Origin of the sequence: Agrobacterium sp. GD03872, assembly GCF_029840625.1 — a bacterium.
In the GTDB taxonomy this organism is placed as follows: domain Bacteria; phylum Pseudomonadota; class Alphaproteobacteria; order Rhizobiales; family Rhizobiaceae; genus Agrobacterium; species Agrobacterium fabrum_A.
On sequence record NZ_JAOCCY010000008.1, the window covers coordinates 109,797 to 164,975 of the forward strand.

59 protein-coding genes, 1 tRNA gene and 1 pseudogene (2 of these 61 running past the window's edge) are annotated in these 55,179 nt (G+C 62.2%); 18 read left to right on the forward strand and 43 right to left on the reverse strand.

Annotated elements, in window-relative coordinates:
• Positions 1-139 carry the 5' portion of a hypothetical protein gene (locus tag N5D22_RS18105; RefSeq protein ID WP_162936695.1) on the reverse strand. The gene continues 38 nt to the left of window position 1, outside the view, so the window shows 139 of its 177 coding nt (coding positions 1-139); it begins with the start codon at positions 137-139; the stop codon falls past the left edge of the window.
• Positions 140-228: 89 nt separating this feature from the next.
• Positions 229-570, reverse strand: a complete 342-nt coding sequence (locus tag N5D22_RS18110; RefSeq protein WP_269344157.1) for a hypothetical protein — start codon at positions 568-570, stop codon at positions 229-231.
• A gap of 162 nt (positions 571-732) precedes the next feature.
• Here N5D22_RS18110 and N5D22_RS18115 point away from each other — a divergent pair.
• Both N5D22_RS18115 and N5D22_RS27160 read left to right on the forward strand, forming a co-directional pair.
• Positions 733-823: transfer RNA gene (locus tag N5D22_RS18115), tRNA-Ser, on the forward strand.
• Between the two features lie 141 nt (positions 824-964).
• Positions 965-1,513 carry a hypothetical protein gene (locus tag N5D22_RS27160; RefSeq protein ID WP_030540348.1) on the forward strand — a complete coding sequence of 183 codons (549 nt, stop codon included), beginning with the start codon at positions 965-967 and terminating at the stop codon, positions 1,511-1,513.
• Here the strand turns inward: N5D22_RS27160 and N5D22_RS18120 are convergent.
• From N5D22_RS18120 to N5D22_RS18275, 32 genes and pseudogenes are all read right to left on the reverse strand, one after another.
• A pseudogene (locus tag N5D22_RS18120) lies at positions 1,400-2,458 on the reverse strand (recombinase family protein); the annotation flags it as partial. The gene N5D22_RS27160 and the pseudogene N5D22_RS18120 overlap by 114 nt on opposite strands.
• Positions 2,455-2,853 (reverse strand): winged helix DNA-binding protein, encoded by a 399-nt coding sequence (locus N5D22_RS18125; RefSeq protein ID WP_279658067.1) that lies wholly within the window; start codon positions 2,851-2,853, stop codon positions 2,455-2,457. The gene N5D22_RS18125 and the pseudogene N5D22_RS18120, both read right to left, overlap by 4 nt.
• Positions 2,850-3,203, reverse strand: coding sequence for a DUF6516 family protein (locus N5D22_RS18130; RefSeq protein WP_279658066.1), 354 nt, complete (start codon positions 3,201-3,203; stop codon positions 2,850-2,852). Before N5D22_RS18130 ends, N5D22_RS18125 begins: the two co-directional genes overlap by 4 nt.
• Positions 3,200-3,514, reverse strand: a complete 315-nt coding sequence (locus N5D22_RS18135; protein ID WP_003052367.1) for a hypothetical protein — start codon at positions 3,512-3,514, stop codon at positions 3,200-3,202. The genes N5D22_RS18130 and N5D22_RS18135 overlap by 4 nt, the downstream gene beginning before the upstream one ends.
• Before the next feature lie 147 nt (positions 3,515-3,661).
• Complete coding sequence (locus tag N5D22_RS18140; RefSeq protein WP_030540344.1) at positions 3,662-3,880, reverse strand: DUF2274 domain-containing protein; 219 nt, start codon at positions 3,878-3,880, stop codon at positions 3,662-3,664.
• A 2-nt stretch (positions 3,881-3,882) separates the two neighbouring features.
• Complete coding sequence (locus N5D22_RS18145; RefSeq protein WP_279658065.1) at positions 3,883-5,046, reverse strand: TrbI/VirB10 family protein; 1,164 nt, start codon at positions 5,044-5,046, stop codon at positions 3,883-3,885.
• Positions 5,043-5,999, reverse strand: coding sequence for a P-type conjugative transfer protein TrbG (gene trbG / locus N5D22_RS18150; protein ID WP_279658064.1), 957 nt, complete (start codon positions 5,997-5,999; stop codon positions 5,043-5,045). Before trbG ends, N5D22_RS18145 begins: the two co-directional genes overlap by 4 nt.
• Positions 5,996-6,685 (reverse strand): conjugal transfer protein TrbF, encoded by a 690-nt coding sequence (trbF, locus tag N5D22_RS18155; RefSeq protein WP_279658063.1) that lies wholly within the window; start codon positions 6,683-6,685, stop codon positions 5,996-5,998. Before trbF ends, trbG begins: the two co-directional genes overlap by 4 nt.
• Complete coding sequence (gene trbL / locus N5D22_RS18160; protein WP_279658062.1) at positions 6,682-7,995, reverse strand: P-type conjugative transfer protein TrbL; 1,314 nt, start codon at positions 7,993-7,995, stop codon at positions 6,682-6,684. Before trbL ends, trbF begins: the two co-directional genes overlap by 4 nt.
• Before the next feature lie 3 nt (positions 7,996-7,998).
• Positions 7,999-8,274, reverse strand: a complete 276-nt coding sequence (trbK-alt, locus tag N5D22_RS18165; RefSeq protein ID WP_003052351.1) for a putative entry exclusion protein TrbK-alt — start codon at positions 8,272-8,274, stop codon at positions 7,999-8,001.
• 10 nt (positions 8,275-8,284) lie between these two features.
• On the reverse strand, positions 8,285-9,058 hold the full coding sequence (trbJ, locus tag N5D22_RS18170) for a P-type conjugative transfer protein TrbJ (protein WP_279658061.1): 774 nt from the start codon (positions 9,056-9,058) through the stop codon (positions 8,285-8,287).
• Positions 9,055-11,511, reverse strand: coding sequence for a conjugal transfer protein TrbE (gene trbE, locus N5D22_RS18175; protein WP_112309303.1), 2,457 nt, complete (start codon positions 11,509-11,511; stop codon positions 9,055-9,057). The genes trbJ and trbE overlap by 4 nt, the downstream gene beginning before the upstream one ends.
• Positions 11,512-11,521: 10 nt before the next feature.
• On the reverse strand, positions 11,522-11,803 hold the full coding sequence (locus tag N5D22_RS18180) for a VirB3 family type IV secretion system protein (protein WP_003052343.1): 282 nt from the start codon (positions 11,801-11,803) through the stop codon (positions 11,522-11,524).
• Entirely contained in the window at positions 11,803-12,135 is a 333-nt protein-coding gene (locus N5D22_RS18185; protein ID WP_279658057.1) for a TrbC/VirB2 family protein, read from the reverse strand. Before N5D22_RS18185 ends, N5D22_RS18180 begins: the two co-directional genes overlap by 1 nt.
• A complete protein-coding gene (trbB, locus tag N5D22_RS18190; protein WP_003052336.1) occupies positions 12,132-13,115 on the reverse strand; it encodes a P-type conjugative transfer ATPase TrbB in 984 nt (327 codons plus the stop codon). Before trbB ends, N5D22_RS18185 begins: the two co-directional genes overlap by 4 nt.
• 145 nt (positions 13,116-13,260) lie before the next feature.
• On the reverse strand, positions 13,261-13,722 hold the full coding sequence (locus tag N5D22_RS18195; RefSeq protein ID WP_003052333.1) for a CopG family transcriptional regulator: 462 nt from the start codon (positions 13,720-13,722) through the stop codon (positions 13,261-13,263).
• 10 nt (positions 13,723-13,732) lie between these two features.
• Positions 13,733-15,721, reverse strand: a complete 1,989-nt coding sequence (locus N5D22_RS18200) for a conjugal transfer protein TraG (RefSeq protein WP_279658055.1) — start codon at positions 15,719-15,721, stop codon at positions 13,733-13,735.
• 185 nt (positions 15,722-15,906) lie between these two features.
• Entirely contained in the window at positions 15,907-16,848 is a 942-nt protein-coding gene (locus tag N5D22_RS18205; RefSeq protein WP_030540334.1) for a LysR family transcriptional regulator, read from the reverse strand.
• 117 nt (positions 16,849-16,965) lie between these two features.
• Entirely contained in the window at positions 16,966-18,375 is a 1,410-nt protein-coding gene (locus N5D22_RS18210) for an efflux transporter outer membrane subunit (protein WP_279658053.1), read from the reverse strand.
• A 3-nt stretch (positions 18,376-18,378) separates the two neighbouring features.
• Positions 18,379-19,503: an ABC transporter permease gene (locus tag N5D22_RS18215; RefSeq protein ID WP_279658052.1), complete on the reverse strand. Its 1,125-nt coding sequence runs from the start codon at positions 19,501-19,503 to the stop codon at positions 18,379-18,381.
• Positions 19,500-20,597 carry an ABC transporter permease gene (locus N5D22_RS18220; protein ID WP_279658051.1) on the reverse strand — a complete coding sequence of 366 codons (1,098 nt, stop codon included), beginning with the start codon at positions 20,595-20,597 and terminating at the stop codon, positions 19,500-19,502. Before N5D22_RS18220 ends, N5D22_RS18215 begins: the two co-directional genes overlap by 4 nt.
• 26 nt (positions 20,598-20,623) lie before the next feature.
• Entirely contained in the window at positions 20,624-22,354 is a 1,731-nt protein-coding gene (locus tag N5D22_RS18225; RefSeq protein ID WP_279658050.1) for an ATP-binding cassette domain-containing protein, read from the reverse strand.
• A 1-nt stretch (position 22,355) separates the two neighbouring features.
• Positions 22,356-23,363: a secretion protein HlyD gene (gene hlyD, locus N5D22_RS18230; RefSeq protein WP_030540329.1), complete on the reverse strand. Its 1,008-nt coding sequence runs from the start codon at positions 23,361-23,363 to the stop codon at positions 22,356-22,358.
• The gene (locus N5D22_RS18235; RefSeq protein WP_279658049.1) at positions 23,363-24,094 is read right to left on the reverse strand and encodes a CerR family C-terminal domain-containing protein; all 732 of its coding nucleotides are present in this window, start codon (positions 24,092-24,094) and stop codon (positions 23,363-23,365) included. The genes hlyD and N5D22_RS18235 overlap by 1 nt, the downstream gene beginning before the upstream one ends.
• Before the next feature lie 131 nt (positions 24,095-24,225).
• On the reverse strand, positions 24,226-25,992 hold the full coding sequence (locus N5D22_RS27165) for a DUF3363 domain-containing protein (RefSeq protein WP_347881155.1): 1,767 nt from the start codon (positions 25,990-25,992) through the stop codon (positions 24,226-24,228).
• A gap of 281 nt (positions 25,993-26,273) precedes the next feature.
• Positions 26,274-26,594 carry a hypothetical protein gene (locus tag N5D22_RS18245; RefSeq protein ID WP_279658047.1) on the reverse strand — a complete coding sequence of 107 codons (321 nt, stop codon included), beginning with the start codon at positions 26,592-26,594 and terminating at the stop codon, positions 26,274-26,276.
• The gene (locus N5D22_RS18250; protein WP_279658046.1) at positions 26,591-27,493 is read right to left on the reverse strand and encodes a lytic transglycosylase domain-containing protein; all 903 of its coding nucleotides are present in this window, start codon (positions 27,491-27,493) and stop codon (positions 26,591-26,593) included. The genes N5D22_RS18245 and N5D22_RS18250 overlap by 4 nt, the downstream gene beginning before the upstream one ends.
• Positions 27,494-27,496: 3 nt before the next feature.
• Positions 27,497-27,829, reverse strand: a complete 333-nt coding sequence (locus N5D22_RS18255; protein ID WP_279658045.1) for a DUF736 domain-containing protein — start codon at positions 27,827-27,829, stop codon at positions 27,497-27,499.
• A gap of 37 nt (positions 27,830-27,866) precedes the next feature.
• Positions 27,867-28,412 (reverse strand): S26 family signal peptidase, encoded by a 546-nt coding sequence (locus tag N5D22_RS18260; protein ID WP_279658044.1) that lies wholly within the window; start codon positions 28,410-28,412, stop codon positions 27,867-27,869.
• Positions 28,409-28,927: a DUF2840 domain-containing protein gene (locus N5D22_RS18265; protein WP_279658043.1), complete on the reverse strand. Its 519-nt coding sequence runs from the start codon at positions 28,925-28,927 to the stop codon at positions 28,409-28,411. The genes N5D22_RS18260 and N5D22_RS18265 overlap by 4 nt, the downstream gene beginning before the upstream one ends.
• A 58-nt stretch (positions 28,928-28,985) precedes the next feature.
• Positions 28,986-30,065, reverse strand: a complete 1,080-nt coding sequence (locus N5D22_RS18270; RefSeq protein ID WP_279658042.1) for a replication initiator protein A — start codon at positions 30,063-30,065, stop codon at positions 28,986-28,988.
• Positions 30,066-30,338: a helix-turn-helix domain-containing protein gene (locus tag N5D22_RS18275; RefSeq protein ID WP_279658041.1), complete on the reverse strand. Its 273-nt coding sequence runs from the start codon at positions 30,336-30,338 to the stop codon at positions 30,066-30,068.
• A 465-nt stretch (positions 30,339-30,803) separates the two neighbouring features.
• On the opposite strand from N5D22_RS18275, the gene N5D22_RS18280 reads away from it, so the two are divergent.
• Positions 30,804-31,091: a DUF2285 domain-containing protein gene (locus N5D22_RS18280; protein ID WP_279658040.1), complete on the forward strand. Its 288-nt coding sequence runs from the start codon at positions 30,804-30,806 to the stop codon at positions 31,089-31,091.
• 17 nt (positions 31,092-31,108) lie between these two features.
• On the opposite strand, the gene N5D22_RS18285 is transcribed toward N5D22_RS18280, so the two are convergent.
• From N5D22_RS18285 to N5D22_RS18305, 5 genes are all read right to left on the reverse strand, one after another.
• A complete protein-coding gene (locus N5D22_RS18285; protein WP_279658097.1) occupies positions 31,109-31,615 on the reverse strand; it encodes a DUF2285 domain-containing protein in 507 nt (168 codons plus the stop codon).
• 58 nt (positions 31,616-31,673) lie between these two features.
• Positions 31,674-31,889 carry a DUF6499 domain-containing protein gene (locus N5D22_RS18290; RefSeq protein ID WP_279658038.1) on the reverse strand — a complete coding sequence of 72 codons (216 nt, stop codon included), beginning with the start codon at positions 31,887-31,889 and terminating at the stop codon, positions 31,674-31,676.
• Positions 31,890-32,106: 217 nt separating this feature from the next.
• Positions 32,107-32,634, reverse strand: coding sequence for an antirestriction protein ArdA (locus N5D22_RS18295; protein WP_279658036.1), 528 nt, complete (start codon positions 32,632-32,634; stop codon positions 32,107-32,109).
• A 414-nt stretch (positions 32,635-33,048) separates the two neighbouring features.
• A complete protein-coding gene (locus tag N5D22_RS18300) occupies positions 33,049-33,474 on the reverse strand; it encodes a hypothetical protein (protein ID WP_003043905.1) in 426 nt (141 codons plus the stop codon).
• Positions 33,475-33,935: 461 nt separating this feature from the next.
• A complete protein-coding gene (locus tag N5D22_RS18305; protein WP_347881154.1) occupies positions 33,936-34,163 on the reverse strand; it encodes a hypothetical protein in 228 nt (75 codons plus the stop codon).
• A gap of 195 nt (positions 34,164-34,358) precedes the next feature.
• On the opposite strand from N5D22_RS18305, the gene N5D22_RS18310 reads away from it, so the two are divergent.
• Positions 34,359-35,051, forward strand: a complete 693-nt coding sequence (locus N5D22_RS18310) for a hypothetical protein (RefSeq protein ID WP_279658034.1) — start codon at positions 34,359-34,361, stop codon at positions 35,049-35,051.
• 34 nt (positions 35,052-35,085) lie between these two features.
• On the opposite strand, the gene N5D22_RS18315 is transcribed toward N5D22_RS18310, so the two are convergent.
• Positions 35,086-36,105, reverse strand: coding sequence for an aldehyde reductase (locus N5D22_RS18315; protein WP_279658033.1), 1,020 nt, complete (start codon positions 36,103-36,105; stop codon positions 35,086-35,088).
• An 87-nt stretch (positions 36,106-36,192) separates the two neighbouring features.
• On the opposite strand from N5D22_RS18315, the gene N5D22_RS18320 reads away from it, so the two are divergent.
• The 3 genes from N5D22_RS18320 to N5D22_RS18330 all read left to right on the forward strand — a co-directional run bounded on the left by N5D22_RS18320 (position 36,193) and on the right by N5D22_RS18330 (position 40,150).
• Complete coding sequence (locus tag N5D22_RS18320) at positions 36,193-36,780, forward strand: helix-turn-helix domain containing protein (RefSeq protein ID WP_279658032.1); 588 nt, start codon at positions 36,193-36,195, stop codon at positions 36,778-36,780.
• Between the two features lie 657 nt (positions 36,781-37,437).
• Positions 37,438-38,499 carry a porin gene (locus N5D22_RS18325; RefSeq protein ID WP_279658031.1) on the forward strand — a complete coding sequence of 354 codons (1,062 nt, stop codon included), beginning with the start codon at positions 37,438-37,440 and terminating at the stop codon, positions 38,497-38,499.
• Positions 38,500-39,088: 589 nt separating this feature from the next.
• Positions 39,089-40,150 (forward strand): porin, encoded by a 1,062-nt coding sequence (locus tag N5D22_RS18330; protein ID WP_279658030.1) that lies wholly within the window; start codon positions 39,089-39,091, stop codon positions 40,148-40,150.
• A gap of 158 nt (positions 40,151-40,308) precedes the next feature.
• Here N5D22_RS18330 and N5D22_RS18335 read toward each other — a convergent pair whose 3' ends face one another.
• Positions 40,309-42,381: a lytic transglycosylase domain-containing protein gene (locus N5D22_RS18335; protein ID WP_279658029.1), complete on the reverse strand. Its 2,073-nt coding sequence runs from the start codon at positions 42,379-42,381 to the stop codon at positions 40,309-40,311.
• Between the two features lie 362 nt (positions 42,382-42,743).
• Between N5D22_RS18335 and dapA the strand changes: the two genes are divergently transcribed.
• Both dapA and smpB read left to right on the forward strand, forming a co-directional pair.
• Positions 42,744-43,628 (forward strand): 4-hydroxy-tetrahydrodipicolinate synthase, encoded by an 885-nt coding sequence (gene dapA / locus N5D22_RS18340; RefSeq protein WP_279658028.1) that lies wholly within the window; start codon positions 42,744-42,746, stop codon positions 43,626-43,628.
• Positions 43,629-43,789: 161 nt separating this feature from the next.
• On the forward strand, positions 43,790-44,272 hold the full coding sequence (smpB, locus tag N5D22_RS18345; RefSeq protein WP_279658027.1) for an SsrA-binding protein SmpB: 483 nt from the start codon (positions 43,790-43,792) through the stop codon (positions 44,270-44,272).
• Positions 44,273-44,333: 61 nt separating this feature from the next.
• Here the strand turns inward: smpB and N5D22_RS18350 are convergent, their stop codons facing one another.
• Positions 44,334-45,833 carry a globin-coupled sensor protein gene (locus tag N5D22_RS18350; protein WP_279658026.1) on the reverse strand — a complete coding sequence of 500 codons (1,500 nt, stop codon included), beginning with the start codon at positions 45,831-45,833 and terminating at the stop codon, positions 44,334-44,336.
• Positions 45,834-46,047: 214 nt separating this feature from the next.
• Positions 46,048-46,617, reverse strand: coding sequence for an NYN domain-containing protein (locus N5D22_RS18355; protein WP_003509957.1), 570 nt, complete (start codon positions 46,615-46,617; stop codon positions 46,048-46,050).
• Positions 46,618-47,009: 392 nt separating this feature from the next.
• On the opposite strand from N5D22_RS18355, the gene rpoZ reads away from it, so the two are divergent.
• From rpoZ to N5D22_RS18400, 9 genes are all read left to right on the forward strand, one after another.
• Entirely contained in the window at positions 47,010-47,402 is a 393-nt protein-coding gene (gene rpoZ / locus N5D22_RS18360) for a DNA-directed RNA polymerase subunit omega (RefSeq protein ID WP_035218076.1), read from the forward strand.
• Positions 47,403-47,534: 132 nt separating this feature from the next.
• A complete protein-coding gene (locus tag N5D22_RS18365) occupies positions 47,535-49,769 on the forward strand; it encodes a bifunctional (p)ppGpp synthetase/guanosine-3',5'-bis(diphosphate) 3'-pyrophosphohydrolase (RefSeq protein ID WP_279658023.1) in 2,235 nt (744 codons plus the stop codon).
• A 196-nt stretch (positions 49,770-49,965) separates the two neighbouring features.
• Positions 49,966-50,112 carry a DUF3563 domain-containing protein gene (locus N5D22_RS18370; protein WP_162180472.1) on the forward strand — a complete coding sequence of 49 codons (147 nt, stop codon included), beginning with the start codon at positions 49,966-49,968 and terminating at the stop codon, positions 50,110-50,112.
• 444 nt (positions 50,113-50,556) lie between these two features.
• A complete protein-coding gene (locus N5D22_RS18375) occupies positions 50,557-51,135 on the forward strand; it encodes a DUF2062 domain-containing protein (RefSeq protein ID WP_279658022.1) in 579 nt (192 codons plus the stop codon).
• Positions 51,132-51,536: a holo-ACP synthase gene (gene acpS / locus N5D22_RS18380; RefSeq protein ID WP_279658021.1), complete on the forward strand. Its 405-nt coding sequence runs from the start codon at positions 51,132-51,134 to the stop codon at positions 51,534-51,536. The genes N5D22_RS18375 and acpS overlap by 4 nt, the downstream gene beginning before the upstream one ends.
• Positions 51,537-51,744: 208 nt before the next feature.
• Entirely contained in the window at positions 51,745-52,491 is a 747-nt protein-coding gene (gene lepB, locus N5D22_RS18385; RefSeq protein ID WP_003496938.1) for a signal peptidase I, read from the forward strand.
• Positions 52,488-53,201: a ribonuclease III gene (rnc, locus tag N5D22_RS18390; protein ID WP_279658020.1), complete on the forward strand. Its 714-nt coding sequence runs from the start codon at positions 52,488-52,490 to the stop codon at positions 53,199-53,201. The genes lepB and rnc overlap by 4 nt, the downstream gene beginning before the upstream one ends.
• Before the next feature lie 91 nt (positions 53,202-53,292).
• Complete coding sequence (era, locus tag N5D22_RS18395) at positions 53,293-54,234, forward strand: GTPase Era (protein WP_279658019.1); 942 nt, start codon at positions 53,293-53,295, stop codon at positions 54,232-54,234.
• Between the two features lie 261 nt (positions 54,235-54,495).
• Positions 54,496-55,179 carry the 5' portion of a Crp/Fnr family transcriptional regulator gene (locus N5D22_RS18400; RefSeq protein ID WP_279658018.1) on the forward strand. Its footprint extends 69 nt past the window's final position, so the window shows 684 of its 753 coding nt (coding positions 1-684); its start codon is at positions 54,496-54,498; its stop codon lies beyond the right edge, outside the window.

Consider the following 55,179-nt stretch of genomic DNA (forward strand, 5'->3'; position numbering starts at 1 on the left):
TGCCTTCTTCGCCGGAGGCGAGATAACCGGTGTTGATAAGGGCGGCGCGAATGATGCGCTGGATGGCCTCATCCCTGTCTATGCCGTGATCCCTCGCAAAATCCGACAAGGCCGTTTCAAGATCGTCGCTGAACCGCATATCCGCCCCCAATTCATTGCGCATTAAACCAGCAGGGAAAGGCAAGGCGGGAATGACCCAGCCCTGCCTGCATTCAATTTATACGGCGATCAGCGCCAGCGATACAGGCTGCTGTTCGACGAGCTCTGCTGCGTGCTTGTGCCCACCGCATAACCGATCGCAAAACCGAGTGCGCCGACGATCGTCAGCAGCGAGGTTGCCGTGCCCGGGTTTTCCTTGACGGCTTCAACCACGTTCTGACCCTGGGCGCGGACATTATGCGCGGCCTTGCGGACCCGTCCGCGCGCCTCGTCCAGAAACTCCGATGCGTCCTCGCTCACCCCTTCCGCGCGGGCGGAAACGGATTTGGAGAGGGACGCGATTTGCGAGCGCAGCTCGGCAATCTGGTTTTCGATCGTGTCTTCGACAACATTCAGTTTGGTCTGAGCCATTAGAACACCTCTTTTGTTACCCAAGACAGAACGCCCTGTCGCTCAGGAAGTTCCCGAAAGCCCCACAAAGTTTCGCGGCGCGATGCTCAACCAACAGCTTTTTGTGCTTCTCGGCGAAAAAGCCTTGCATTCATTTTTTTTACGCAATAATCAGGCCGCACCGGAGAGGTGGCCGAGTGGTCGAAGGCGCTCCCCTGCTAAGGGAGTATACGTCAAAAGCGTATCGTGGGTTCGAATCCCATCCTCTCCGCCACTTTGGAACCCCTCTGGGCACGCCAGCCACCGCCGATTGCCGCACTTGGCCAGCAATAAGCGTCCTTAGCAGCTCCGTCTTCGATCCCATGATGCGAATTGCGTCGTCGGCGACCTCGACACGCTGCGCCAGTGAGCGCAGATGATCCCGCCGATAGCCGCCCTCGCTGCCCCGGATGCGTTCGCGTGCGCGACGCGCAAATCCCCGGATCATGGTCGGGGTGATGGCGCTGTGGCCGGGGCTGTCGAGCAAGGCTTGCGCCCGGTCGGCGTCGGCCCTGGCCTGATCGCGGATGACCTTGAGGCCGGCGATGCGTTCCTTGAGCGCCGGGTCGTCAAGATCGGCGACGCCCGCCTCGATGGCGTCGTAGAGGCGCTTGAGGCGCAATTCCGATTCGGTCGCGCGCCGCTCCAGTTCGGCGATGTGGTGCCGGCGACGCTCGGCCTGATCGTCGCGACGGCCGAGCACGGTGCCAAGCAAGTCCTCCAGCCGGTCGGCATCGAGCAAGCGTTCCTCGATATGCCCGACCACCATTCGGTCGAGCTTATCCATCGGGATCGCGCGGCCCTTGCAGCCGGTTTCGCCCTGACGCGCCTTGATCGAGCACGCATAGTAGCGATAGCGGCCACCCTTGCCGGTGCGAATGGTCATCGCGCCTCCGCAATTGCCGCAATAGCAGATGCCGGTTAGCAGCGTCGGCCCGATCACGACGCGCGCGGGCAACTCGGTCTTGGGATTACGGGCCTGCAAAAGCTTCTGCACCGCGTCGAACGTCTCCCGCTCGATAAGCGCCGGCACCTGAACGGTGATAACCTCGTCTTCGGGCTTCACCTCTCCCTTGTTGGAACGGCGATTGAACCGATGCTCGCCGATATAGGTGCGCCGGGTCAGGATGCGGTGAACCTGACCGATGCCCCAGCGCCCGCCGTCGCGCGTGAAGATGCCCTTGCCATTGAGATATTTGACGATGGCCTTCACGCCCATCTGGCCGGATGAACCTTCACCCTCCAGCGCAAGGCGATAGATGAGCCGGATCGTCTCGGCGTGCAGCGGGTCGATTTCCAGCTTCTTCTTGACCTTCGCGCCGCGCTGCTCGGCCGCGACGACGCGGTAGCCGATGGGCGGCAGCGAGCCGTTCCAGAAGCCTTGCCGGGCGTTCTCCTTCAAGGCGCGCAGGACGTGCTTGGCGTTCTCCTTGGACTGGTATTCGTCGAATAGCGACATGATCCGCCGCATCATGTCGTGGATCGGATCATCGCCAAGCTCCTGCGTGATCGAAACCAGCTTCACGCCGTTCTTCGCCAGCTTGCGGTAATAGAACTCCATTTCAAATTCGTCGCGGAAGAAGCGTGAGAAGCTGTGAACCACGACGACATCGAACGATGCCGGCTTGGCGGTGGCAGCCTCTATCATCCGCTGGAACTCCGGGCGGCGGTCGTTGGTCGCGCTGTTGCCCGGCTCCACGAATGTTTCGACAAGCTGATAGCCGCGCGCCTCGCAATAGGCTTCGCCCTGGCGCTTCTGGTCGGGGATCGACACGTCATGCTCGGCCTGCCGAGTGGTGGAGACGCGCAGATAGAGGGCGGCGCGCAGCGTGACGTTGGGATTGTGGACGGTGGGACTATGGACGTTCATTGCCGGCCTCCTGCCGCCTTGCGCGGCCCTGCGCGCTCGGTCAGCGGCAAGTCTAGTTCTACTCGGTCGTGGATGACCCTGGGCGTGAGCTTGCGGCCTTCGCCCTTCTCCATGCGGACAAGGCCGTAACTGGCCATCCGTTTCAGAGTGCGGGACAGGTTGGACTTGGCCCGGCCGGTGATCTCGGCCAGTTCCTCCAGCGAACCCGGCGCTTGCTGGTCGATGACGCGCAGCAATTCGCGATTGCCCGCCGACAGCACCTTGGCGAAGGATTCCATGGATGTGAACCACACCTTTGGATCGTCGGCCGCCGGCTTTTCCTCACCGCGCGCAATCCGCATGGTGCGGGCCTTCATTTCTTCGTAGCCGGCAATCCCGACTTTCAATGTGGTCATGTTACGCCTCGCTCCTTCAACACCGCGTCCACCGCCTGCCAGAAGTCGGCCAGCAGCGTGGCCGCATCCTCGTAGGCGTAGGGCTTCACGGTCTGGAGGCGGTGCCGATGGTCCATCGGCTCGCCGCGCCTGCCTCGGCCGACTGGATGGGCGTTGTCGAAGCCGACCAACCGTTCGCCCGAAGGCCCGTGAAGCGTGAGCGAGTAATCGAGGCCGTGCGGCTTCTCCGGCGATGCCGGAACGCGGGTGACGATGAACTTCACCCAATGGCCGCCCTCGGGATCGACAACGAGCACCTGGCCGTCGAGGTCCAGAAGCGTGTCGAGGTTCGGATCACGATCCTCGCTCATGGCTTTTTGTTATCAGATGAGGATAACTTTGTCAATCCTGCCAGGGGTGGAAGTGGGCCGAACATCTCGTCGAACACATCGGCAAACCATCGCTCGAACACCTGAATCTCTGCCTCGGTGATCGGCACTTTCTCCGGCCAGTCGTCGATGACGGGCAGCTTCTCCACGTCGAAGGCATCGGGCGGGCTTCCGCGCGGCGGGCTGATGCGCGGCGCGGGATCGTCGTCATAGTCGTAAAGGTCATCGGGAAGCGTCTGCGGAGCCGGCTGTCGTGGGCGGCCCCTTTGGGTATGGCGGCGTCTCGCGCACATGGAATCCTCCGTGGTTCGTTGCTGGATTCCGGGTGGCTGGAAGCCCCGGAATTAGGCGAAGCATGGAGGGGGATCGGCGGCCTGTAGCGTGCCGCATTTGCGCTCACGCGCTGGCGGCACCCCTGCTGTCGGGTGCCGCCAACTAGGTTAGCTGGCCGCGCGGCGCGCCTTCTGAAACTCTCGATCCGTGGCGAGGAAGCGTTCCAGCATCGGCACAATTAGCTTTTCCGGCTCTATCGGCGGCTGTCCTGCCCCTGCCAACAAGCGTCCATAAAGTTGCAAATCTCGAAAGAGTGTCGCGGGCAATTCGCGTGACACCTTAACGGGCTTGTCGTCGGGCAACGTGCCGAGTTTCAGCTTGCTCATGGTCAACCTCTGTATGGTTCGAGCACAAGGTCGCGGGTGACGATCACGCGGACGGGGAAGCCCGGCCGGATGGTGAGCGTCGGCGCAACCTGCAACTGGCGGCGGATGATCTGCTGGCCGGCGTCGTTGATGGTGTCCTGCGCCCCGTCGCGGATGGCGCGCACAAGGCGGTCCTCGTCGCTGACGGCCAGCTCCGTGCCGACCGCAAGTAACGTCGAAAGGCCGGCGGCCTTCGCCAAATCCCACCAATGATAATCGACGCCATCCTCAAGACCGGCGTAGCCCTGGCTATCCGCGCCCGGCTGGCGCTCCAGAACGATAGAGCGGCCATTGGGGAGGATCAGCCGATTCCAGACGAGCAGCACACGGCGCTGGCCGAACTGAACGCTATTGTCATACTGCCCGATGATCCGCGTCCCCTGCGGGATCAGGAGCAGGCTGCCGGTCGGGCTGTCATAGATGTGCTGCGTCACCTGGGCGGTGATCTGGCCCGGAAGATCGGAACGGATGCCGGTAATGAGCGCAGCCGGGATCACGGCCCCGGCCTGGAGCACGAAGGGCGAGGCTGGAGCCATGACGCGATCCGACGACGTGGTGCGGCGATCGACGGGTGCATTGAGGAACGCAAGCTGCTTGTCCTGCGCGGTCTGCTGGCCGGGCTGCCCTGTCAGGCCGGCAAGGTCGAGGCCGGGAAGTCCCGGCGTGGTCGCGCCGCCCGGCGTTGCGGCCGGGCTGCCGGTGCGGGCCTCGGTCTGGAAGAACACGCGGCTGACGCGCGCGGCTTCTTCCTCGGCAAGCCGGCGTTCCTCGGCGCGATCCACGGGCGGCGTGGTGATCGTCGGCGGCACGACGGGCTGGCCCCTGTTCTGCGCATCCAAGATGGGTCTGCCGAGGTCGCCCGGCAGCGGCGGCCCCAGGACCGGGCCGGTATAGTCGCGCGGCAGGCCGGCAAGACCATCGGCAGGCTGGCGGTTGTTGGTGGAAAACAGTTCTTCGCCGCCCGTGCCGCCGTCGCGGGTCTGGAGCGCGTAGATCAGCGCGCCGCCGACGCCGACCAGCGCGACGGCCGCCACGCTGGCGAGCACCTTGCGGGACAGGCGGGTGACGCGCGGGGCTTCCGCGCGAAGCCGCATCGGCGTGGCGGTATTGGAGTCATTCTCACTCATGACGATGGCCTCCCGTCCGTGCGGACAATCCTGACGGTCTGTTGGCGGTCGCCGCTGCCAAGGCGCAGCTCGGCCGCGCCGAACAGGCGGTCCACGATCAGGATGTGTTGATGGATGCGGCTGTTGACGATCTGCGCCTCGCCGTCCGCGCCGAGCACGAAGATCGGCGGCATTTCGCCTTGAACGATGCCGCGCGGAAACTCGACATAGACGCGCCTGCCGTCGTCATAGACGGCGACGGGTTTCCAAGCTGGATTGTCGCCTGTCAGTCCATAGCGATAGTTGCGCGCGGCGACGGCCGGGATGACCGGCGTGGCCGGCACCGCCTGCCGCTGCCCGGCCGGCTGCTGCGGATAGGCCCAAGCGACGGCGGGCATATAGGGCTTCTCGCCCGAGCGCAGCTCGAGCATGTAAACGCGCCGGTCGGTCGTCACGACAAGGTTCGTGGTGATGTCCGGCCGGCTTGGCTTCACGAGGATATGGACTCGGCGCGTGACGCCCGAACCGGATTCCGTATCGCCGATAATCCAGCGTGCCGTGTCGCCGGCCGCTATCGGCCCTGCGCCGGTCAGGCTTTCGCCTGGCTCCAGGGCGATGTTCGTGATCTGGCCCGGCGCGGCATAGACCTGATAGAGCGCGCCGTCGCTCCACGGGTAAATCTGGATGGCGTTGTAATAGCCCTCGCGGCGCGGCTGCACGCGGGCGGCGGCATTGGCGTTCTCGACGCGCGCGGTCGGTGTGCCGGCGGCGGTGCCGCCGCGTGCGACGGTCCAGGCGGGCGGGATATGGATCGGCCGCGGCCGGTCGTCGGTGACGACCGCGGGGACGGCAGGCAACGGCGGCACGCTCGCATCGTAGCTGATCTGCGGCGGTTTGTAGGTCGCGCAGCCGGCAAGCATGGTTGCGGAAAGCAGGACGGCGGGAATCGCCGGGGTGCGGATGATCGTCCTCATTGGCTCATCTCCCGCGACCACGAAATTGCATTGACGTAGATTCCCAACGGATTGGCACGCAGCCGTTCGGTATCGCGCGGCGGCTGGATTGCGATGGTCAGGATCGCGGTCCATCGCTCGGTTGTTGAAAGCTGGCCGGATTCGTAGTGGCGTTCGGTCCAAGCGACGCGGAAGCTATCCGGCGAGGCGCGGATGACGCTCGACACCTCGACCGCGACTTGTTGCTTTCCGACCTTGGTGAAGGGGTCGTTGGCGCGCGCATAGTCGTTGAGCGCCGCCGCGCCCCTGTCAGTCGTCCACTCGTATGCGCGTAGCCAGTTCTGGCGGACGATGATGGGATCGGCGGGGATACTCCTGACCTGTTCGATAAAGCGCCCCAGGTGCCATGCCACTTGCGGATCGGTCGGGCGGAAGTCGGCTGTGGCGGGCGCGACGGCCTGCGCCTGGCCGAGCCGATCAACTTGGACTACCCAGGGCACGACGGTCCCGCGCGCCGATTGCCAGACAAGCGCGGCGGCGAAGCCGGCCGAAAGGATCAGGCTGCCGAACGCCATGTAGCGCCAGTTCCTCGCCTGCACGCGGGCCGAGCCTATGCGCTCATCCCAAACCTGCGCGGCGCGCTGATAAGGCGTTTCGGGTTGTGGGGTCTTGCCGTAATGCACGGCGGGTCGCTTGAAGATGCTCATGTGCGGTCGCTTTCAGAGAGGTTGACGGAAGAACCAGAGGCGTGGCTGTCGCCAGAGCGGACGGCGTGCGCGGCCGTCTGGACGGCATGGCCGGTGTGGCCGGATTGGCGCATCCGCTGCGCCCAACCGGGCGATGTGCCAGCGGCCGGCGCGGATGCGGACGTGCTGCCGGCCGATCCCATGGAGGATGTGCCGCCGGTCGCGCCGAACCCGGCTTTCACGCCATCGGAAAAGCTGGATTTGACGCTTGCCGCCGCCCGGCGCAGCGGCGATGTGGCTGTGCTGCCTGCGGCGCGCGCCACACCGCCCAGGCCGGACGCCACGCCCGCCGCGCCGGACTGGCCGAGCGAGCCAAGGCTATAGGCGGCGGATGCTGCGCCGGCTGCGGTCGCGCCACCGCGCACTGCCGCTCCCCCGGCCTTCGCGGCAAGCCCGGCTGCACCGCCTGCGGCTAGCGCCGCGCCACCAACGGCAAGGCCGGTGCCGACCGCCGCGCCCGCGCCGAGCTGCGGGCCGCCGCTGACAAGGCCGGAAGCGATGCCGGGGCCGAAGATGCCGAGCCCGACGAGCGAAAGCGCCGCGAGCACGATGGCCATGGCGTCGTCGATGCTAGGAGTCTGGCCGCCGAAGCCTTGCGTGAATTGCGAAAACAGCGTCGAGCCAATGCCGACGATGACCGCCAAGACCAACACTTTGATGCCGCTGGAAATCACGTTGCCAAGCACGCGCTCGGCCATGAAGGCGGTCTTGCCGAACAGTCCGAACGGGATCAGCACGAAGCCTGCCAGCGTGCTCAATTTGAACTCGATCAGCGTCACGAAAAGCTGGATGGCGAGGATGAAGAAGGCGAGGATGACGAGCGCCCAGGCGAACAGCAGGCACGCGATCTGAATGAAGTTCTCGAAGAAGGCGACCCAGCCCATAAGGTTGGAAATGGAGTCGAGCAGCGGACGCGCTGCGTCGAGGCCGGTTTGCGCCACCTTGCCGGGCCGCATCAAATCCTGCGCGGTGAAACCCGTGCCGGATGCTTTCAGGCCCAGGCCGGCGAAACTGTCGAAGACGATCTTCGCGAGGTTGTTCCAGTTGCCGATGAGATAGGCGAAGACGCCGACGAACAGCGTCTTCTTCACCAGCCGCGCAATGATGTCGTCGTCCGCACTCCAGCTCCAGAACAGCGCCGCGAGCGTCACGTCGATGACGATGAGCGTGGTGGCGATGAACGCCACCTCGCCACCCAACAGGCCGAAGCCAGAGTCGATGTATTGCGTGAAGGTGCCGAGAAAATTGTCGATGACGCCTGCGCCGCCCATGCGTCACCGCCCTTCCGGTGCGGCCGGCGCGCGCGTCCGGCCGAGAAAGCGGTCACGGGTTTCGGCCCATACACGCAGGCATTCCGCGTCGTCGGCGGCCTGCTGGCCAAGCTGCTGGCACCGGCGCTGCCCTTCGCGCAGCGGGTCGCGTTCGGGCTGGAGAAGACGCGGCGGTGATGCCGGCGCGTCTTCCTTGCGGGTCATTTCGATGGCTGTCGCCGTGATGGCGATGGCCACGAATACGATTGCGCCCAGCCGGGCCAGCATCTTGCCGTCCATGGCCGCGCCCTCAATTGCCGTTGTTGAACATTTGCGCGCTGCCGGGCTGGTAGCCGTTGCCGGGCGTGAGGAAGCGGCGGCGCTGCTCGCGCCCCTGTTCTGCTGCCGCTGCGCGTTCGGCCTCGGTCAGCGCGCCCGCCCGGCCGTTGGCTGCGAGCAACGCAACAAGGTCGGAAAGCTGCTGCGACTGGAGGGCTAGAAGCTGGTTGCCGGCTTGCGTCGCCTGGAGCGCGCCGGTCGCGTTCTGGCTCTGGCCGACCAGCTCCGACATCTGCGTGCGGTTGCTGTCGATGTTGCCGACGACGCCGGCCTGAACGCGCATGGCGTCCTGCAAGCCGCCTACGGTGTTCTGCCAGCGCGTGCGAGCGTTGGCGACGAGCTGCTGATCCGTCGCCGACATCGACACGTTGCCGTATTGCTGCTGGAACGCCTGGTCGATGCGCTGCACGTCGAAGGCGATGTTCTGCGCCTGGCTCAAAAGCTGCTGCGTGCGCTGGACGTTCTGTTGAAGCTGCTGGAGCGACGAGAACGGCAGGCTCGCCAGATTGCGCGCCTGGTTCATCAACATGGTCGCTTCGTTCTGGAGCGAGGTGATCTGATGATTAATCTGCTCCAGCGTGCGCGCGGCCGTGAGGATGTTTTGCGCATAGTTCGACGGGTCGAAGACGATCCTTCCGAATTGCGCATGTGCCGGCGTTGCCAGCATGGACGAAACGGCCAGCGGTGCGGCGAGCATCGTTGCGGCCATGACGATGGCGCGCGAGCGGAAAAGACGAATGGTCATGGTTGGGACTCCTTTTCGGTTTGGGGGATCAGCGTCGGGAAGTTCGGAAGAAGATCGACGGCCCAGCCGACATCGCGGGTCGTGAGCCAGGCCGCGAGAAAGCCGTCGCGGCCGTGTTCGGCGACGATCTGCGCAATGAGCGTTTGATCGGATTTGGCGGATGCGGCGCAGAGCGCGAGGCCGATTTCGGACAGGCCCAGCTCGAACAGGCGATTGCCGCGCCGCGACTGGCAGTAGTAGTCCCGCTTCGGCGTAGCGCGGGCGATCAACTCTATCTGGCGGTCATTGAGGCCGAAGCGCCGATAGATGGCGGTGATCTGCGGCTCGATGGCCCGCTCGTTCGGCAAAAGCAGCCGCGTCGGGCAGCTCTCGATGATCGCGGGCGCAATGTTGCTGCCGTCGATGTCGGACAGGCTTTGCGTGGCGAAGATGACGCTGGCGTTCTTCTTGCGCAGCGTTTTAAGCCACTCGCGGAGCTGGCCGGCAAAGCCTTCATCGTCGAGCGCAAGCCAACCCTCGTCGATGATGAGCAGCGTCGGCCGCCCGTCCAACCTGTCGCCGATGCGGTGAAACAGGTAGGCCAGAACGGCGGGCGCGGCTCCCGTGCCGACAAGCCCCTCGATCTCGAACGCCTGCACGTCGGCCGAGCCGAGATGTTCGGCTTCGGCATCGAGCAGCCGGCCATAGGGACCGCCGACGCAATACGGCCGAAGGGCTTGTTTGAGGTCGTTGGATTGCAGCAGCACCGCGAGGCCGGTGATGGTGCGTTCCCCGATTGGCGCGGAGGCAAGCGAGGTCAGCGCCGTCCAGATATGTTCCTTCACCTCCGGCGTGATCGTCATGCCTTCGCGCATGAGGATGGCCACGATCCAGTCGGCGGCCCAGGCGCGTTCATAGGTGTCGTGAATGCGGGCGAGCGGCTGGAGCGATACGGAAGCGTCGGAACCTTCGGTCAGGCCGCCGCCCAGGTCGTGCCAGTCGCCGCCCATTGCGAGCGACGCGGCGCGGATGCTGCCGCCGAAATCGAAGGCGAAGACTTGGCTGCGGTCGTAGCGCCGGAACTGGAGCGCCATAAGTGCGAGCAAGACGGACTTACCCGCGCCTGTGGGGCCGACGACGAGCGTATGGCCGACATCGCCGACGTGAAGGGAAAACCGGAACGGGGTGGAGCCTTCGGTCTTTGCATAAAGCAGAGGGGGCGCACCGAAATGCTCGTCCCGTTCCGGCCCCGCCCACACCGCTGAAAGCGGGATCATGTGGGCGAGATTCAAAGTGCTGATGGGCGGCTGCCGGACGTTCGCGTAGGCGTGGCCGGGCAAGCTGCCGAGCCATGCGTCAACCGCGTTGACCGTCTCCACCATGGCGGTGAAGTCGCGGCCCTGGATGACCTTTTCGGCCAGCCGCAATTTCTCGTCGGCAATCCTGGGGTCCGCGTCCCATACGGTGATGGTGGCGGTGACGTAGGCCATGCCGGCGACATCGGCCCCAAGCTCCTGCAAGGCCATGTCGGCGTCGGCGGCCTTGTTGGCGGCGTCCGTATCGACGAGAACGGATGCCTCGTTGGTCATCACCTCTTTCAAGATCGCGGCGATGCTTTTGCGCTTCGCGAACCATTGTCGCCTGATCCTGGTGAGCAGCTTCGTCGCGTCGGTCTTGTCGAGCAGGACCGCGCGCGTGCTCCAGCGATACGGGAAGGCGAGCCGGTTCAAGTCGTCGAGCAGGCCGGGCGTTGTCGCGGTGGGAAAGCCGGTGACGGTCAGGACGCGGAGATGCTGGTCGCCAAGGCGCGGCTCCAGCCCGCCGGTCAACGGCTGGTCGGCGAGCAGCGCGTCGAGATAGATCGGCGTTTCGGGAACGCGGACGCGATGCCGGTTGGTCGAGACGGTGGAATGGAGGTAGGTCAGCGTTTCGCTGTCGTCGAGCCACCGGCAGGACGGCATGAAGCCGTCGAGCAATGCGAGCACGCGGTCGGTGCGGTCGATGAAACCGCGCAGCACTTCATAGGGATCGACGCCGGATTGCTCGCGGCCTTCATAGAGCCAGGTTTCGGCGCGGGCGGCTTCCTCGGCCGGGGGCATGTAGAGGAAGGTCAGGAAATAGCCCGACACGAAATGCGCGCCGGCTTCCTCGAAGGCGGCCTTGCGCTCGGCGTCGAGCAAGGCCGACGCGGGATCGGGAAAGGTGCTGTCGGGATAGGTCGCGGCCTCGCTGCGCTGCGCCTCGACGAAAATCGCCCAGCCCGATCCGAGACGGCGGAAGGCGTTGTTGATGCGACCGGCGACGGCGACCAGCTCGGCCGCAACGGCGGAATCCAAATCGGGACCGCGAAACCTGGCCGTGCGCTGGAATGAGCCGTCCTTGTTCAAGACGACGCCAGAGCCGACCAGCGCGGCCCAGGGCAGAAAGTCGGCAAGGCGACTGGCGGTGCGGCGATATTCGGCGAGGTTCATCATGGCCACGCCCTCACGCTGCAAGGTTTGCGGGGATGCGCAGATGCCGCCGCCCCACCTCGACAAAGAGCGGGTCGCGCTTCGCCGCCCATACGGCCGCGAAATGACCGATGGCCCATATGGCGAGGCCCACAAGCCAGAGGCGCAGGCCAAGGCCCACGGCCCCGGCGAGAGTGCCGTTCATGATGGCGATGGAGCGCGGTGCGCCGCCAAGCATGATGTGCTCGGTCAGCGCCCGATGGACCGGGACCGAAAATCCCGGCACCGCGTCGAGTTGTTCGAGGACGGCGGCCATCAAACGAGCGCCCCGCCGCCGAACGAGAAGAACGACAGGAAGAAACTCGATGCCGCGAACGCGATGGACAGACCGAATACGATCTGGATCAGGCGACGGAAGCCGCCCGACGTATCGCCGAACGCCAGGGTCAGGCCGGTTGCGATGATGATGATAACGGCCACCACCTTGGCAACCGGCCCTTCGATGGATTGAAGGACTTGTTGAAGCGGTTGCTCCCACGGCATTGACGAGCCGGACGCATGAGCGGCCGGGGCGAGGATCATGCTGATGGAAACAGCGGCGGTTGCGGTCGCTATGGTGCGGTAGCCGCGCGAAAGCGTGCGGATCATTTGGGTTCTCCTGTGCTGTTGGGGATTGCGGGGGTGATGCGGTAATCGCCGTCCGGCCCCAGCCCTTCGACGTGGGCGAGTTCGGCCAGCCGGCGCGCGGAACCGCGCCCGGAAAGGACGGCAACAAGGTCGATGGTTTCCGCGATCAGAGCGCGCGGGACCGTGACGACAGCCTCTTGAATGAGCTGTTCAAGGCGACGGAGCGCGCCGATGCCGGTGCCGGCATGGATGGTGCCGATGCCGCCCGGATGGCCGGTGCCCCACGCTTTGAGAAGGTCGAGGGCTTCCGCGCCGCGCACCTCGCCGATGGGGATGCGGTCGGGGCGCAGGCGAAGCGAGGACCGCACAAGATCGGATAGCGTCGCCACGCCGTCTTTCGTCCGCATGGCGACAAGGTTGGGCGCGGCGCATTGCAGCTCGCGCGTATCCTCGATGATGACGACGCGATCCGCGCCCTTCGCCACCTCGGCGAGCAGCGCATTGGTCAGCGTCGTTTTGCCGGTGCTCGTGCCGCCCGCGACAAGAATGTTCGCACGCGATGCGACGGCGGTGCGCAACGTCACGGCCTGGTCGGCGGACATGATGCCGGCAGCTACATAGTCGTCGAGGCTGAACACCGCGACGGCGGGCTTCCTGATCGCAAATGCCGGTGCAGCGACGACGGGCGGCAAAAGTCCCTCGAACCGCTCGCCGGTTTCGGGAAGCTCTGCCGAGACGCGCGGGGATCGCGCGTGAACCTCTGCGCCGACGTGGTGAGCAACAAGACGGACGATGCGTTCGCCATCGGCCGGCGACATCGTTTCGCCCGTGTCGGCCAGCCCTTCGGAAAGTCGGTCGATCCAGATTCGCCCGTCTGGATTCAGCATGACCTCGACCACGGCCGGGTCTTCCAGAAACCGGGCGATGGCCGCGCCGAGCGCGGTGCGCAACATGCGCGCGCCGCGCTGTATCGCTTCCGGCTTATGGTGTGTGGATGTCATATCGGCCCCGATTCCTGACGGGGCGCGACAGACCGTCCCCGCAACGGGGTCGATTAAAGGAGCCTGAAATCAGGCTGATTCAACAAGTATCGAAGGGGATGCGGTGATCGGCGGCTATCGGCGGCGAATAGGACGGGTTGGAAATTCAGGTTACGCTGCCATCGGCCTCGAACTGATCTTGCGATGGACTATCGGGAAGCGAATCGACATCGCGCGACAACTCTTTGAGGAACCTGTCGCCGGTCGCAAGACGCCGGCCGAGCGTCTGCATGAAACCCTCGAACCGTTCGGCACCTTTCGCGCGGGCGGCGGCCTGCGCGCTCTCCGGCAGCGGCGGCGTGGCGGAAAGCCAGATGTTGACGAACAGCGAGACGGTTTCGCCGAGCACGGCAAGATCCTCGTCGAGCGCGTGGATCTCGCGGCCGAGCTTGTCGAGGCGGCGCGACATGGCCGCCTCCAGCCGATCCGAACTGTCGCCGGACAGGAAGGAAGCGACGGCTGCCTCAACGATGGCGGATTTCGACACTTGGCGGCGCAGCGCCAGCGCCTCGACCTGTGCGAGCAAGTCCGGGGCGAAATAGACGTTCATGCGGGTTCGGGTGGTCATGGGCGTATCCTCAAAGCTCGATGCCGTCGCCGGGGTCGAGCGACGCTTGCCGCGCGACCATCCGCATACGCTGGCGCAGCGCGCGGGCTTTGGCGGCGTCAACGTCCGGTTCATCGTCCAGAATGTCGAACTCCTGTTCGGGCGGACGTGGCGGCGCGACGATTTCCTCATGCTCCGGCAATTCCGGCTCGCGGCGGATACCGGCGTTGGCTGGATCGCCTTCGGTCCCGCCGGCCGTGGCCGGGGCCGCTGCTTTCGTCGCCGCGACGATGCGGCTCGACCAATCGTCGGATGACGGGTTCACGGTGGCGGGATCGGCTGCCGGATCGGGCGGGGTCAGGATGCGTTCCATGAACCGCGCATCCTCGAAATAGCGGGCCTTGGTCGCGCGGATGGGCGGCGTGCCGGCGACCATCACGATTTCGTCGCTCGGCGGAAGCTGCATCACCTCTCCAGGCGTGAGCAGCGGCCGTGCCGTCTCCTGCCGCGAAACCATCAAATGCCCTAGCCACGGCGCAAGCCGGTGGCCGGCATAGTTGGTAGAATCGCGCAGCTCGGTCGCGGTGCCGAGCGCATCGCTGATCCTTTTCGCCGTCCGCTCGTCGTTCGTCGCGAAGGCGACGCGGACATGACAATTATCCAATACGCTGTTGTTCGCCCCGTAAGCCTTTTCGATCTGGTTGAGGCTCTGCGCGATCAAAAAGCTTTTGAGGCCATATCCGGCCATGAAGGCGAGCGCGGATTCAAAGAAATCGAGCCGGCCGAGCGCAGGAAACTCGTCGAGCATCAACAGCAGCCGATGCCGCTTGCCGGACGTGTGCAATTCCTCGGTCAACCGCCTGCCAATCTGATTGAGGATCAGGCGAATGAGCGGCTTGGTGCGGTTGATGTCGGACGGCGGCACGACAAGGTAGAGGCTGACCGGCTTCTTGCTGCCGACAAGATCGGCAATGCGCCAGTCGCACCGCGCCGTGACGCGCGCCACGACGGGATCGCGATATAAACCCAGGAACGACATGGCGGTGGACAACACGCCGCTGCGCTCGTTCTCGCTCTTGTTCAACAGCTCGCGGGCCGATGACGCGATGACGGGATGAACGCCGGCTTCGCCCAGGTGCGGGGTGTCCATCATCGCGCGCAAGGTCGCCTCGACGGGGCGCTTCGGATCGGAAAGGAAGCTGGCGACGCCGGCCAGCGTCTTATCGGGTTCGGCATAGAGGACGTGCAGGATTGCGCCGACAAGCAGGCTGTGGCTCGTCTTCTCCCAATGGTTTCTTCGGTCCAAGCTCCCTTCGGGATCGACGAGAATATCCGCGATGTTCTGCACGTCGCGGACTTCCCATTCGCCCTGGCGCACCTCCAGTAGCGGGTTGTAGGCCGACGACTTCGCGTTGGTCGGATCGAACAGCAGGACGCGGCCATGTTTCGCCCGAAAGCCGGCAGTCAGCGTCCAGTTCTCCCCTTTTATATCGTGGACGATGCAGCTTCCCGGCCAGGTCAGCAGCGTCGGCACCACGAGGCCGACGCCTTTGCCTGACCGCGTAGGTGCGAAGCAAAGCACATGCTCCGGCCCATCATGGCGCAGATAGTCGCGTTCGCGCCGGCCGAGCACGACGCCATCGGGGCCGAGCAATCCGGCCGTGCGGATTTCCTTGTCCTCGGCCCATCGTGCCGATCCATAGGTGGCGACGTTGCGCGCCTCCCGCGCCCGGATGATCGACATCATGATTGCGGCGGCGATGGCCATAAGCCCGCCCGACGCTGCGATGACGCCACCCTCGACGAAAATCGAAGGCGCATAGGCATCGAAGGCATACCACCACCAGAACAGCGCGGGTGGGTAGTAGATCGGCCAGCCAGCCAGCTCGAACCATGGATTGCCGAGCTGCGCCTGAAAGCCGAGACGCCATGCGGTCCATTGCGTCGCCGCCCAAGTCATCACCAGAACGATGGTGAAGACGACGGCGATCTGACCCCAAAGGATTCGGCCTCCGCGCATAGCGGCTCCAGTCGAGAAAAAAGATGGAGCCGATCAGAAAGTAGTCGTTTGGGAGGTAGGCAACAGGAAAGAGGATGCGGGAGGGCTGTCGGATACTATCGGCGGCAAATAGGACGGGTTGCGTCCACTCATTTATCTGCGCGGATGTCTGTCGCGGGAAGACCGTAACGAATCGCGGACGAGACTCAATCCGCCGGGATAGTGCGCCCCATTTCTCTTGCGAGGGTGAGCAAATTGCGAAGCGCCGCGCTACAGTTGAATGGCGACCAGACGGCCGAGAAAGGAACCGGCTCCGGTTCGTCCGCGACCGGAAGGAAAGTAACGTCGGAAGTGCGTAGCAGCGACGTAGCCGCGCCGACGATGGTGACGCCGAAGCCCTGTCCGACCATGGAAAGCAGCGTGCCGCGCTCGACATCGAAGCGTTGGATAGATGATGCCGGCCAGCGTCCGGCAAGGCGCAGCACGATATGGTCATGGACTTGTGGGCCGGTGCCGCCGTGCCGGGCAAGGAACGTCTCGCCCGCTAGATCGGCCCAGGTGACGGCGGCTTGTTTGGCGAGCCGATGCCTATCCGGCAGCGCGGCGACCAGCGGTTCGGTCCATATCCGCCGCGTGTGGCAGTCGGGTAGCTCGGGCGTGCCTGCCATGAATACGATGTCCAGACGGTCGGCCCGCAATTGCATAACCGCATCGCGTGCCGTGCCTTCCGTGATCTCGACTTCGATGCCGGGATAGTCTTCGCGATACTGTCCGATCAGTCCTGCGAGGAAGCTGCGAGGGATCAGGGCATGGACGCCGATGCGCAGGCGTCCGCACTCTCCTGACGCCGCCATGCCGGCGGTCTTCACGGCATGGTCGAGTTGATCGACGCCGGCCGCAACATGCTCGACGAACTGCCGACCGGCCTCTGTCAGCCGGACGCCTCGCGCATGGCGCTCGAACAGCAAAACGCCAAGGTCTTGCTCCAGCGTCTTCACGCGAGCACTAACGCTCGACAGGCTGACGCCGAGTGCGTTCGCAGCGTGCCGGAAGTTCAGATATTCGGCGACAGCGAGCGTTTGAATGAGGGACGCTAGAGGAATGCGTGAACCCAACGAGGTCGGCACTCCCCATTTGCGGTCGATCATGGGTGTTGAACGCCGCCGCCGCACCGTTTCACCTGTACTCGGTCAATCGACGGCGACCGTCGCGCCGGACAGCGGGGACATTGTGAATGTCTGACCGGAAAATCAGCGGCAGACCGATCATGAGACGGCGGCCTCCCATCCGCCCCCTAGTGCCTTGTAGAGAGCGACAACGGCCATCAACTCGCCGACGCGAGCATCAAGGCTCGCACGCTCCGCAGCGCTGTATGCGGATTGCGCGTTCAGCAATATCGTTAGGTCGTCCTCGCCAGCCTGGTAGCGCTGGCGGGCAAGATCGACCGCAGCGGCCGCCTGCGTTGTCGCCCCCTCCGCTTTCCGGCGCATGATCTGTGCGGCGGCATATCGGTTAAGCGCCGTCTCACTGTCAGTAAGCGCGCCCGTTACGCTCCGCTCGTAGCGGATCATGGCTGCATCGGCTCGGGCATCCGCCGCCCGAATCTGCGCTCGGATACGCCCCATGGAGAATATGGGCCAATGGAAGCTCGGCCCAACTTGCAATCGTGTGCTCGCCCCCGATGCCAGATCGCCCGCGCTCTGAGCTTGCTGACCAATCGACCCAATGAGCGATAGTCGCGGAAAGAGGTCAGCCGTGGCCACGCCAACGTCAGCGGTGAAAGCCGCCAATTCGCGCTCTGCCTGACGTATATCCGGGCGTCGCCTTAACAGTTCGGATGGAAGCCCAGCCGTAACCTGCGATGGAGCAACCGGAAGCGACCCAGGGCTCAACAGCCGAAGTGAAGTCGCCCCCGGTGCTTGGCCAGTTAGCAAGGATAAGCGATAGGCTGCCGCGCGCGCGTCGGCCTCAATCCCATCAAGGCTTACGCTGGCTGCCCGAGCCTGTGTGTCGGCACGAGCAAAGTCAAAGCGCGACGCCTCGCCGGCCCTAAACCGCCTTTCGACCAGGCTGGCGATGGCCTGCTGTGCGTTGGCGTCTGCGCGAGCAACCAACAGCCTAGTTTGGGAGCCGCGTAGATCGACGTAGCTTCGGACAACCTCTGCGATCACCTGTAAGATGACATTGCGCCGGGCTTCCTGAATTGCCTCTGCACGGGCGTCCGCCGCTTCGATGCTACGCCGTGTTCGGCCCCATAGGTCGATTTCCCACGACGCATCGAATCCGAAATCGAAAAGGGAAAATTGAGGATCGAACCCCGGAACATTGGCAACCGGCAATTGACCGTTTTCGCTGACGCGGTTCGCCGTGGCCGCGCCGGATAATGCTGCATCTGGACCGGCGCGACCGCGTGCGACGTCGCGCAGCGCCCGCGCTTCGCGTAGGCGCGCTTCCGCCTCCCGAACGTCGTGGTTGCTGGTTACTGCCAATTCCACGAGTTCAACGAGCTGTGGATCGTTGAACGAGCGCCACCAATCTTCATCAATCGGATGTGGGTTGGCAGCCGAAATCCAGCCGGGCGCCACCGCCGGGCTGGATTCGACATAGCTTGGTCCGACCGTGCAGGCCGCAACGCTAAGAGAGGCTAGTAGTGCCGGGAACGGGGGATGACGCATGGGCTACTCCATCCGAGCGCGGAAAAGAATTGCCGAAACGGTCAGCGTGACGGACGCGATAGCCGCCAGCGGCCATGTGTTCGCGAGAATGACCGCCGCCGGCATGTCTTTCAGGAAGACGCCTTCGGAGACGACGAGGAAATGCCGGCAGGGATTGGCGAAAGCGATCACCTGTAGCCAGCCGGGCATGTTATCGACTGGAGTGGCGAAGCCGGACAGCAGGATTAGCGGCACCGTCACCAGAAACATGCCGAGAAAGGCTTGTTGCTGGGTTTGCGACAACGTGGATACCAGCATCCCGACGCCGATCAGCGACACTACATAGAAGAACAGAGAGAAGTAGAACGACGCCAAGGAGCCGGTAAGCGGCACTCCGAAGACCGTGGGGATAAGGATCACATAGAGCGTGGCATTGAAGAATCCGATCAGCAAAGGCGGTGCCATCTTGCCAATGAGGATTTCGTGGACCCTCAACGGCGAAACCATAAGCTGATCGAAGGTGCCTAGCTCCCGCTCGCGGGCAACGGATTGAGCCGTAATCGACAAGGTGCCGGTTGCGCCCAGGGTCACAAGCAACGCCGGCATCACGAACCAAAGATATATCAGCGCGGGATTGAACCAGTTGGTGACGACGGTTCGGGTAGTGGGCTGCCCTGGAGTTGCGGCGGGGCGCGCTTCGGCTGCGACCTGGCCAATGATCTGTTGCAGGTATGAGGAAACGATCTGCGATGCGTTCGAGCGTCGCCCGTCTAGGACGATCTGAACCTCGCCAATCTGCCCGCCCTCGATAGCCGCGCTGAATCGCGAATCGAAACTGAGAACGGCGATGACCTGCTGATTGTTGATTGCCTCCCGCATGTCGTCGGGCGAGGCGAGCGGCACGATGCGGCCGACGTTGGGGCTGCCTGCCACCCGCGAAACAATTTCATGGCTCCAGATACCGGAATCGCGGTCGAGCACGCCAACGTCGAAGTTGCGCACTTCCAGCGTCGCCGCGAATCCGAACAGAACGAGTTGGAGCAAGGGAGGCGCAATAAGGGTGATGCGAGCCCTGGGGTCGCGAAAGACCGCCCATAGCTCTTTCACGATGATCGCAGATAGTCGCGCGAAGCTGGCGGAACTCATCATGCGATCCTCCGGCGCGTCACTCGGAAGGCGAGGCCGAAGAACAGGAGGCCGAAACCCAGCATCGCCAGGATGCTGCGAACGAACATCGGCCAAAGATCGCCGACCACGAAAACGCTGGTCAGAGGCGGGATGAAGTAGCGGGCTGGAACCGCATAGGTCATCCCCTGAATGAATTTCGGCATCGAGCCGATCTCGAACAGAAATCCAGACAGCAGCAGGCCCGGCATAAATGCCGTGAGCAACGCAACCTGACTGGCCACGAACTGATTTTTCGTCGCCGCCGAAATCAGCAAGCCTTGGCCCAATGCCGGCATGAGGAAGGCCGCGCCAACCGCATACAGCGCGAGGATCGACCCTCTAAAGGGCACGCCGAACAGGAAGACGGCCACGACGACGCAGAGCGTCATCGAACCGAGCCCGAGCACGAAATAGGGAATGATTTTCGTGGCCAGGAACTCGCCCATGCTGACAGGCGTAGCCATCAACGCTTCGAGCGTGCCGCGCTCCCATTCCCGCGCGACGACGAGCGCGGTCAGAAGCGTCCCGATCATCGTCATGACAATGCTGATCGAGCCGGGAATGAGAGCGAAGCGACTTTCGAGGCCCGGATTGAACCAGAAGCGGGGCAGCGGGGCGATTGCGGGAGCTAGTCGCACGCCACGATCCAATGCGCGGCCTTCCGCCCAGGTGGCCCGCACACCTTCGGCATAGGCGGCGACAAAGGATGCCGTGTTCGGCAGCGAGCCATCGGTAATCACCTGGATCGGTGCGTCGATCCCGGCTGCGACCCTCTGGCCGAAATCACTCGGAATGACCACGATGCCCCGGATATGCCCGGCGATCAGTTCATCCTTGAGCGAAGTCACGTCGCGCCGGGATTGAACCTCAAACCACCGGGATGATCGGTAAGCCCCCGCTAGGCTGGCCGCCGCTTCGCTGGAATCTTGAACCGCCAAGCCGATCCGCGTCCTCGCCGTATCGAGAGACACGCCGTATCCAAACAGGAAAAGCAGGAGCAGCGGCAGCACAAAGGCGATCAGCATCGTCGAGGGGTCGCGGAGAATCTGTAGCGACTCCTTGACGAGCAGGGCCATGAAGCGTCGAGGATAGAAGCGGTCGTTCATGCGGCCTCCCGCTTTCGATCCGTTTCCTCGATCAACGCAATGAAAGCGTCCTCCATCGTAAGGTCTGTGCCGCCACTGATTTCAGCCGCGCGGGTTTTGAGGTCTTCGGGCGTGCCTTGGGCGATTTCCTGCGCGCGATAGATCAGCGCTATGCGGTCGCAATATTCCGCTTCTTCCATAAAGTGGGTGGTGACGAGCACCGTCACGCCGCGTTGCACGAGGCCGTTGATGTGCAACCAGAACTCGCGGCGGGTGATAGGGTCCACGCCCGATGTCGGCTCATCCAAGAAAAGCACGGGCGGTTGATGGAGCACGGCGCAGGCAAGCGAGAGCCGTTGCTTGAAGCCCAGCGGCAATGTTCCGCTGTTCACCGGCAGATGACGTTCAAGCTGGAAAATGTCGATGACGCGCGCAACGGCCTCGGTCCGCTGGCGTCGATTCAAGCCATAGGCTCCGGCGAAGAAGTCCAGATTTTGTTTGACGCTAAGATCGCCATACAAAGAAAATTTCTGCGCCATGTAGCCGAGAGACTGACGCGCCTCCGCGCTGGCGGTGCGAAGATCATGGCCAGCAACGCGGCCTTCGCCCGCTGTCGGCGTGAGAAGCCCGCAAAGCATCTTGAAGGTCGTGGACTTGCCAGCGCCATTCGGCCCGAGAAGGCCGAATATTCGGCCTTGCGGCACGGAGAATGTGATGTCGCCTGCCGCCGTGAACGTCCCAAAAACCTTGGTAAGCCCTCGCGCCTCGATGGCCGGCGCGTCGGACTTTTCGATGGGCTTGTAGCTCGCGGCGAGTTGGCTGACGCCTTTCGGTCCTCCACCAAGGATGTCAATGAACGCATCCTCAAATCGCGGCTGCACGGCTTCGATTCGGTCGCCCTGCGACATTCCGAATCGTTCTATGGTCGGCGCAGCAGCGCCTTCGTCCATGAGGACGCGAACGGAAGCGCCCTGGATGGTGGCGTCCTTTACATCGTCGCGAAGGACAAGGCTGGCGAGTAAAGACCGCCGGCTTTCGGAAGGACCAAACAGACGATAGGTCCGACCCTCGACACGGGATGTCAGCCGCTTCGGCGGTCCACTGAACAGCAGCTTGCCTTCGTTCAGCAGGAATACCGTATCGCACTTCTCGGCCTCGTCGAGATAGGCGGTGGACCAGACGACGCCCATGCCCTCCGTCGTGAGCTGGCGGACCATCGCCCATAGTTCCCGTCTGGCCACGGGATCGACGCCAACGCCAGGCTCATCAAGCAGCAGCACGCGAGGGGGCCGCACCAGCGCGCAGGCGAGGCCCAGCTTTTGCTTCATGCCACCCGATAGACGGCCAGCCAACCGGGGGCGGAATCGCTCAAGGTCCGTGAAAGACAGGAGTTGGGAAAAGCGCTCCGTGCGTTCTTTCCCTGGGGGTAAGCCGCGAAGATCAGCGTAGAGTGAAAGGTTCTCGATAACCGACAGGTCTTCGTAGAGTCCGAAGCGTTGCGGCATGTAGCCTAGTGCCGATCTATCGGCCGCGATGGCGGGCTCGCCGAGAAGGGTAACTTCCCCTTCATCCGGGTCGAGCAATCCGGCGAGCAAACGGATCAGGGTTGTCTTGCCCGCGCCATCAGGGCCGACCAAGCCGGTCATCACGCCGCCCATCACCTCCATGCTCACGGCATCAAGTGCCGGGGCTGCATTGGGCGCGAAGCGTTTGGTGACATCTACAGCGTGGGCGACTGCCTCTGTCATTTCACTGGCCCGCCCCTGGGTCCGGGCTCTGCTGGAGCCTCACGGTCACGGGCTGACCTTGACGGAGACGGTCATCGGGATCGGTGACGTTGATCCTCAAACGATAAACGAGGTCGGCGCGCAGTTGTTCGGTCTGAACCGTCCTCGGCGTAAATTCGGCGGTTGGTGAAATGAAGCCGATGACACCACGATAGACTTTGGGGTTGCCGTCAGTGGTTACGAACACGGTCATGCCGGGCGCAATCCGCCCAAGGTCGGGTTCGGCAACATAGGCGCGCACCCGGATCGGCCGATTGATGGTGAGCGTGAAGATAGTTGCGCCGGATTGGACGATGGCACCGGGCTCGGCCGCTCGCGTGAGGATCGTGCCAGCGTCCGGTGCTTTAAGCGTCGTGTCGGCCAGATTGGTTTTCACCCTATCGCGTTCTGCTATCGCCGCCGCGAGTTGCGCCTCCGCTGCCGCGATGTCTTCGACGCGAGAGCCGGCGCGAAGCAACGCCAATGCTTCCTCTGCCGCCCGAAGCTGCGCCTCGGCGGCGAGGTATTCAGCCTCGGCGGCCTCGAAAACCGATTGGGATACAGCGCCGGTCGCAACCAGCGCTCGGCGACGCTGGAAGGCTTCTCGTGTTCGCACCATGTCCGCCCTTCGGACGGCGACCGCAGCCTCCGCCTGGGCAATTTCCTGGGGTCGATTCCCGTTGCGCCGTTTTTCGAGTTCGGCGCGAGCGGTCGCAACCTGCGCTTCCGCACCCGCCAGCGCGTCAATGAATGGCTGTTGGTCAAGCTGGGCCAGAGTTGCCCCAGCCTCGACCGAAGCACCTTCATCAATCGGCATTTCGGCGATACGACCCGCAACGCGAAACCCGAGATTCACCTGACGAATATCGACATTCCCATAGAGGATCAGCCCCTCGTTGGGCTTGTCCAAGAAGCCGAAGCCGCGAGTGTAGTATCCCGCCGCTGCGACGCCCGCGATGATGACTGCCAGGATGATGATGCGGCGGGGCACTATGCGCCCCCCACATTCGAGGAGGCAGGCGCAATGGACGCGACGAGTTCGACCACCAAAGCCTCAACAGCCGCGAGGCCCTTGTCGTCTATCGTCTCCCAATTGAGCGCGGCGAGGACCGAAGCGCGCCCCATCCTGAACATGAGGACGCTTCCAACCAATGCGAGGGTTCTGAGGCGCACATGCTCGGAAGCAGAGTCTTCGTCGAGCAAGGTTCCAATTAGATGGTCACATATATTGAGCAGCGGTCCCATCAAGTCGTCGTAGAGGCAGCGAAAGGCCGCAGTCGGCTGCATCTGCTCGCGGATAATGAAGCGCGCCCAGGGCTCGGAACGGCTGCTCGCGAATAGCGCCGCCATCCGCTGAATGATCTCGGTCAGCAGGCGGCGTGCCTCATCCGTGCCGAGTGGTGTTCCCGAGCGCGCTTCCTCGACACGGGCAAAGACGAGGCTGCGCAGCGGGGCGATGTGATCCTTGATGCCATCCCCGATGGAACTGGCCGCAGCGAGGTAAAGGCCCTCCTTGTTCTTGAAGTAGTAGGCAATTGCCTGCTGGTTCGCCCCCGCCTTCTCGCAAAGCATCCGGGTCGTCGCGCCGTCGAAGCCGACACGCCCGAAAACATCCACGGCTGCGATAAGCAGCTTCTCGCGAGTTTGATCGCCGCGCTCGATTCTACGTCCCGACATGACGCCCGTGCTCCATCCTTCATCTTGGGAACCGGAAGCCGCCATGCGCTCGCTCTCGGCGAGTCGGCTCCTGTCCCACGGTCAGCTTTATCGTGGATCAGCGGCTAAATCAATCACATGATTTAGTTACTATTTGGTGTTGGCCACGGCATTGCCTGCACCTCGGTTGGACAGCGCTACAGCCCCAAACCCTTCTGCCGGCCCAATTGCCACGACACCGAACCGCCCTGCACGACGCCCGCGACTTCACGGCCGAGCTGGCGGTCGATGACAGGTCGCCATGGGACAAGGGTGAACTCGTGCGCTTTCTCGACGATGGCGAACTTGCCGCTGGTTAGCTGCACGGTGCCAGTGAACTTGCCGCTGACGGTTTCGCCATCGGCGACGGCGCGGAACGGCAGCGACTTGTTCGCCGCCATCGCCGTGCCGAAGCTGGCAACCTCGCGCTCGCGCAGCGTCGCGAGAAGATTGCGCCGATAGAAGATTCGGCCGTCCCGGCTGCGCGTGGCGTCACCATGCTCGACGTGATGCTCGCGGCGCTGGTCCATCGCCTCGCGCACCTGTTGTCCGAAGCCGGCCGATGCAAGGTCGGTTGCGTCGGGCGTAACCAAGCGCCGGTCGAGCCAGGTCGCGCCGTCCGCGCCGATCTGCTTTTCAAGGTCGAGCACCGAAAGGACGCGAACGCTGGCCTGCCGGTTGCGGCCGGCGTCGTAGGCGGCGGCGCGGCTCTCGAAATCTTCGGGGATGCGCCATTGGTCGGCGTCGATCCGCTCGACGATGCCGGCGCGGCGCAATGCCTCCAGCCGGCGCACATGAGCATCAACATAACCTTCATAATCGCCGCCCGGAACGCGGCCCTCGAACTTCGCCTGTTCCAGATGGCGACTCGGCCGATAGACGCCATCCTCGGCGATGGCGGCAATGGTCCGGTCGGACGGACGGCTTGCCGTTTCGGCCGGGCCGATCTCGACGACGCTGCCTATCCGCGCGTCCTCGACGCGGGCCGCGTCGATGCCGGCGACATGGTGGGTCCGGCCGTCGATCCCGTCCACCACGACGGTCAGGTTCTCGCCCAGCTCGTCGGACAGATACTTATCGACGACGCGGCCGACGATGGGCTTTTCGGGCGGCCCGTCATGGATTTGGAAGGTCAGCGGGTCGCGCTCCAGGCCATCGGCCTTCAACGCCTTGTGCATGTTGCGGATGATGTCGCCGCGCTCGCCCATCTCGCGCAAGGTCGGCTCCATGCGCTCGCTCAATTCCCAAACGCCCGGCGCGTGCTCGGTCGCAAGCCCCATCTTGTCCAGCTTGGCGAGACGGCGCAGGCGAAGCGCCCGGTTGAACTGGCGGCGCGGCTCGGCCGGCTCTTGGCGAAGGTCGAGGAACCTATCGTCGGCTTCCTCGACCATAGCCCGGTCGATGCGGGTGAAACGGTCCTGGTCGATCTCGGCCGACAGCTTGCGGGTCTGCTCGATCTCGGTGACGGGGCCAAGCTCCAGCGTGGTCAATTCGCTCGCCCGCTCGCGGATGCCGTTGGCGAGATAGTCGCCGTTGATGACAAGGTTCTCGCCCAGGTCATCCTTGCCGCGCACGATGACATGCACATGGGGATGGCCGGTGTTGTGGTGATTGACCGCAACCCAATCGAGTTTCGTGCCAAGGTCGGCTTCCATCTGGCGCATGAGGTCGCGGGTATAGGCTGTCAGGTCCGACAGGTCCGCGCCGTCCTCCGGCGAGACGATGAATCTGAATTGGTGGCGATCCTCCTGGCCGCGCTCAAGGAAGGCAGCGCCATCGGCGCGGTCCTCGGTCGCCGAATAGAGCTGCCCGCGCTCGCCGTCGCGCGATGTGCCGTCGCGCTGGATGTAGCGCAGATGGGCGGCCGCCCTTCCGTTCCTGCCCGCCTCCTTGACGTAGCGGGTCTTGACGACGACGCGGCGCATTCCGGGCGCGCTGTGACGCCAGCCGCCTGACAGGGTGCGAGCGCGCACGAAGGCCGCGCCGCGTCCGCGCCGGACGCCCGGTCCTCCAGTCGAGCGCGCGCCCTTGCCGCCCTTGGCGGTCGAGGTCTTGCCTGGGCGCGGCGACGATCTGGATGACGTGGTGCTGTGCTGCCGCGCGATCTTCTTCGCCTGCGTGAGAAAGCTCTTGGTCTTGCCGCCCTTCGGCGCGTCGGATCGGATGCGGCCGGGCTTCGGGCGGAAGCGGTTTTCGTCGTCGGCGCTCACGTCCGCGCCTCCGGCCAAAACCTAAGAAAATCGGGCGTTCGGCGGTCATGGTGCCGGTCGAAATCCAGCAAAGCCAAGGCTTTGCGCAATATCGCGGCACGCGGGATCAAAAAGCATGGTGCCGCTCGCGGCTCCCCTAACCAGTGTGCAGACAACAACAATTTCAGAAATCCGGCCGACCTAGTGCCGGTTTCCTTTATCTTGCCCTCCGCTCTTTCGTCCTTCTCTGCCTCTCCGGCCCGGTATGCAGCCAGACGCGAACCCGCCTGACTGCACACCGGATCGTGCGCCGCCGAGCGCGGGAATGCCACCTTCATGGCGTATCTCCGACGCTCGCGCGGGCTACAAAAATGCTGCCGTCTTGCGGTTCCATAGCGGCGGGATCGCGCACCGGAACGGTCGCGCGAGCGTCGCCGGATTGCGTGTCGGACGGCTGCGCGGCGATTGCCTGGCTGTCGTTCGGCCGCATGATAAAAAGCGGTGCGTCGCGCCAGTCGGGCGGCGGTGGCGGTGCCGATGACGGCGCTTCGGATGCAGCCGCACCGCCAAGGATCGGCGCGAGCGCGGCGACATAGGCGCGTGTCTCGGCCGGCAGCGGACGGCCGGTCGAACGGTGCTCGTCGTAGCGGCCGGGGCCGGCATTGTAGGCCGCGAGCATCGCGCCGACATTGCCGTAGCGATCCCACATCTCGCGCAGATAAGCCGTGCCTGCGAGGATGTTGTCGCGGGGCTGATAGGGATCGCGGCCGAGCCGGTGACGGGCACGGAGGCCCGCCCAGGTGTCGGGCATAACCTGCATCAATCCCATCGCGCCGGCCGACGAAATCGCGCGCACGTCGCCCGCGCTCTCGGCGCGCAAGACGGCGCGAATCCAGTGCTCGGGGATGCCGAACCGCTGCGACGCCTCGGTGATGTGCGCGGCATAGGGATCGACGGCAACCGGGCGCACGACCGACGCGGATTGCGCGACCGCGACGCCCGATCCGGCGCAGACTGATAGTGCGCCGGCCAGCAACAGGACGGCATAGCGCCATGGCTTCCTGTCGCCGCTATGACGCCAGCCTGCCAGCGTGCTCGCTACGGTAAAGGGTGCGCGCAAAGCGCCGGCCGGTGGCCGCCCTTGACCTTCGCTGCGCGCGCCGGCCGTCTTGTCGCCGAGCGGGACGAAGGGATGCGAGTGCGTTCCCGCGAACAAAGGGATGATCGGAACGCGCACCAATTAGCTCCGATCCTCGCGCGCCTTCGGCCGCTTCCACGCGAGCCGAAAGGTGCGTGCCTCGTCGTCGGTCTGGAACAGCGCCGGGCGAAACAGCGCAGGGAAAAGCGGGCTGTCGATCTCCAGGGCGATGTAGTCCCCCGCGCGTTCGCCGACACGTTTCCACGCCCCGCCGATCTCGGGGCCGTCCTCGTCGTCGAGGTGGATGCGATAGGCCGGCGTGTTCTCGCCGTCGCCCGGCTCGATGGCGACGAGCGCGATTGCCTCGTCAATGCCGAACAACCGGACGCGGCCGGCGTAACCGTTGGCGGTGGGTTCAAAGATATTGGCGGGCATTGTCAGTCTCCTTGTGATTGGTTGGGGAAGCGCGAAGTCAGTGCGTCGGCGCGCGCCACTCGTAGCGGCCGACGCCTTCCTCATCGGTCCAGAGCGGGACGGCTCGGCCGATGACGGAGCTTGCGGGGATGGGTCCGAAGTAACGGCCGTCCAGGCTGTCGCGGACATCCCAATTCATGAGGAAGATTTCGCCGGTCGCGATGACACGGCAGCCCTGCCAGGCGGGCAGTTCGCGGCCGATCCGGTCGCGCTCCAGCGCCTCGCCCATCTCGATCCCGTCAACCGTGATCGTGCGGCCGGCGCGGCACACCCGCTGCCCTGGAAGGCCGACGACGCGCTTCAACAGCGGCACGCCGAGTCCAACATAGCCGCGCTGCACCATGAAGGCGGCGAGCGGTTTGGGCGGCATGACCGCGACCAGCTCGGGCACCTCGATCCGGTCGGCCGGCTCGACGGTGTAGAAGCCTACCGGCGCGCTGGCCGTGGCGTTCCAAATGAGTTTCGTCGGCGTCTCGATGGCGCTTGCGACGGCAACGCTCATCGCGGCCAGCGCCGTGACGGCGAGATAGCGGCGGCGCGTCACGGGTCGATCCTCCGACGCCCAATCCATGCCGCATGTCGTTCCGGCGTGTAGTCGCTCGGCTCCAGATTGGCGGCTAGGCGGTTGTGCGCGTGTCGCCAGTAGTCCGGCGACACGTCTGCCGGGTCGAGGCCCAAGGCTTCCACGGCGTCGATAACGGCAAGTGCGCGCTGCACTTTCGGCCAGCCGTCCAGGCGTAACAGGATGTCGCCTCCAGGCCGGACGAAGGGCAACGTCTGAAACGGCTCGCCGCGACCGATGGCCCGCGCGATGTCGATGCGTGAAATGATCGTGCCGTGCTCGCCGGCCGCCCAGCGGACGAAGGCGAAGATGCTGTTCGGCGCGAAGCCGACGACGCTTCGGCGACGGTCGATGATCTGTTCGTAGCTCTTGCGGCCGAAGCGTATCCAGTGCTCGACCTTGCGTTTCTCGAAAGTCAATTCGACAAGCGTGGTGAAGGGCGCGGGTCCGTCCGGCAGCGGACGGCCGTGCGCGCTGCGATGGGCGCGACGGGTCATTGTTCGTCTCCGGTGATGGCTTGGGCGTTGCGCGGGCGCACCGCGTCGAGCGCGGGCGTCATGGTTCGCCTCGCTCGGCGGCACCGGCACCACGCCTCGCGTGTGCGCGCGCCAAAGAAGAAAAGTTAGATTCTCTGTTAGACTCTAAGTTAGCGGTCGTATTGCGCGTTTCAGGCCAAAGAGTTGGCTGGGGTTCGTGCGCCTGATCTGCCGATAGGGTTGCGCCTGATGTGCCGATACCCCGTGCGCCTGATGTGCCGATGGCATTCACACCGTTATCAACAGGCACTGTGGACAGGTTTTCCGGGCGGATGCGAAGCAGCTCGCGGCCGTCTTCCCGCTCAATCTGGAGTCGATAGCCAGGAAGCGGCTGGCGGGCCGCGATGCGGCGCAAGTCGAGCGCGAAATCGGACGGCCGTGCGAGGCTGCCGGATTTCTGATGAAGGTGCGCAAACTCGAACAGCCAGCCATGGCGCTGGCGGCCGGCGTGCTTACGGGCGACGCGATAAAGCCAACGCTCGATGCCGCCTGTCAGCCGGAAATAGGCCGGGTCGATAGTCAGGACCAACGAGCGGTCAATGACGCTGTTGTAGAACCATTCGGGCAAGACAAATTCCATGCCCTCGACGCGGCCGGCGCGCGTCGTCATTTCCTCCCACTCGTTGATCCAAGAGAATTGCCGGCGACGCCAATGCGGACCGTTGCGGATGGTGGTGGCGATGACGGTCGATTGCAGTCGCGCCAGCGCGGCTTTCAGCAGCAGGTATTGATGGTTGCCGGTCGGCCGCCCGATGGCGCGCAGCAAATGGTAAGGCGTGAAGCGGACGAAGCGTGACGTGCTGAGGCCGTTGTTTTCGGCCGCAACGATCTGCGAGGCCGCCCATATCAGCACGTCGGCGTCCCATATGGTCGCCATGCCGTGCTCGGGCATCCCGAACACCTGCACCTCGACATCGGCGGCCTTGTAGAAAATCGGCTTGGTGCGCGGCGTCTTCGCCAGGGAGAAGAACGGCCGCTCCATCAAATCGCGCTGGTCGCGTGGTGCGGCGTCGCCGGTCGCGACCACGAAGGGGTCGAGTCGGCTGCGCTCGCTGGCGTCGGCCGGCTGCGCTGGGCTATGGTCGTCCTCACGCAGCATTCAGCAATCGCCCAGCTCTTTGGGCGTGAGCGGACGCGCGGGAAAGACCGTGCCGGCGTTCTTGTCGCGCGTGGATTTGCGGGTGCCGACCGCGCTCCAGGCTTCAAGGTCGCGGACGGTGTAGAGGACGCGGCCACCGATCTTGCGATAGGTCGGCCCGGTTCCGTATGTCCGATGCTTCTCAAGGGTGCGGATGGACAAGCCGAGAAAGCGCGCGGCTTCCTGTGTGCGCAGTAGGCGCGGCGGCAGGTCCGCATTGCGGCGGATGGCCATAAGATCACCTCTGGTTCGGTTGATGTGGCCGCCGAAAACATCGGCGGGCTGTGGCGAACCATGGCGAGGGATCGGCGGCGCGTAGCGTGCCGCATTTGCGCCTATGCGCTGGCGGCACCCCTTGGGAGCCCCGGCAAGCTGAAAAGACGAAGAAAATCCGTGCGTCGTGCCTGCCGCCCCGAATTAGCGAAGACATTCGCGGGCGGGTCGGCTAAGACTGAACGCGGAGCAGACGCGCTGCTCCGGGGCTTAGTAACCCCTGGTTAGCGGTTGGTGCCGGCCGTGACGGCACCGAACTCCTTGACCTTATGGTCGGGGAGCCTGTGGCGTATACAACAGGCTCTCCGAGCTAAAGGCCATAGGGCCGTCTAACCACGGTTACTAACTCCCCGATCACCAGAGTCAGAGAGCATCGTTTGCGGGGGCGCACCGCGAACAAACCCTCTCGGATACGGGGAAACGGCCATGCAAGTGCCCGTCGAACTCGATCCCGATGTGGACGACGAAGCGCCAGCGGGAAACGACATAACGCCTTATGACGAACAGCATTACGTCACCTATTTGCGACTTCTCGACGCGAAGGCCGAAGGGGCGGACTGGATGGAAGTCGCGCGAATCGTGCTGCATCGCGATCCGGGCGGCGATGAAGCGCGGACGCGGCGATGCTGGGAAAGCCACCTTGCCCGCGCCCAATGGCTTTCACGCGAAGGCTATCGGCGAATCTTAGAACAGGCGGTCGCGGCCGGACGCTGACCATTGCCGGCACTTCACTAAGCGGGCCGTTTAATCGGATAGTGCAGCAGGAGGCGATAGCCTCCCCTCATCATTTTCAGGCCATGCGCGGCCAATCGGCGGGCTTGGTTCTTGCGGGGGTCGGCTTCCCAATCCTCCTTGGTCCCTCGAAAGCCAAGCAGAACTTCCGCGATGGTGCGGTAGCTTTCGCCTCGCAAACGGGCGTCGAGCGCGCGTAGGGACAGGATGTGAAACTTGCGGAGCTGCGCAGGCATAGTGCGGAAGTCCGCGCCAGGCGCTCGCCCATTGAGGGACCGCCAAAGTCGGCGGGCGGCATGGGCGCGAAGCTCCATGAAAGAATCCATCGGTAGGGATACGGCATAGAAGGCCGCTGCGTCGGGCACGGCCTGGGGCAGCCAGAATTGATGCGCGACGCCATCAACATTCCAGATGCCATGCCACCCATCCGCCGCGTGCCGTAGGTCGAGGCCGGACAGGTGCGCCAGCGTCACTATAGGTTCCGTCGCCCCGTCGCGATGCTGCACCGGGGACAAGAGAACCGCTTGCGGCTGGAGACTTGGAATCCAGAACAGGGATTGCCGATCAGGCGGCGTTTCGGGATCGCACGGGAAATCGCAAACCCCAACGCTGCGAGAATCCATCAAGCTGGTCGCCGGCTGGCTGCTTCACCTGGGATATTGTTTGGAAGTCGCGATGATAATCCTCATCGCGACGAAGATACTCCCAGGCGAAACCGGCGGGGGGAATAGCTTTCGCGTGCCCGTAAGCCGCCGGCGCACGCCAATCAATGCTAAGCATGGCGTCACCTCCCTATGCCGGGCGGCGCAGGGCAACGCCCGGATAGAGAGTTTCCGAAATCGCCGACACTGGATATAGTTGGAGTTATACGGAATGTTGTTCGTGCAGGCCGCACATTTATAGTTATTTTCTTCTTAACAACATTTCCGTGATTTTACTAGTCTGCGAGGCCCTGCGCGTTGCCTTGCCCGCTGGAGCAGGCAAGGCAACCCAAGTCTCACCTGTTGGAAAAGATATGCACCTCGTCACGAGCGGTTTCTATCGTGAAGAACTCGCCGCCCATTTCAGCATCGCGCGCCATAGCCTCCCAATCAATATAGTGGCGCAGGGCTTCGGGGATCGTGACGCTCTCGGCGGTCAGCTCCTCCATGTAGTCCGCAAGGCTCGCGTGCTGTCCATGATAGCAATCCTGCAAGGCGCTCTCGGCCTGGTCGATGTCACCGACGAACTGCTCCAGCAAACCCGCGCCTAGTGCGCCGTGCTCGGCGACGAACGCGCCCATCCGTGCCACGTTCTCGATGCCTGCATATTCCCTGATGGTGACGCCCTCAAAACCTTCATAGTCATGGATGGCATATTCCTCCGCGCCCTTGATCGGGGAACGCGCAAGCATGGCGGAAATCTCGTCCCTGATGTCGTCGGCGTCCTGATCCGCGTCGATCCAGGCACCATGCAGATAGCCGTTGTTGTAGGCTGCGAGGCAGGCGACATAGATACGGGGATTGCTGTCGGTTGCGCTGGTCATGTCTCTGTTCCTTCGGGTGTTGGGTTCAGAGCAGCGAAGCGCCGCTCCTGAACCCTTGCCCGGCGGCGAGCCACGGGTAGCAAGGCGCAGGAGAAGTCTTTGGCACCGTGGAATAAATGGAGGGGACCCGCTTGCGGGGAGCGGGCCGTTTATGCCGCGAAAGGGCAAAGAGTTTTCTTGCGCCGCGCGAGGGCAACGCCCTTAGCAATCTCTCGAAAAAGAAAATCAGCAGGCCGGACTACCATGCGTCCGGTTCTCCATATTTCCAGGCGGTAGGTGTCGAACGACGCGGCGACAGCCGCGCCGACCCGGAGGCGAACGCGCTTCCAAATTGCGCCGTAGTGAGCCGGAGGGTCGCCAGTGACAAAGCCCCGGCGCTTTAGCGCCGGGTCAATTTGATATTACGCCGTTGGATTAGCGAACGGGCGTGGGTCCGCTGGCCGAAGGTGCTGCCAGTCGCAGCAAGGCCGAAATCCCGACAAAGCCGCCGCCGATGATGCAGAAGATTTGCCGCCAGATTTCGGACGGGACCGATTCCTTGGTGACGCCGTGGACCAGCGCATAGCCGGCCACGGCAGCGGGTGCAGCGAAGATCAGCGCCACGGCGAGGCGCAGGATCGGGGAGCGTAGCGAGTCAAAGAGAAGCGCCAGGACGCCGAAGGCTGCGCCGGCCGCGACCAACCCGACCAAGCCCGCGCCGATCAAGCCGGAGCCGGTCTGATAGGCGAACTGCGCGGCCGTCAATCCGAGCATGAAGGGCAGCGCATAGACCGCGAGCGTATAGGCTGCGACGCAAAGCATTGCGATCAATACAACGCTCATTATCATTACGACGGCCATGGCTCTGCTCCTTTACGACTGGCGCGGTTCGCTCTTTCTTGCTCCTTCGCGTGGCGATGCGCCTATGATGACGGTCCTCGTTTATTCTGTCGACCGCGAACATGGCTTTCTCGCGCAAGCCTGCGAAACAAGCGTGATCAAACAGAAGCGGCCGGAAACCTGCTGAGATTTCAGCAGATTCCGGCCAATTTTCATGGTTCATTTTGGAGGGCTATGGAGTAAACGTAGTGCTCATCGGTATCCCGCACGTCCCGCCATCGATTTCTGCTAAGAGATTGATGGTACTCGTTTAATAGAGATTTTTGGTTTTCCTTCCCGCTTCTTGTGCCGAATGCGGCCGATACGAAGCGCCCACAACTCACTGCGGTGACAGCGGTATGTGGATATCCAGGCGATCCGAAGGACGACAACGCGACCGGGGCAAAATCACCCGCTCGGACAGGTTGCTTTTTGCCTGCGTTCTATTTTTGCCCGTCGGGAACTATCAACCAGAACAGTTGCACCAGATCATCCCAGAGCCGGCCGAGATCCTCGATCATCGCGGTGATTTCCAGGTAGGCGTAAATACCGGTAACGATCAATGCGCCCAACACCAGCCATGGCCAGACTCTGCGTTTCCGCCTTGAACCAGACTGCGTATTTCGCTCAGAAACCATTCGGTACTTCTCCTGCCGCCATTCTCTCTGCATTCTACCTGCTCCGTTCGCCCAATTGAATTGGCATAAGCCTTTGATTGAAAACGGGTGAAACTATCCCGGCTGTTGACTGGCTGTTTCATCAGCCGCTCGGCGGCTCCGGCCGAGAAACTGGAGTGCGATGCATCTATAGATTGAATAGTGACCAGTCCTGTGGCAGCATTTCCCATCGGGTGAGGGGGATACACAATGCAAAGCGCATTTCACATCGTTATTCGATGCATATTGCTCGTGGTCTTGATGCATGCGGGCGCGACATACGCTCAGACCGCCGCAAGTCCATTGATCCCGGGCTGCACCTGCAGTGCGGGAATAGAAATAGAGAACCCCGCTGCGCCGGCCGATAAGAAAACCTATGCGGCAAATTGCATTTGCGGCCCGCAATTTTGTGCGACGACGTGGAACGATGATATTGCACTTCAGTGCATCGGCGGAGCAGCAGGCGCGGGACCAAGGCCCAACTGCGCCGATTTCACGGGCATGAAGGCAGGCAAGTACGGGGACGAAATGACCGCAGGACTTTTCCATGTGGCGGCGCTCCCATCACAAAAGGTGCCGCCGCTCGAACTGGAAGTGCGGTTCGATGAAGTCGCTACAGTACCCCCGGTAGACGGACCTAACGGCTTGCACACCGCGCGCGGATCCAGTTTCACTTACCCAGCGCCGTTCAAAAGGGCGGAAATTGCGTTGGCGACATATATGGGCGGCGGCAACTATCTCACCATTCTCACGGGGAAGAATGCCCTTGAAAAGGTCCCGTACTCACCGGATCCAGTCCCTGGCAAGACGATCAATTTGACGGTGCAGCACGCTGACGGCATCAAGCAGATCAGATTTCCGGAGAACGAAGTTCTTGTTTTCGAAGTTTGCGCCGTCGAGTAACTGTTTGCGTGTCCAGTCGGACGCGGTAATTGTTTCATACGAGCCCTAGCGCCAGCAGGCTGGTCGCGGTGTCGCGGATGGTCTCATCGGCGGGCCGATAGTCGAGCTTCAGAATTCGGCGCGCCTTGTCGCCACAGACCCGCCCGTCGCGACCCAGATCGCCAATGACCGTGCGCGCCGCCGGATCGAAGCGGGCGACGAGGCGCATCAGCCAATCGGGAAGGTCGCGTCTGGGAATCTTGCGCGCCAGTTCGGGATGCGCCTGCCGCAGGATTGCCGCGATCTCGCGAAACCACAGGGAAGGGCCGCTGACGATGAAACGTTCGCCGGCGGCGGCAGGCTCGAGCATCGCGCGGATGTGGGCCTCGGCGACGTCGCGGACGTCGGCGATTGGAAATGCGATGCGCGGCGTGCCGGGATAGGCGCCAGCAAGAAGCCTGCGGACAACCTCTACCGATGGGCTGAAGTCGCGCTCCATCATCGGCCCCAGGATCAGCCCCGGATTGATGACCGTGAGTTCCAGCCCGCTTGCGCGTGCAAAGTCCCAGGCATCGCGCTCCGCCAGCGTCTTCGACTTGTAATAGGGCGTGCAGAGCGGATTTGTAACGTCGGACCAGTCCTCCTCGTCATAGGGCGGCTCGCCGTCGCCATAGGCCACCGCTGCGGTCGAAGAGGTGAGCACGACACGGCGAACGCCTGCCGCCTTCGCCGCGCCCAGAAGCCGCAATGCTCCTTCACGCGCAGGCACGATCATCTCGTCCTCATGCCTTGGCAGCGCCGAAGTGAAGGGTGAGGCGACATGGATGGCATAGGTGCAGCCGCTGGCGGCTTCGCGCCAGCCGGCATCGGCGGTCAGATCGGTCTCGACGAAATCAAGTTTGCCCTTGTCGGTCTGGGCGCGGATCGCACGTTCAATGTCGACCACCCGCGCCGCAGAACGAAGCGATCCGCGCACCGCATAACCGCGTTCGAGCAGCAGCGCCGCAATGCGGCTGCCCAGAAATCCAGTCACGCCTGTCACCAGCACCATGGGTTGGTCTGAGGTCGCGTCCATGTGCCTGCACTCCCCTTCTGACGATATGACATATTTGATCTATTTTGTCAGTTTGACGTTTATCGTCTAAAATGTCAATGTGGCGACATGAACGATGAAGATTCAAAGCGTAGGCAACTGATCGACGCAGCGCTTGCGACAGTCTCGCGCTACGGCTTCAGAAAAACTTCGATGCAGGACATTGCAGATGCCGCAGGCGTATCGCGGGCGGCGCTTTATCTCCATTTCGGTAACAAGGAAGACATTTTCCGCTCGGTGACAGCGTCGCTTCATGCGGATGCGCTGGCGCAGGCGCAAAGGGCCTTTTCGGACAATGCGCCTTTTGCCGCACGTCTGCGCAACGGGCTTTGCGCCTTCATGCTCGGCATGATGGCGCCGATCCATTCAAGCCCGCACGGCCAGGAACTGTTCGATGCCAATATGGCGCTGGCGGCTGACATCAATGCTGACGGCAAGCGGCAACTTCTGGCGCTGCTCGTCGAACTGATTGAAAAGGCTGAGGCGTCGGGCGACATCGTTCTTCACCCTGTGGCGGCCAGTCCGGCGACACTCGCCGATATGATCTTCGCAGGGGTCAGCGGCATGAAATATGCGGGCGATGGTCTCGAAGCGCTGGAGCGGCGCATCACTCTGCTCGCCGATATTCTGGGCGCAGCGCTGACCCCGTCCACATGATCCAGAGCCTCGCGGGCAAACGCGTCAACCGGCGCGGATGACGCTCGAAACAATCAATAATGGGCAATGTGGGCGATGCCCGCCCTTCGTCCCGCTGACGCCGCCCGTCATTGCCGCATGTGATGCCCGCGAAGGGAATCAAAAATGCCGCAGGCGAGAAAACCCGTCTGCAAATCACCCACAGGGGCGAATCTGACGAATCTTTGCCCGGTGAATCGGCGACATATTCTTCGGGTTTGCCCGCCTGTTTCTGTTCGGCTGATTGCGTCATGCCATGGGCGGGTATCGGGAAAGCAAAAAATTCCGCCCGTGCGGGCCGGCGGGGCAAGGCGTCGCCGAAAAAGGCAGTAGTTTAGAAAGACCTTGTTAACCGCGCTAACTAACGGATTTTCAAGCAATTTCTTAACGCATGGTAAAGCTCTCTACCGGCCGGCCGTGCACGGTGTGTTGTTTCCGCAACAAACCGAAATGAAGCATATACGTAAATGCTATTTATCGGATGTTGGCGATTGCAAGCGGCGAAACCTTTTGTATTTTCACCACCAGAAGCGAGGCGGTGGATCGTTTGGCTTCTAAGAACACGGGAATGGGGCAGGGAATGCTGTCCTTCAGCGAAAGTACCCAGACCCACTTAAAAACTTTGACTGGAGGTCAACCATGAACATCAAGAGCCTTCTGATCGGCTCCGCTGCGGCTCTCGCAGCAGTATCCGGCGCACAGGCCGCTGACGCTATCGTCGCTGCTGAGCCCGAGCCCCTGGAATACGTTCGCGTTTGCGACGCTTTCGGCACCGGCTTCTTCTACATCCCCGGCACCGAAACCTGCCTGAAGTTCGACGGTTACATCCGTTTCCAGACCGACTTCGGCCGTAACAAGTCCGGTTCTTCTGACTGGGATTCGTTCACGCGCGCTCAGTTCAACATCGACACCCGCACCGACACCGAGCTCGGCGCTCTGCGCGGCTACATCGGTTTCCGTGGCGATGCTGACAACGACACCAACCGTGGCGTCAACGTTGACCAGGCTTTCATCGAACTCGCAGGCCTGAAGGTCGGTTACTACTACAACTGGTGGGATGACGGTCTCTCTGGCGAAACCGATATCCTCGCTTCGAACCGCACCCGTCTGAACGCTGTTCGTTACACCTACGACGCTGGCTCCTTCTACGCTGGTGTTGCAGTTGAAGAACTCGAATCCGTCAGCAAGGGCACGTCCGAGCTGGGCGTTGCCAAGGGCCGCGTCTTCGAATCCGACAACAACGTTGGCGTAAGCGCCATCCTCGGCGCCAAGTTCGGTGCTGTAAACGCTGCCCTGCTTGGCGGTTACGACACCGACCAGGAAGAAGGCGCGATCCGCGCAATCGTCACGGCTGAAATCGGTCCTGGCGTACTCGGTCTCTCCGGCGTTTGGGCTTCTGGCGCCAACGCTTACTACGAAGAGTCTGAGTGGGCAGTTGCTGCTGAATACGCCATCAAGGCAACTGACAAGCTGACCATCACCCCCGGCTTCCAGTACTTCGGCACGATCGACATCGCAGCTGACAACAGCTTCGTTGGCGACCGCGACGCATGGCGCGCTGGCGTGACCCTTGACTACAAGATCACCCAGGGTCTCTCCACGAAGATCGCTGTTAACTACCAGGACGTCGACGGCACCGAAGGTGTTAACGGCGGTGGCGACAGCTGGACCGGTTTCGTTCGCCTTCAGCGTGCGTTCTAATCTGATCTGACATTGTCAGTGATGGGAAAGCCCGGCTCTTGAGCCGGGCTTTTTTTTGCAGGAGCCCCGGAGCGGCCGAAGTCGAAGCGGTATCAACAACAGAGAGCGGCGTCCCGTTATGTCTCTGGCTTTCGCTGCGCCGCGCAGAAAGCCTTTTGTTCGCTATTAATCGATTCGCTTGAAAGCTCGCTATCGGCGGAGCAGGGCAGGCGCTCCGATTCTCACGCATGGGCAAGAGGCTGATTCTCCTTCGGAATAACCGCCTTTTGACCAATTTCAGATGTTCCGCTTATGTCAGCATTTAGGCAGGGGGGGGCGGTTTTGCGCTCGCACCTTCGTGTGATTTCTCCTTAAGTGACTGAAAATAATTGGTTATTAACGATTTCTTAAGGAATGCCGCCTCGTCGGTTAGAATTGTAGCTATTTCGCAACAATGGGAAACTAAGGACACCTTACTGTCTTCCTTTTGTCATGATTACGATTGCTCATCCCGACGGTTTTGGCTCTAATCAGCGTCATAAGCGGCACGCATCGATTTGTGTTTCCCACTCGCTGCTTAGAAGATTAAGCGTTTGACTGGAGGTCAACCATGAACATCAAGAGCCTTCTGATCGGCTCCGCTGCGGCTCTCGCAGCAGTATCCGGCGCACAGGCCGCTGACGCTATCGTCGCTGCTGAGCCCGAGCCCCTGGAATATGTTCGCGTCTGCGACGCTTTCGGCACCGGCTTCTTCTACATCCCCGGCACCGAAACCTGCCTGAAGTTCGGCGGTTACATCCGTTTCCAGACCGACTTCGGTCGTAACGAATCCGGCACGTCTGACTGGGATTCCTTCACCCGCGCCCAGTTCGAAATCGACACCCGCACCGACACCGAGCTCGGCGCTCTGCGTGGCTTCATCGGTTTCCGTGGCGAAGCCGACAACGACACCGACCGTGGCGTCAATGTCGACCAGGCTTTCATCGAACTCGCTGGCCTGAAGGTCGGTTACATGTACACCTGGTGGGATGACGATCTCTCCGGCGAAACCGATATCCTGTCTTCGAACTCCACCCGTTCGAACGCCATCCGTTACACCTACGATGCCGGCTCCTTCTACGCTGGTATTTCGGTTGAAGAACTGGAAACCCCGCTTGACGCACGTTCGAACCTCGGCATCCTCAAGGGCGGCGTTATCGAAGGCCCGAACAACGTTGGTATCAGCGGTATCATCGGCGCGAAGTTCGGCGTTGTAACCGCAAACCTGCTCGGTTCTTATGACACCGACCAGGAAAACGGTGCAATCCGCGCTATCGTTTATGCTGACATCGGTCCGGGCACGTTCGGCCTCTCCGGTGCATGGGCTTCCGGTGCGAACTCCTACTACGAAGAGTCCGAGTGGACGGTTGCTGCTGAATACGCCATCAAGGCAACCGACAAGCTGACCATCACCCCCGGCGCACAGTACTTCGGTACGGTTGATATCGGTGCTGACAACGACTTCACCGGCGACCGTGACGCATGGCGCGCTGGCGTAACCTTCGACTACCAGATCACGCAGGGCCTCGCTACCAAGGTTGCTGTTAACTATCAGGACGTCGACGGCACCGAAGGTGTTAACGGCGGTGGCGATCAGTGGACCGGTTTCGTTCGCCTTCAGCGTTCGTTCTAATCTGATCTGACACTGTCAGTGATGGAAAGCCCGGCTCTCGAGCCGGGCTTTTTCGTTTGCGAGGTCAGGAAAAGCGTCGCCGGGACGGGCAAACAAAAAAGCACCGGACGAGCCGGTGCCTCTGAATATTCCTCCAGCGGTCAGCCGAAATCAGGATCCTAGCCCGACCGCCCATTACGCAGGTCATCGACGATATCGGCCTGTTGGCCGAGCCGCGTCTTGTAGACCTGGTAATTCTCCATCACCCGCTGCACGTAGTTGCGTGTTTCAGGGAAGGGGATGCGCTCGATCCAGTCGACCACCTCGTCGATCGGCTTGCCGCGCGGGTCGCCATAGCGGGCGATCCAGTCCGGCACGCGCCTTGGCCCGGCATTATAGGCGATGAAGGTGAGGATATAGGAGCCGCCGAAGCTGTCGATCTGCTCGCCGAGATAATGGGCGCCAAGCGTGGCGTTGTAACCCGCATCGCTGGTCAGCATTGCCTGCGTATAGGGCAGGCCGTAACGTCCGGCCACGGCCTTGGCGGTTCCGGGCAGCAGTTGCAGCAGCCCGCGGGCATTGGCGGCGGAAACGGCGGTCGGGTTGAAGGCGCTTTCCTGCCGGGCGATGGCGTAAGCAAGCGCCTTGCCGGAACCGGCAATATTGGCGCTGGCGGGAATGACACCGAGCGGGTAGGCAAGCGCCGCCGCATCGATGCCACGGCTGAAAGCCGTTTTGCCGACCTGCAGCGAGACCTGATGATTGCCATTGCCCTCCGCGCGCGCCGCCAGAATGGCAAGCTCGCCGGGGCTGTCGAGCTGTTCCGCCAGCGACCGGTAAAGACTGTCGGCCCGCCAGCCATAGCCCGCGGCCTCCAGCCGGCCGATGGCGCGTACGGCCTCGCGGCCGGCGAAACGTTCGCGGTCGCTGGCGCTTGGGCTCGGATAGGTGACGTTCAGTGTCTTCGTGCCGATTCGCGCGGCGGCAAGCTGGCCGTAAAAGGTGCCGGGATGAGCGGCCGCCCTGGTAAAGAAATCACGGGCATTGCCCGGCCCGCCGGCTTCCGCCGCCCGTCCGAGCCAATAATAGGCGCGGGACGCTGAAAGCGGCCGGTTCGAGGTCTGCAGCAGCGTGTTGAAGTGACGCGCCGCCGCCGCCGGGTCACGCAGGGCTCTCAGCGCATACCAGCCGGCGTGGAACTCCGCATCGGCAATATCGACAACGGAGGTGGCGTTATGATTGGCGACGATGCGATAGGCTTCGGCGAAATCACCGAGATCGGCAAGGCCGCGTGCGATGATGCGCCGCTCGTTCCACCATTCGCCGGGATCGACAAGCCTGGCCGTTTCTTTCGGTGCCTGCCGTAAAAGCACAGCGGCTTCGGGATATTTCTCCTGGTTGCGCAGGTTTTCCACGCGCGCGAAGAGATAGGCGGGATCGCTGCGCCAGGAGGCGTCGACCTTGCCGAGCAGCGCCGTCGCGGTGGCGGACCGCTGCAGCACGGCCGCCCAGGCATTGTAGAGCGACTGCGCCTTGCCGAGATCGCCAAAACGCTTCGCCTGGCCGATGCGGCTGCGATACATCAGATAATCCATGCGCGCCTTGTGGTCGGCGGGCGTCAGATAGGCGGGGAACTCGGCAAGCACACGGTCTTCCATGCCCTTGTCCATGCCCTCGCTCACCCAGAGCTGGCGGATGAGGCGCTGTGATTCCGTAGCCTTGCCGGAGGAGGCGAGCGCCTTGGCGAGAACCACGGTGCCTTCGGCGGTTTCCGGCCGGCTGTTACCAAGGGCGGCAAGGACCTGCGGCGCGGGCGGATCTTCACGGTACAGCGCTTTTTCGGAATTGGCGCGCAGGGTGGCTGCACCCGGCCAGCCGACGAGTTCGCGCTGGGCGGCGGCGATTTCGGCGGAAGCGACATCCTTCTGGCCGGAAACGGCAATAGCCCAGGTGAGGATATGCCGGTCGAGGCTGCCGTTCGGCATCGCGTTGCGCAACGCAATTGCGCGGGCCGCATCGCGGCTCGAAAGCGCGTCGAGGCCGGCCTTCAACTGGCTTGCATCATCGGGGCGGTTGAGGCGCGGTATGGCGCCGGTGATCTCGGGCGAGGCCGGCATGAAGGCCGGCACGGTCGGCGCATTCGGCTTGACATAGGGAAGCGGCGCCGCACCTTCCGGCAGCGGTCCGGCCAATGCGTTCCAAACGGTTGCGGCAAGGCCCGCCGCCATTAATCCCCAGACTGTCTTTTTCATGCCGTTCTTCATCGTGTAACGGAGTTGCCGACTTTCTTGTAATATTGCTACATTGCAGCGGGATTGCCGAAAACGCTCTGATATCCCGCATGGGAATCTTGGGATTTCAGGATTAACGAAACCCTAATTGCCGCCCTGCAATTCAATCAACTTTTATTCACCGGCCCGCGAGCGGCGTCTCTTTTCGGCACCTGCTTTTTATGCTTGCCGATCACGACCCGGAGACTGTCACACTTCCGACAATTTCGGACAAAATAGGCTGCCTTTGCGCTTGTCGGCGCCAAGGGCTGGCACTAATGTGTGCCGGTTTTAACCATCGAATGCGGCCGAAGCATGAACCGGCTCGGCGCCAGGAGCTTTGCATGTTCAAGGGATCAATTCCCGCCCTCATTACCCCGTTTACGGACAATGGCGCCGTGGACGAACAGGCGTTTGCCGCCCATGTGGAATGGCAGATCGCCGAAGGCAGCAACGGCCTTGTGCCCGTGGGCACGACGGGGGAATCCCCGACGCTTTCCCACGATGAGCACAAACGGGTCGTTGAACTCTGCATCGAGGTTGCGGCGAAACGGGTTCCGGTCATTGCGGGTGCTGGCTCCAACAATACCGATGAGGCAATCGAACTTGCGCTGCATGCGCAGGAAGCCGGCGCGGATGCGCTGCTGGTTGTCACCCCCTATTATAACAAGCCGACCCAGAAGGGCCTGTTCGCCCATTTCGCCGCTGTCGCCGAAGCGGTCAAACTGCCCATCGTCATCTACAATATCCCGCCACGTTCGGTGGTGGATATGTCGCCGGAAACCATGGGCGCGCTGGTCAAGGCGCATAAGAACATCGTCGGCGTCAAGGACGCGACCGGCAAGATCGATCGCGTTTCCGAACAGCGCATTTCCTGCGGCAAGGATTTCATCCAGCTTTCGGGTGAGGATGGTACGGCGCTCGGTTTCAACGCCCATGGTGGCGTCGGCTGCATTTCGGTCACCGCCAATGTCGCGCCGCGCCTCTGTTCGGAGTTCCAGGCGGCGATGCTCGCCGGCGATTATGCCAAGGCGCTGGACTATCAGGATCGCCTGATGCCGCTGCACAAGGCGATCTTCATGGAACCCGGTGTCTGCGGCACCAAATATGCGCTGTCAAAGACACGCGGCGGCAACCGCCGGGTCCGCTCACCCTTGATGAGCACGCTGGAACCGGCAACGGAAGCGGCCATCGATGCGGCGCTGAAGCATGCCGGCCTGATGAACTGAGACAGGCCTGAAAGCTTTTAGGGCGCGCCATGAACCGCTTCGCGACAGAAGCCGTTCGGCGCGCCTTTTCTTTTCGCGGCGACAACATTAAATAGGGGTTCGAAAACCGCTCTCGGCGGTAAGCCGAAGGCGCAATAAGAAAAACAAGGGATTGAAATATCATGGCCCCCAAAGGCAGCCAGCGCGTGGTGAACAAGATCGTTGCGGAAAACCGCAAGGCCCGTTTCAACTACGAAATCGTCGACACCTATGAGGCAGGGCTCGTGCTGACCGGCACCGAGGTCAAGTCGCTGCGCGAAGGCAAGGCGAATATCGCCGAATCCTATGCGTCGGACGAGGGCGATGAAATCTGGCTCATCAATTCCCACCTGCCGGAATATCTGCAGGCCAACCGATTCAATCACGAGCCGCGCCGCCGCCGCAAGCTGCTCCTGAGCAAGCGCGAGATCAACCGCCTGCGCGCCGGCATCAACCGCGAAGGCATGACGCTGATACCCTTGAAGATCTATTTCAACGACAGGGGCCGGGCGAAGCTGGAACTGGCGCTTGCCAAGGGCAAGAAGCTGCACGACAAGCGCGAGACCGAGAAGGAACGCGACTGGAACCGGCAGAAGTCGCGATTGCTGAAGGGTGGGGTGGCTTAAAGCCCACCTCCTCATTCCTGTGACTAGTACAGGAATGAGGAGAGTAGGGGCGCTCGTCTGCTTACGCCGCCCGGTACGTCCGCTCCACATGCGCCCTCGTTGCCGAGACGCTGAACCGGCTGACAAGCGCTGCCAGATTGGCGCTGACATCGCTCAGATTGTGCGTCGCCGCATTGGTTTCTTCCACCATGGCCGCATTCTTCTGGGTCAGATTATCCATGCTGTTGATGGCGGCGCTGATTTCCTGAATGCCGACGGACTGCTCCTGCGCGGCCTTGGTCAACGAGGCGATGTGTTCCTGGATGTGATCCACCTTGTTGCCGATCGTATTCAGGGATTCGCCTGTCTTGTTGACCAGCGAAACGCCCTTCATCACGTCCTCGGAAGACTTGGCGATCAGCGTCTTGATTTCCTTTGCGGCGGTGGCCGAACGCTGCGCCAGTTCGCGCACCTCCTGCGCCACGACGGCAAAACCCTTGCCAGCCTCGCCGGCGCGCGCCGCCTCCACGCCCGCATTCAGCGCCAGAAGGTTGGTCTGGAACGAAATTTCGTCGATGACGGAGATGATCTGGGTAATCTTCTGCGATGAATCCTCGATGGCTCCCATCGCCGTCACCGCATCCGTCACCACATCGCGCGAGCGCGCCGCTTCGACAGCGGAGCTTTCGACGATGGCCTTGGCCTCTTCGGAGCGCTGCGCCGACAATTTGGAAATGGTGGTGATTTCCTCGACGGCGGCAGCGGTTTCTTCAAGGGCTGCGGCCTGCTGCTCCGTCCGGCGGGCCATGTCGTCGGTCGCGGACGTCAGCTCGCGGGTATTGCCGGAAATCTTGTTCGCTTCCTCGACGATCTGCGAAAATGCACCGGAGAGATTGCCGATGGCGGCGTTGAAATTGGCGATCAGCCCTTCGAACTGCGGCGCGGTCTTTTCGCCGATGCTGGAGGTGAGGTCGCCATTCGCCAGCTTGTTAAGGGCGTCGTTGAGCAGGGCGAGAACATGCTCCTGCTCCCTCTTCATCTGCGCCTGCTCGGCCTCTACCTTCTGCCGTTCGGCAGCCAGCACGTCGAGATAGACGGAGATCGAATAATCCATATCGAGAAGGGCGGCCTTGATGGTGGCCGAGAGGCCATCCTTCAGCTTTCTGGCCCTCTTCTCCATGAAGAGACCTTTCAGTTCGGATTCGATCACCGCCTTGACGATACCGTCGAGCATCAGCGCGTAACCGCCGATGTACCAGCGCGGCTCCAGTCCCAGCCTTGCATGGGTGCGGCCGATGGCGGTGACAGCATCGGTATAATCGGCATTGAACGTGCCCGAGGCGATCCTCGCCCAGTGCTTGAGCTGCATGCCCTTGGCATGCTGCACATGGGCGTCATTGGCGAAGAACTTCGCCGTTTCCGGCACCGAGCGAACCTTTGCATAAAAGCGATCGAGAGACGCATCGAGAGAGCCGGTGATGACACCCTTCATGTCTGAAAGATTTTGCCGCTCACCGTGGCCAAGCCCCAGGAAATTCAGTCTTTCGTCGAGTTGTCGGTGGTTTTTTTCTTGGCCATGCATGTCTAGTCATCCTGCTTTGGCGCCCAAATCACGTCTCTGGCGCCGTTGCGTGATTTAGACACGTCTAAAATTAACCAAGATATAATTTCGACTGGCTGGATTTGATGTTTGTTAAGTTTAAAAGTAATTTTTACCTTGCCGTAAAAGACCAGACAAAAACGCGCCCGTTTTTTGAACGGGCGCGTTTTTACAAGTCAGCGGTGTGAAAACCGGATCAGACCGTTTCCGGACCTTCGGCGTGACGGACGGGGCGTTCGTTCGGGTCGCGCCCGATTTCGGCCTTCAGCGTCATCAGATCGATAAAGTGGTCCGCCTGGCGGCGCAGGTCGTCGGCGATCATGGCGGGCTGGGTGGCCATGGTGGAAACCACGGAAACCTTGCGGCCCTTGCGCTGCAGCGCGTCCACCAGCGTGGTGAAATCGCCGTCGCCGGAGAACAGCACCAGGTGGTCGACCGTCTCGGACTGCTCCATGGCGTCGACTGCCAGTTCGATGTCCATATTGCCCTTGATCTTGCGGCGGCCGAGTGCGTCGGTGAATTCCTTCGCCGGCTTGGTCACGACCTTGTAGCCGTTATAATCCAGCCAGTCGATCAGCGGACGGATCGAGGAATATTCCTGATCCTCGATCAATGCGGTGTAATAATAGGCGCGCAGCAGGTATCCACGCTTTTGAAACGCCTTCAGAAGCTTGCGGTAGTCGATATCGAATCCCAGGCTTTTCGATGCTGCATAAAGATTGGCTCCGTCTATGAAGAGCGCAATTTTCTCCCGTGGATCGAACATTCCATCCCATTCCTTTTTTTGGAAAGGCCATTATCTGGCTTTTATATCCGGTCGGGAACGCCAAAAAACATGTCGTATCAACGCGCTTTGCGTACCGCCGTTGCGTTTTAAGTAAGCTACCTTCCCCCGTATTCCAAGACAATTCTTCTAGACATTTTGTTCATCAGACGCCAAACATAGCGGATAAGTTGCCAAAAGACGCCAAATACAGGAAAAACTTGAATTCCGCGGCCAATGGCTGTATCGGAAGCTAGAAAGCTTCGTCACGAGAAATCTTGAGTGTTTTTCGCAAGGCGCGAGGCGCAGATTCAATAGGTTAGGGCACAGCCGGTGCATCTCTAATATCGCACGGCGCTCTGATCCACGACATTACGACCCACAAAGGACAGGCAATGGCCCGCGTCACAGTAGAAGATTGCATTGATAAAGTAGACAACCGTTTCGAGCTGGTTCTGCTCGCCAGCCACCGTGCGCGCCAGATTTCGCAGGGTTCTTCTATTACGGTTGACCGCGACAACGACAAGAACCCCGTCGTTGCCCTGCGCGAAATCGCCGACGAGACGCTGTCTCCCGACGATCTGAAGGAAGACCTGATCCATTCGCTGCAGAAGCACGTGGAAGTGGACGAGCCCGAGCCCGATCCGGTCACGCTCGCCGCCTCCGCCGTTGCCGATGGCGAAGACGACGACCAGCCGGAAACCGTCACTTTCGACCAGATGTCGGAAGAAGAACTGCTGGCCGGCATCGAAGGCCTTGTGCCGCCGGAAAAAAATGACGATTATTGATAGGATTTTATGACGCCTTTGGCAGGCGGCGGTTACCGTCTGTCAATAGTTGCCGTCATAATCTGATCCCTATTGATGCAGCATTGTGCGCCGACCCCAAGGTTGGCGCGCTTTCTTTTTGTGGAATATCGCATGATGCGGCAATACGAACTCGTCGAGCGGGTTCAAAAATATAAACCGGATGCGAATGAGGCCCTGCTGAACAAGGCCTATGTGTATGCCATGCAGAAACACGGCCAGCAGAAGCGGGCCAATGGCGACCCCTATATTTCGCATCCGCTCGAAGTCGCCGCCATCCTCACCGAAATGCATCTCGACGAATCGACCATCGCGGTGGCGCTGCTGCACGATACGATCGAGGATACCACCGCCACCCGGGCTGAAATCGACGAGCTGTTCGGCGAAGATATCGGCCGGCTGGTAGAAGGCCTCACCAAGCTCAAGAAACTCGATCTCGTTACCCGCAAGGCCAAGCAGGCCGAAAACCTGCGCAAGCTGCTGCTCGCGATTTCCGACGACGTGCGCGTCCTTCTGGTCAAGCTCGCCGACCGCCTCCACAACATGCGCACCATGGAATATATGCCGGCCGACAAGCGCAGCCGCATTTCCGAAGAGACCATGGAAATCTATGCGCCGCTCGCCGGCCGCATGGGCATGCAGGACATGCGCGACGAGCTGGAGGACCTGTCCTTCCGTTATCTCAACCCGGAAGCCTACGAGACGGTGACCAACCGCCTTCAGGAACTGGAAACGCGCAATGAAGGGCTGATCAAGAAGATCGAGGACGAGCTGCGCGAGCTTCTCGTGGCGAGCGGCCTGCTCGGCGCCAATGTCAAGGGACGCCAGAAAAAGCCCTATTCGGTGTTCCGCAAGATGCAGTCGAAGTCGCTCTCCTTCGAGCAGCTTTCCGATGTCTACGGTTTCCGCATTCTGGTGGATGATATTCCATCCTGCTACCGGGCGCTCGGCATCGTGCACACCCGCTGGCGCGTGGTGCCCGGCCGCTTCAAGGATTACATCTCCACCCCGAAGCAGAACGATTATCGCTCCATCCACACCACCATCGTCGGCCCGTCGCGTCAGCGTATCGAGCTGCAGATCCGCACCAAGCGCATGCACGAGATCGCCGAATTCGGCATCGCCGCCCACGCGCTCTATAAGGACGGTGAAAACGGGGAGGGCGATCTGCTCTCGCCGGAGAGCAACGCCTATTCCTGGCTGCGCCACACCATCGAATCGCTGGCCGAAGGCGACAGCCCCGAAGAATTCCTCGAGCACACCAAGCTCGAACTCTTCCAGGACCAGGTGTTCTGCTTCACGCCCAAGGGCAAGCTGATTGCCCTGCCGCGCGGCGCGACACCCATCGATTTCGCTTATGCGGTGCACACCAATATCGGCGACACCACCGTTGGCGCCAAGATCAACGGGCGGATCATGCCGCTCGTGACCCGGCTTAACAATGGCGACGAGGTGGAGATCATCCGCTCCGGCGTGCAGGTGCCGCCGGCCGCTTGGGAAGAGGTGGTGGTGACGGGCAAGGCCCGTTCGGCCATCCGCCGCGCCACCCGCATGGCCATCCGCAAGCAATATTCCGGCCTCGGTTATCGCATTCTGGAACGCACCTTCGAACGTGCCGGCAAGGCCTTCTCCCGTGAGGCGCTTAAGCCCGTGCTGCATCGTCTGGCGCAGAAGGATGTGGAAGACGCCATCGCCGCCGTCGGTCGCGGTGAGGTCTCTTCGCTCGATGTGCTGCGCGCGGTCTATCCGGATTATCAGGATGAGCGCGTCACGGTGAAGATGACCGGCGACGATGGCTGGTTCAACATGCGCAGCGCCTCGGGCATGGTCTTCAAGATCCCCGGCAAGTCGCGCTCGGTTCTCGAGGACGACGGTGCGGCCGAGATGCTGGATGGTCCGGACCCGCTGCCCATCCGCGGCCTTTCCGGCAATGTCGACGTGCATTTCGGCGCCGCCGGCGCCGTTCCGGGTGACCGCATCGTCGGCATCATGGAAAAAGGCAAGGGCATCACCATCTATCCCATTCAGGCGCCGGCGCTGCAACGCTTCGACGATGAACCTGAACGCTGGATCGATGTGCGCTGGGATCTCGATGAGGCGAACAAGTCGCGCTTCATGGCGCGGGTGATGATCAATGCGCTGAACGAGCCGGGCACGCTCGCCTCGGTGGCGCAGTCGATCGCCACGCTCGATGTCAATATTCGCGGCCTCAACATGGTGCGTATCGGTACTGACTTCTCTGAGCTGGCGCTGGATGTCGAAGTCTGGGATCTCAGGCAGCTGAACCAGCTTCTGTCGCAGCTCAAGGATCTCGATTGCGTCTCGACAGTGACGCGTGCCTTCGATTGAGGCATTTTTGATCTTTTGCAGATACTGAAAGGCCGTTGTTATGCATTGAGCGCATGGCAGCGGCCTTTTCCTGTCTCTGGTGGTGGAGGCGGTTTGCGACTATTTTCATCTCAGAAATTGAAGAGAAGGAAATGCGGCGTGCCGGTGGATGAACACCGATGAGAAACGCCGCTCCAAACCGAAAGGACCAGAAATCATGTTTACTCCGCTTCGCAAGATCGCCCGCGCCGTTCGTGGCAAGACCACCCAGGAACGCGAATTCGAATATCTCAGCGCCTCCGTGTCGAATGTCGACCTGGAATTCCGCCAGCGCGAAATCGACCGCGGCCTGTTCCGCCGGTAATGCACACAGCGCATGGCAGCCAATCGCCATGCGTATGGAGCAAGCAGGTGCAGCCGTATGGGCCTGTGTATTGCTGTGTCTCGCAAAACTATGTGAATGCGCGCTTCAAGCGGGCGTCCGCCGCTGTCCGATCTAGATGACAGGACATGTTGCTTTTGAAGCGACGTTGACGGCGAGAGGGTGCGTATTTCCCCGACGTCATCCTTGGGCTTGTCCCAAAGATCTAATCACGTCGAATTAAATCAATCGGTTGCAGATCCTCGGGACGAGCCCGAGGATGACGTCAGAGTGTCCGGCAAGGTTCGTATTCACCTGGTGACGCCGCGCAGTATTGGCGGAATGCCAGCTAAGGCCGGAATGACGGAAGAAAATACGCCTGCAAAATATCTCCGCACCGTTTAGGATGCTCTTGGCTCAGCCCGGTCGATGAAATAAACTGCCCCTATGCCGTTTCGTCGCCGTGAACCCGTTGGTTTTTCAGAGAAGATTCGCGACCTCTTCTGGCCGCGCACGGGTTTTTCCCGTTCGCTGCGCTATATGAAGCTGCGTCTTCTCAGGCTTTCCGCCTCTCCGCATTCGGTTGCCGCCGGTGTCGCCATTGGTATCGGCGTCGCATGGACGCCTTTTCTCGGCGTCCATATCATCATCGCCATGGCGCTTGGTTTCCTCGCGCGCGTCAATCTCGTCGCCGCCGCGCTCGGCACCACCTTCGCCAATCCGCTGACATTTCCCTTCATCTGGGCATCCACCTGGGAGCTGGGGCACTTCATCCTCGGCCGCCAGCAGACCGAGAGCGCCGCGCATGTGGATTTCGTGGCGCTGTTCAGCCATCTCGAATTCCGGCAGATATGGACGCCGGTGCTGGAACCCATGATCATCGGCGCGTTTTTCCCCGCCCTTGTCAGCGCCGTCATCGCCTATATCGCCGTCTACGGCCTCATCAGCGGCTTCCAGCGCCGCAAGATGGAAAATCTCGCGCACCGCGCCGCCAACAGGAACGCTTCTCTGGAGATGTTGAAATGATCATTGGATTGGGCAGCGACCTGATCGATATCCGCCGCGTTGAAAAATCGATCGAACGTTTCGGCGAGCGCTTCACCCATCGCTGTTTCACCGATATCGAGCGGGCCAAGTCGGATGGCCGCAAGAACCGCGCCGCTTCCTATGCCAAGCGTTTCGCCGCCAAGGAAGCCTGTTCCAAGGCGCTGGGGACTGGCCTTGCGAACGGCGTTTTCTGGAAGGACATGGGCGTCGTCAACCTGCCGGGCGGCAAGCCGACCATGCTGTTGACCAATGGGGCAGGGGAAAGGCTGGCGGCGCTGCTGCCCGCCTGCCACCGCGCCAATATTCATCTGACGATCACGGACGACTTTCCCTATGCTCAGGCATTTGTGATTATCGAGGCGCTTCCCGTGAACGGTTAAGGCGCGGTGCTGCCGCATTGCCGCTCTATTTGCAGGCGCGACACAGAAGCGCTTCCCTTCGGGCTGGAAAGGTTCTAGAGAAGTCGCAGAAATATGAAAGCGTTGCCGGCTGTGTGAAACCGCTTCACCCGCCGCAGGCGCGACAAACAACGGCCCGGAAGCCTTCGCAAAGTCGAAGAAGCCGGGAAACAATCAGGCAGGTCTTTAAGTGTCCGAAAAAGCTGAGAAGAAGCAGAACGCCCTCTGGGAGAACGTCAAGGTCATCATTCAGGCGCTGCTGCTGGCCATGGTCATCCGCACCGTGCTGTTTCAGCCCTTCACGATCCCATCGGGCTCGATGATGCCGACGCTGCTGGTTGGCGACTATCTTTTCGTCAACAAGTTCTCCTACGGCTATTCGAAATATTCGCTGCCTTTCTCGCCGAACCTCTTCTCCGGCCGTATTCTCGAATTCAGCAAGCCGAAGCGCGGCGATGTCGTGGTCTTCCGCCTGCCGCCCAATCCTGAAGTCGATTACATCAAGCGCCTCGTCGGCCTGCCGGGGGACCGCATCCAGGTGACCAACGGCGTGCTGTTCATCAACGGCCAGCCGGTGCCGAAGCAGCCCGACGGCACCTTTACCTCCGATTATCGCGCCGATCCGGGCGCCAATGTGCCGGTCTTCCGTGAAACGCTCGACAATGGCGTCACCTATGACACGCTCGACCAGTCGCCCGATTCTCGTGGCGACAACACCCGCGAATTCGTGGTGCCGGAAGGCCATTATTTCATGATGGGCGACAACAGAGACAATTCGCTCGACAGCCGTTTCGACGTCGGTTTCGTACCGGAAGAAAACCTGATCGGCCGCGCCAGCGTCATCTTCTTCTCGCTGGGCAATGACACGCCGTTCAGCCGCATTTGGGAATGGCCGGCCAACATGCGTTGGGACCGCCTCTTCAAGGTTGTGGAATGAGCAAGAGCAAGCCGCTTTCGGCGGATGAAATCTCCCGTCTGGAAGCGTTGATCGGATATGAGTTCAAGGAAAAGGCCCGGCTCGACCGGGCCTTGACCCATGCCAGCGCCCGCTCGGCGGCGGCCGGCAATTACGAGCGGCTGGAATTCTTGGGCGACCGCGTTCTCGGTCTCTGCGTGGCGGAACTGCTGTTCTCCACCTTCCGCAACGCCACCGAAGGCGAATTGTCGGTCCGCCTGAACCAGCTCGTCAGCGCCGAATCCTGCGCCTCTATCGGCGACGAGATGGGCCTGCACAATTTCATCCGCACCGGATCGGACGTGAAGAAACTGACCGGCAAGGCGATGCTGAATGTGCGCGCCGATGTCGTCGAAAGCCTGATCGCCACCATCTATCTGGATGGCGGGCTGGAGGCGTCGCGCAAATTCATTCTGAAATACTGGCAGGGCCGCGCAACCAGCGTGGATGCCGGACGCCGCGACGCCAAGACGGAGTTGCAGGAATGGGCGCATGCCAGATTTGCGGTGACGCCCTCTTACCGGGTTGACGATCGTTCCGGACCGGATCACGATCCACGCTTTACGGTGACTGTCGAAATTCCCGGCGTGAAGCCGGAAACCGGTGTCGAGCGCTCCAAGCGCGCGGCCGAACAGGTGGCGGCAACCAGATTGCTGGAACGCGAAGGCGTCTGGCAGAAATCCTCCACCTGAACTGAGCGCCCGGCAAACCGGCTGCTGAAAATCGAGCGCATGGCGGACCCTTTGGCCGCATGTTGAATACCTCTGACCTTGAATGGATATCATGACCGATCACGAAAACCCCGCCATTGAAGGCGAAGACAATGCCCTTCCGACCCGCTCCGGCTTCGTCGCCCTCATCGGCCCGACCAATGCCGGCAAGTCGACGCTGGTCAACCGGCTGGTGGGCGCCAAGGTCTCGATCGTCAGCCACAAGGTGCAGACGACGCGCGCCGTGATGCGCGGCATCGCCATTCACGACAATGCCCAGATCGTCTTCATGGATACGCCCGGCATCTTCAAGCCGCGCCGCCGGCTGGACCGCGCCATGGTCACCTCCGCCTGGGGCGGCGCGAAGGATGCCGATCTCATCCTGCTGCTGATCGACAGCGAACGCGGCCTGAAGGGCGATGCGGAAACCATTCTCGAAGGTCTGAAGGATGTCCCGCAGAAGAAGATCCTCTGCCTCAACAAGATCGACCAGGTGAAGCGCGAAGACCTGCTGAAGCTTGCCGCCGCCGCCAATGAGACGGTCGCCTTCGACCGCACCTTCATGATCTCGGCGACCAATGGTTCTGGCTGCGAGGACCTGATGAACTATCTGGCCGCCGAACTGCCGGAAGGTCCGTGGTATTATCCGGAAGACCAGATTTCCGACCTGCCGATGCGCCAGCTCGCCGCCGAAATCACCCGCGAAAAACTGTTCCTGCGCCTGCATCAGGAACTTCCCTATGCCTCGCATGTCGAGACGGAAAAGTGGGAAGAGCGCAAGGACGGCTCCGTGCGCATCGAGCAGGTGATCTATGTCGAGCGCGACAGCCAGAAGAAGATTGCGCTGGGCAAGAACGGCGATGCGATCAAGGCCATCTCCACCGCCTCGCGCAAGGAGCTGTCGGAAATCCTCGAACAGCCGGTGCATCTCTTCCTGTTCGTCAAGGTGCGCGAGAACTGGGGCGACGACCCCGAGCGCTTCCGCGAAATGGGACTGGAGTTCCCGCGGGGGTAACGCGCAGGCATCCTCCCTCATCCCTGTGCCTGTCACAGGGATCCAGCCAGCCCAAGTCCTTGGGCTGGAAAGAGTCCTCTCGCCGCGCAGACGCGCGGTGGCTGGATTCCTGTGACGAGCACAGGAATGAGGGGGAGTGGGGGAAACGGAACGACGCACAAAGAACGAACTGAATATCTTCACCCAGCATCGGGAACCGAATACGTTCGGGCGGGTTGTTCCAAAACAATTGGGCGCAACCTTTTTCGATGACGGATATTCATGTCGCCAAAAAAACCGAACGGCATTTCCACCACCCCCTGCCAGCAATGTCCCCTGCGCGACCTGCCGCATTTCCGGGATTTTTCCTCTTCCGAACTCGATTTCGTCTCACGTTTCAAGACGGGCGAACTCGCGGTGGAAAGCGGTTCCGTCATCCTGATGGAAGGCTCGCACAGCGCCCATCTCTATACCGTTCTCGAAGGCTGGGCTTTCCGTTACAAGACGCTGGAGGACGGTCGACGGCAGATCCTCAATTACGTGATGCCGGGCGATCTCGTCGGTCTGCAGGGCACGGTGATGGGGGAAATGCAGCATTCGGTGGAGGCGCTGTCGCCGGTGACGCTCTGCGTCTTCGAGCGCTCGCGCCTCAACAATCTCTTCGCCGATCATCCGACGCTTGCCTATGACCTGACCTGGATCGCGGCGAGCGAGGAGCGCATGCTCGACAGCCACCTCCTCAGTATCGGCCGGCGCACCGCGCTGGAGCGCGCTGCCTATCTGATCGCGTTTCTTTATCGCAAGGCGAAAGCGGTCAATCTCATCCTCGGCGAAACACCGATCCCGGTCACCCAGCAACACGTTGCCGACACACTTGGCCTGTCCATCGTTCACACCAACAAGACCTTGAGAAAGCTCGTCGATCGCGGTCTCATCCGCTGGACGGACAAGGGCTGTCTGGTGCTT

Bases quoted from the DNA above. Each gene is read 5' to 3' on its own strand.
- N5D22_RS18110 (WP_269344157.1), bottom strand. From the start codon at position 570: ATGGCTCAGACCAAACTGAATGTTGTCGAAGACACGATCGAAAACCAG.
- N5D22_RS27160 (WP_030540348.1), top strand. From the start codon at position 965: ATGATCCCGCCGATAGCCGCCCTCGCTGCCCCGGATGCGTTCGCGTGC.
- N5D22_RS18125 (WP_279658067.1), bottom strand. From the start codon at position 2,853: ATGACCACATTGAAAGTCGGGATTGCCGGCTACGAAGAAATGAAGGCC.
- N5D22_RS18130 (WP_279658066.1), bottom strand. From the start codon at position 3,203: ATGAGCGAGGATCGTGATCCGAACCTCGACACGCTTCTGGACCTCGAC.
- N5D22_RS18135 (WP_003052367.1), bottom strand. From the start codon at position 3,514: ATGTGCGCGAGACGCCGCCATACCCAAAGGGGCCGCCCACGACAGCCG.
- N5D22_RS18140 (WP_030540344.1), bottom strand. From the start codon at position 3,880: ATGAGCAAGCTGAAACTCGGCACGTTGCCCGACGACAAGCCCGTTAAG.
- N5D22_RS18145 (WP_279658065.1), bottom strand. From the start codon at position 5,046: ATGAGTGAGAATGACTCCAATACCGCCACGCCGATGCGGCTTCGCGCG.
- trbG (WP_279658064.1), bottom strand. From the start codon at position 5,999: ATGAGGACGATCATCCGCACCCCGGCGATTCCCGCCGTCCTGCTTTCC.
- trbF (WP_279658063.1), bottom strand. From the start codon at position 6,685: ATGAGCATCTTCAAGCGACCCGCCGTGCATTACGGCAAGACCCCACAA.
- trbL (WP_279658062.1), bottom strand. From the start codon at position 7,995: ATGGGCGGCGCAGGCGTCATCGACAATTTTCTCGGCACCTTCACGCAA.
- trbK-alt (WP_003052351.1), bottom strand. From the start codon at position 8,274: ATGGACGGCAAGATGCTGGCCCGGCTGGGCGCAATCGTATTCGTGGCC.
- trbJ (WP_279658061.1), bottom strand. From the start codon at position 9,058: ATGACCATTCGTCTTTTCCGCTCGCGCGCCATCGTCATGGCCGCAACG.
- trbE (WP_112309303.1), bottom strand. From the start codon at position 11,511: ATGATGAACCTCGCCGAATATCGCCGCACCGCCAGTCGCCTTGCCGAC.
- N5D22_RS18180 (WP_003052343.1), bottom strand. From the start codon at position 11,803: ATGGCCGCCGTCCTCGAACAACTCGACGCGGTGCCGGGATTTTCGGTC.
- N5D22_RS18185 (WP_279658057.1), bottom strand. From the start codon at position 12,135: ATGATCCGCACGCTTTCGCGCGGCTACCGCACCATAGCGACCGCAACC.
- trbB (WP_003052336.1), bottom strand. From the start codon at position 13,115: ATGACATCCACACACCATAAGCCGGAAGCGATACAGCGCGGCGCGCGC.
- N5D22_RS18195 (WP_003052333.1), bottom strand. From the start codon at position 13,722: ATGACCACCCGAACCCGCATGAACGTCTATTTCGCCCCGGACTTGCTC.
- N5D22_RS18200 (WP_279658055.1), bottom strand. From the start codon at position 15,721: ATGCGCGGAGGCCGAATCCTTTGGGGTCAGATCGCCGTCGTCTTCACC.
- N5D22_RS18205 (WP_030540334.1), bottom strand. From the start codon at position 16,848: ATGATCGACCGCAAATGGGGAGTGCCGACCTCGTTGGGTTCACGCATT.
- N5D22_RS18210 (WP_279658053.1), bottom strand. From the start codon at position 18,375: ATGCGTCATCCCCCGTTCCCGGCACTACTAGCCTCTCTTAGCGTTGCG.
- N5D22_RS18215 (WP_279658052.1), bottom strand. From the start codon at position 19,503: ATGATGAGTTCCGCCAGCTTCGCGCGACTATCTGCGATCATCGTGAAA.
- N5D22_RS18220 (WP_279658051.1), bottom strand. From the start codon at position 20,597: ATGGCCCTGCTCGTCAAGGAGTCGCTACAGATTCTCCGCGACCCCTCG.
- N5D22_RS18225 (WP_279658050.1), bottom strand. From the start codon at position 22,354: ATGACAGAGGCAGTCGCCCACGCTGTAGATGTCACCAAACGCTTCGCG.
- N5D22_RS18235 (WP_279658049.1), bottom strand. From the start codon at position 24,094: ATGGCGGCTTCCGGTTCCCAAGATGAAGGATGGAGCACGGGCGTCATG.
- N5D22_RS27165 (WP_347881155.1), bottom strand. From the start codon at position 25,992: ATGCGCCGCGTCGTCGTCAAGACCCGCTACGTCAAGGAGGCGGGCAGG.
- N5D22_RS18245 (WP_279658047.1), bottom strand. From the start codon at position 26,594: ATGAAGGTGGCATTCCCGCGCTCGGCGGCGCACGATCCGGTGTGCAGT.
- N5D22_RS18255 (WP_279658045.1), bottom strand. From the start codon at position 27,829: ATGCCCGCCAATATCTTTGAACCCACCGCCAACGGTTACGCCGGCCGC.
- N5D22_RS18265 (WP_279658043.1), bottom strand. From the start codon at position 28,927: ATGACCCGTCGCGCCCATCGCAGCGCGCACGGCCGTCCGCTGCCGGAC.
- N5D22_RS18270 (WP_279658042.1), bottom strand. From the start codon at position 30,065: ATGCTGCGTGAGGACGACCATAGCCCAGCGCAGCCGGCCGACGCCAGC.
- N5D22_RS18275 (WP_279658041.1), bottom strand. From the start codon at position 30,338: ATGGCCATCCGCCGCAATGCGGACCTGCCGCCGCGCCTACTGCGCACA.
- N5D22_RS18280 (WP_279658040.1), top strand. From the start codon at position 30,804: ATGCAAGTGCCCGTCGAACTCGATCCCGATGTGGACGACGAAGCGCCA.
- N5D22_RS18290 (WP_279658038.1), bottom strand. From the start codon at position 31,889: ATGCTTAGCATTGATTGGCGTGCGCCGGCGGCTTACGGGCACGCGAAA.
- N5D22_RS18295 (WP_279658036.1), bottom strand. From the start codon at position 32,634: ATGACCAGCGCAACCGACAGCAATCCCCGTATCTATGTCGCCTGCCTC.
- N5D22_RS18300 (WP_003043905.1), bottom strand. From the start codon at position 33,474: ATGGCCGTCGTAATGATAATGAGCGTTGTATTGATCGCAATGCTTTGC.
- N5D22_RS18305 (WP_347881154.1), bottom strand. From the start codon at position 34,163: ATGCAGAGAGAATGGCGGCAGGAGAAGTACCGAATGGTTTCTGAGCGA.
- N5D22_RS18310 (WP_279658034.1), top strand. From the start codon at position 34,359: ATGCAAAGCGCATTTCACATCGTTATTCGATGCATATTGCTCGTGGTC.
- N5D22_RS18315 (WP_279658033.1), bottom strand. From the start codon at position 36,105: ATGGACGCGACCTCAGACCAACCCATGGTGCTGGTGACAGGCGTGACT.
- N5D22_RS18320 (WP_279658032.1), top strand. From the start codon at position 36,193: ATGAACGATGAAGATTCAAAGCGTAGGCAACTGATCGACGCAGCGCTT.
- N5D22_RS18325 (WP_279658031.1), top strand. From the start codon at position 37,438: ATGAACATCAAGAGCCTTCTGATCGGCTCCGCTGCGGCTCTCGCAGCA.
- N5D22_RS18330 (WP_279658030.1), top strand. From the start codon at position 39,089: ATGAACATCAAGAGCCTTCTGATCGGCTCCGCTGCGGCTCTCGCAGCA.
- N5D22_RS18335 (WP_279658029.1), bottom strand. From the start codon at position 42,381: ATGAAAAAGACAGTCTGGGGATTAATGGCGGCGGGCCTTGCCGCAACC.
- dapA (WP_279658028.1), top strand. From the start codon at position 42,744: ATGTTCAAGGGATCAATTCCCGCCCTCATTACCCCGTTTACGGACAAT.
- smpB (WP_279658027.1), top strand. From the start codon at position 43,790: ATGGCCCCCAAAGGCAGCCAGCGCGTGGTGAACAAGATCGTTGCGGAA.
- N5D22_RS18350 (WP_279658026.1), bottom strand. From the start codon at position 45,833: ATGCATGGCCAAGAAAAAAACCACCGACAACTCGACGAAAGACTGAAT.
- N5D22_RS18355 (WP_003509957.1), bottom strand. From the start codon at position 46,617: ATGTTCGATCCACGGGAGAAAATTGCGCTCTTCATAGACGGAGCCAAT.
- rpoZ (WP_035218076.1), top strand. From the start codon at position 47,010: ATGGCCCGCGTCACAGTAGAAGATTGCATTGATAAAGTAGACAACCGT.
- N5D22_RS18365 (WP_279658023.1), top strand. From the start codon at position 47,535: ATGATGCGGCAATACGAACTCGTCGAGCGGGTTCAAAAATATAAACCG.
- N5D22_RS18370 (WP_162180472.1), top strand. From the start codon at position 49,966: ATGTTTACTCCGCTTCGCAAGATCGCCCGCGCCGTTCGTGGCAAGACC.
- N5D22_RS18375 (WP_279658022.1), top strand. From the start codon at position 50,557: ATGCCGTTTCGTCGCCGTGAACCCGTTGGTTTTTCAGAGAAGATTCGC.
- acpS (WP_279658021.1), top strand. From the start codon at position 51,132: ATGATCATTGGATTGGGCAGCGACCTGATCGATATCCGCCGCGTTGAA.
- rnc (WP_279658020.1), top strand. From the start codon at position 52,488: ATGAGCAAGAGCAAGCCGCTTTCGGCGGATGAAATCTCCCGTCTGGAA.
- era (WP_279658019.1), top strand. From the start codon at position 53,293: ATGACCGATCACGAAAACCCCGCCATTGAAGGCGAAGACAATGCCCTT.